Genomic DNA, 57,671 nt, shown 5'->3' with positions numbered 1-57,671 from the left:
ACACCCTGTCCAAGGCGGCGCTGCTTGCGGCCACCGAAATGCTGGCGATGCGCTTTGCGGGCGCGCCGCGGGTGAATGGCATCGCCCCCTCGATCACCCTCATCTCCGGCAAACAAACCCCGGAGAACTTTGAAAAATCAAGCCGCATCAACCCGTTGGCGCGGCAAGTCACGCCCGAAGATCTCGTGCGCACGGCGCTCTATCTGTGGTCGGCCAAAGGGGTGACGGGCGAGGTGATCGCCGTCGATGGTGGCCAGTCGCTGTGGCAATTGCCGCGCGATGTGGCGTTTCTCGTGAAGCAGGGCTATGTGCATGGCTGATCTGATAATTCGGCTCGAAGAGCTTGAAATCACGATGTTTCTGGGCATTCACGACTTTGAGCGGGCCCGCCCTCAGCGGGTGCTTGTGTCGGCCGAGATCACCGTCACCGGCACCGACTGGGCGGCGGGAAAGTTCTTCGATTACGACCGGGTGGCCGCGTTCGTGCGCTCTTTCAACGGCACGCGGATCGACACGCAAGAAGAGCTGGTGAGCCGCATCCACACCTTCGTGCACACGCTCGAAGGGGTCGCGCATGCGGCGATCTCGTCGAAAAAGCCCGATGTCTACCCCGATGCGAAAGCTGTGGGCGTGCTCTTGCGCGGCTGACCCCGCCCCTCACGGGCGCCAAAATCCCCTCGGCAAAGCGTTTTTCGAAGTCAGACCTTAACCTTTACGGGCGAAAGTGCCGTGGGCGGGTGTGACCAGTGTGAGGTTTTAATGGTGGGGGGACACGCAGATTTTGAGGCTGTTCTGTCCGGGTTTCCGGGCGCAATGGCGCTCGTGGATGCTGCGGGACGGCTGCGCTGGGCCAATCCGGCCTTCAGCCGGCGCTTTGCCGGGGAAGGCGATCCCGTCGGACGCGCTCTGGCCGATCTGTTGCCGGAGGCGGTGCTGCGCCGCCTGATGCCTGCCCTCGCCCTCGCCTATGACGGCCCCACCCGCTTTCGCATGACCTGTGACGATGGCGATGACGGGCCCTGCCCGTTTGACGTCTCGATCTGGTCCGTCTCGACCGATGCGGGCCCCGCCTGCGCCGACAGCGCCGATCCTTCTGCCGATCCGGCCCCGGCGCTTTATGCACTGCAACTCGTCGAGGCGCTGCCCGGCGAAACCGGCCCCGGACGACTTGGGCTGGCGCTCGCGCGCGCCGAGGCAGAGCTTGAGGCCGCCCGCGCAGAGGCGGACATCCTGCGCATCTCTTCTGAGGCGAGTGGCATCGTCGCGTGGCATCGCTTCCCCGAACTCGGTTATGGCGAGGTCGGCGCGCATTTCGGCGCCTTGCTCGGCTATCCGCCTGAGACGCGCTTCGATTTTCAAAAGTTCATGGAGCTGACCCATCCCGACGATCGGGAAACCGTGCGCAACGATTTTCTGGCGATGTCCGATGGCGAGACGCAGTCTTATTGCCATGACTTCCGAATGCTGCGGGCCGATGGCACCTGGGCCTGGATCACCGCGCGCGGCCAACGCGTCGACCGGCGCGATCAGGGCCTGCCGGTGATGCTTTGCGGCGCCTTGACCGACATCAGCGACCGCAAGGACAGTGAGGCCTGGGTGTTTCAGGCCTTCGCCGAAGCGCAAAGCGCCCGTGACGCCGCCGCCACCTCGGCAGAGATGATGCGCACCGCCGCCGCGCTTGGCGGCTTTGGCGTCTGGGTGGATTGCCCCGAACTCGGCGAAAGCTGGATGAACGACGAGGGCTATCGCCAGCTCGGCTATGAGCCGGGCGAATTCAAGGCAGACTCGACAGGGTTCCGCAGCCTCTACCACCCCGATGACCTGCCCGATGCCATCACGCTGATCGAGGACATGATCGTTGACCGCGCTCCGGTGTTCGACAATACCGCGCGGCTGCGCCACAAGGATGGCTCCTACCACTGGTATCGCGGCATCGCCCGCAAGCTTGACCGCAGCGACAAGGGGCTGCCGTTTCAGATTTATGGCGGGCTGACCTGCGTCGACCATCTGAAGGCCAATGAAAGCCGGCTGTCGGAGGCGCTCGCCGATGCCCAGAAAAGCCGTGCGCTGGCCGAAGAACGGGCGGAACTGTTGCGCACCTCTGCGATTTGCGCCGAGATCGGCCATTTTTCGATCTGCCCGGAGACCGGCGAAGGCTGGACCCCGGATGAGACCTATCAGCTCTTCGGCTTCGCCCCCGACGCCTTCCCCTCGACCGAGGCGGGCTGGCGCGGGCTGATCCATCCCCATGACATGCCCGAGGCCATCGCGCAGGCCGAGGCGATGAAATCGGGAGAGTCCGACATCTATTCGCACGAGCACCGTCGGCGCCATGCCGATGGCAGTTGGCACTGGTACCGCGCGGTGGCGCGCAAAATTGACCGCTCCGATCAGGGCCTGCCCTATCTGCTCTCCGGCGCCATCATCAACATCGACTCGATCAAGGAGAACGAGCGCCGCCTCGCCGATTCCGCCGCGCAGGCCGAACGCGCCCGCGCCCGGCTCGACAATCTGGCCGACAACGCCCCCGGCGCGCTGTTCGAATACCGGCTCGACGCCTCGGGGCATGCGGAACTGCCGTATTTTTCCGCCAAGCTGCCGATCTTGCTGGGCGTGAGCGCGCATGCGCTGGCCGAAGATGCAAGCGTGATCTTCACGCATATGAGCGCAGAGCATCAGGCCCAGATCGAGGATCTGATCAAAACCTCCAAAGCGACCAATGGCAGCGCGATGGCCCGTTTTGCGGTGGACGATCCGCAACATGGGCGGCGCTGGCTCGCGGTGGTGGCCCAGCCCTATTGCCAATCCGATGCGGCGACGATCTGGTTTGGCAACGTGCTCGATGTCACCGAACAGGTGGCCAGCGAGGAGCGCGCGCAAATCGCGGCGGAAGAGCTGCGCCGGGTGCACGACCGAATGATGACGATGGCCGAGCATACGCCCGGCGCGATCTTCGAGTTTCACCTTCCGCCCGGCGGGGAGATGAGCTTCGCCTTCTTCTCTCCGGTGTTGCCCGAACTTCTGGGGGTGGACCCGGCGGCCCTGCACGCCGACATGCGCACGCTGTTCACGCATTTTCCGCCCGAGGATGAGGAACGCGCGCATGACGCGCTGGAGGTTTCGGCCCGCACCCTCAGCCGCTTTGAACTTGAACACCGGATTGATCACCCCGAGCACGGGATGCGTTGGCTCCATGTGTCGGCCCAGCCCTTTGCCCGGCCCGATGGCCGGATCGTCTGGTATGGCAACACGATGGATGTCACCGAGCGGGTCGCGAGCGAAAAGCGCGCGAGCGAGGCCGCCGATGCCGTGCGCCAAGCGCTTGAGCGGCTCGCCTGGATCGCCTCGATCGCGCCTGCGGGCCTTTACGAATTCAAGCGCGCCGCCGACGGGACAACCTCGATCCCCTATGCCAGCCCTTATTTTGAAGAGCTGATGGGGCTTGGCTATGGCTTCTTCCAGCAAGACCGCAGCGCCAAAGAGGTGTTTGACAATGTGCATTCGGGGGATCTGGACGCGTTCATCGGCCCGCAGGGGCTGACCGCGACAAAGATGGAATTCTGGAACCAGCGGTTCCGGGTCGAACATCCGAGCCGGGGCGAGATCTGGCTGGCCAACTCTGCCACGCCACGCATGCTCGAAGACGGCTCCGTGGTCTGGACCGGGGCGCTGCATGATGTCACGCAAGACGTGCGCCGGGAGGCGGAGCTGCGCTCGGCGCATCTGCTTGCCGAGGAGATGCGCACCGAAAACGAGCGCCAAGCGCTCCACGACGGGCTCACCGGCCTGCCGAACCGGCGCTTTTATGACAAGGTGCTCGCACAACGGATCGCCGAGACCCAGGATGGACAGAAGCGCGATTGCACGCTGATCCGCATCGACCTCGACCACTTCAAATATGTCAACGACACGTTGGGGCATGAAGCGGGCGACCTGGTGCTGGTGCGGGTGGCCGAGGTGCTGCAGGAAACGCTTCGCGCGAGCGATTTTGCCGCCCGCATCGGCGGGGACGAGTTTTCCATCCTGCTGCGCGCCGGCAGCAACCGCGAAGAGGCGAGCGCGATTGTCGAGCGGCTGCAGGCCCGGCTGAGCGAGCCATTGCTGTTCGAAGGGCGGCAGTGCCGCTTTGGCGCCTCGTTCGGCATCGCCCAGACCGAGGATCTCGGGCAGATGGGCTCCGAGATCCAGCTCTTTGCCGATGCCGCGCTCTACCGTGCCAAAAACACCGGGCGCAACCGGATGGAGTTCTTCACGCCGGAGCTGCACACCAACCTCCTGCTTGACCGCCGACTGGCGGCGGAGTTGCAAGAAGGGCTCGACCGGGACGAATTCGTGCCCTTCTTCCAGGCGCAGGTCGCGGCGGAAACGGGCATGCTGACCGGGGTGGAAACGCTGTTGCGCTGGCAGCATCCCGAGCGCGGCATCCTCGCGCCCGATGCCTTCATGCATGTGGCCGAGCAGCTCCGCCTCGTTCCCGAGATCGACCGGGTGATGATGGAAAAATCCCGTGGTGCGCTCGCGCGCTGGCGCGCCCGCGGGCTGAAGGTGCCGAAAATTTCCTTCAACGTTTCGGCCGGGCGCATGAACGACCCCGATGTGGTGCAATCCGCGCGCAGCATGGTGGATGGCGAGACCCGCGTGACCTTCGAGCTTCTGGAATCGATTTTCGTCGAGGAGGAGAGCGACGCCTTCCGCTTCCATCTCGATGCGATCCGCGAGGCGGGAATCGAGATCGAGATCGACGATTTCGGCTCGGGGCATGCCTCGATCATCGGGCTGATGCAGATCGCGCCCTCCGCGCTCAAGATCGACCGGCGCATCATCGACCCGGTGGCGCGCGACCCGCGCGCGGCAAGCCTCGTGCGGGCGATCATCGAAATCGCGGAAACGCTCGGCATCGGCACCGTGGCCGAGGGGGTGGAAACCGAGGCACAGGCCGATATCTTGCGCGGGCTCGGCTGTGACATCTTGCAGGGCTACCTGTTCTCTATGCCGCTCTCGGCAGAGGATTTCGCGCGCCGCCAAGGTTTTTCTGGCCTTTCGGGCATCGACGGGCGCACCCCGATGCGGCGCAGCTCCTGAGCCGGTGCCCGCCGGTGCCGCGTGACGCGCCCCGCGCAGGCTTCGCCCGCGCGGAGAGGGGCTTGACATGGCCCCGCTCTGGCTGCGTCAACGACGCCAGACCGGCCCCGGCGCAGTTCATAGTGCATCGGGGCCCCGACCCCGGGAGGCTCCGTGCTGTATCTGTTGCGCCATGGCGAGACCGCTTTCAATCTGGAGGGCCGGTATCAGGGCCGGCTCGATTCGCCGTTGACCGCGCGCGGCACGGCGCAAGCCCGGCGCATTGGCGCGCATCTGGCCACACTTGCGCCGCGCCCGACGCTCTGGGTCAGCCCGCTGCCGCGCGCGCAAACCACCGCCGCGCTGATCGCAACCGAGATCGCGCGGGCCACCGGCACCCCGCCTCCGCTGGTGCTGCAGCCCGACCTTCAGGAGATTGCGCTGGGCGCCTGGGACGGGCTCACCCGCGCCGAGATGGAGGCGCAGGCCCCCGGCTTTCGCAAGCGCCATCCCCGGCGCCAATGGATGTTCCATGCCCCCGGAGCCGAGCCGCTCGCCGCGGTTCTGGCCCGTCTCGCCGATGTGCACAAAGCCGCCTGCGCGCAGCCGGGAGACCTCGTGCTGATCTCTCATGCCTTTACCGGCCGGCTTCTGCGCGGGCTGCATGCCGGGCTGCCGCTTGCGGAAGCCGTCGCGCTTTCGGCCCCGCAAGATGCCTTCCATGCGCTCGAAGACGGGGGCGTGGTCACGCGCATCGAGCTTCCCGCCCCGGTCTGAGCCGCGCTGGCCCGGTTGGCGTAAATATTGCTTTGTGCACGTTTCACCCTCGACATTGTCCGCTTGGCGGCACACTCTGGTGCGACACTCCGTCCCGCGCCCCAACAGACTCCGCAAGATCCGCCTGAAGACTTTCCGTGCTCCCCTCGACACGCCCCCTCCCCGACACCGCTCGAGATCTGCTGCGCATCGACGCGCTTCGGGTCAGCTTTCCGCTTCTGCAAGGCGAGGTGGAGGCCGTGCGCGGGGCTTCCTTGCGGGTGCGGCCCGGCAAGATCACCGCACTTGTGGGCGAGTCGGGCTCGGGCAAGAGCGTCACCGGCCAGGCGATCCTCGGGCTGCAACCGGCCAATGCCCGTGTCTCCGGCAAGGTCTGGCTCGACACCGGCGCGGGCGCACCGGTCGATCTGCTCACCTTGCCCCATGACGGGCGCGCCATCCGCGCGATCCGCGGCGCGCAGATCGGCATGATCTTTCAGGAGCCGATGACCTCGTTCTCGCCGGTGCACACGATCGGCAACCAGATCTCCGAGGCGCTGCGGCTGCACCAGCCGATGCCGCCCCGCGCGCTGCGGGCGCGCTGCGAGGAGATGCTGGGCCGGGTCGGCCTGCCCGACCCGAGGCGGATCTATGACATGTATCCGTTCGAGCTTTCAGGCGGGATGCGGCAGCGCGCAATGATCGCGATGGCGGTGATCTGCGGCCCGGCGCTGCTCATTGCCGACGAGCCCACCACCGCGCTCGACGTGACGATCCAGGCGCAGATCCTTGGGCTGATCCGCGATCTGCAACGGGAATTTGACCTCGCCGTGCTGCTGATCACCCACGATCTCGGCGTGGTCGCCAACCTCGCCGACGAGGTGGTGGTGATGCATCACGGACGGGTGCTGGAATCGGGCCCGACCGAGGCGATCTTTGCCGATCCGCGCCATGAGTATCTGCGCGGGCTGATGAACGCCGTGCCGGTCTTTGGCCCGCGCGCGCGGGACCGGCTCAAGCCCCTGCGCGAGGTGCCCGCCGAAGGCATCCGCGCGCTTGCCGCGATGTCCGTTCCGGCCGCGCCCGCGCCCGCCGCCTCTGCCACGCCAGCGCACCCGCTGATCACCGTTTCGGGGCTGAGCAAAAGCTTTTTGCCGCGCAACCGCTCCTGGGGGCTGTTTGCACGCTCGGAGCCTGCGCTGCGCGCAGTCGACGATGTCAGCTTCGAGATCCGGCGCGGCGAATGCCTCGGGCTCGTGGGCGAGAGCGGATCGGGCAAAACCACCGTCGGCAAGATGCTGGTGCGCGCCTTTGCCCCCGATGCGGGACAGATCCTGCTCCATGACAGCGCAGGCGGCGTGCTCGACGTGCCCGGGGCCGCGGGCGCCGAGCTTACCGCGCTGCGCCAGCGCGTGCAGATGATCTTTCAAGACCCGATGTCCTCGCTCTCGCCGCGCATGACGGTGGGCCAGATCCTCTCCGAGCCGCTCGACATCCATGCCCGAGGCACCCGCGCCGAGCGCGACCGGATGGTGGCGGCGCTCCTTGCCGCCATCGGGCTAGGGCCTGCGGTCGCCTCGCGCTATCCGCACAGCTTTTCGGGCGGGCAGCGCCAGCGCATCGGCATCGCCCGCGCCCTCGCCCTTGGCCCCGAATTCATCGTTTGCGACGAGGCCGTTTCCGCTCTCGACATGTCGGTTCAGGCGCAAATTCTGAACCTTCTGAAAGACTTGCAAAAAGAACTTCAACTCACCTACCTGTTCATCTCGCACAATCTCGCGGTGGTGAACTATCTGGCCGACCGGATTGCGGTGATGTGGCGGGGCCGGCTCGTGGAACTCGCCCCGCGCGAGGCTCTGATGAACGCGCCCGCCCATCCCTATACCCGCGCGCTTCTGGCCGCCGTGCCGCATCCAGACCCGCATCACCCGCTCGACATCGCCGCCGCCTGCATGCCCGCGGCGCAGGCCGAGAGCGCCTGGCCCGCCGCCTTCCGCGAAAGCGCCGAGGCGCCGGGTGAGCTGGTCGATCTGGGCGACGGGCATCTGGTGCGGATGCAGCCGATGGCCGACCGGCGCGACCTCGACGGCACGGGGGGGGCAAGATGAAGAACCGCGGCTTTTCCGGGCGCCCGATCGGGCGGCGCGAGGCGTTGGGGCTGATTGCCGCGGGCGCGACACTCTCGCCGAGCCTTGCCGAGGCTTTTGTCAGCGCCCCCTATTTTGCCGCGCAAGAAACCATGGGTGCCCTGCCCCCGGTGGCCGCGCGCCTGCCCGACGTGCCGCGCGTGATCGACCTTGCCGCGATGGGGCGCACCCCCGGCCAATGTGGCGGCACGCTCCGCATGGTGATCGGCGGGCAGCGTGATGTGCGCTACATGCCGATCCTCGGCTATGCGCGGCTGCTTGCCTACACGCCCGAGCTTGAGCTCGTTCCCGACCTGCTGCGCGACTGGGAGGTGGAGGGCGACCGCATCTTCACGCTGCATCTGCGCCCCGGGCACCGCTGGTCGGACGGTCATCCCTTCACCGCCGAGGATTTCCGCTACTGCTGGGAAGATGTGATTGGCCATCCCGAGCTGGGGGGCATGCCGCCCGAGATGCTGCTCGACGGGCGCGGCCCGAAATTCGAGATCCTTGACAAGGTGACGGTGCGCTACAGCTGGCACGCGCCGCTGCCCGAATTCCCGGCGCGGCTGGCCGAACCGGTGCCGCTGCGGCTCTTCCTGCCGGCGCATTATCTCAAGGCGTTCCATGCCCGCTACACACCGATGCCGCGGCTTGAGCAGCTCGCCAAGCACTGGCGCGTCGATGACTGGAGCTCGCTGCACCAGAAGGTGAGCCGCTCAAGCCGCCCCGAAAACCCCGATCTGCCGACGCTTGAGCCGTGGCGGCCACGCACCTCGCCGCCCTCCGAGCAATTCGTGTTCGAGCGCAACGCCTATTTCCATCGGGTCGACAGCGCGGGCGTGCAGCTTCCCTATATCGACCGGTTCGAGATGGATGTCTCCAGCTACGACATCCTGCCCGCGAAGGTCGCCACCGGCGAAAGCGACCTGCAAGCCACCGGGCTCGAATTCAGCGATTACACGCTGGTCAAGGAGGCGGAGACTCGGTTTCCGATCAAGGTCGCGCTCTGGACCCGCAGTCAGGGCTCGCGCGTGGCGCTGATGCCGAACCTGAACTGCCTCGACCCGGTCTGGAATACGCTTTGGCGCGATGTGACGGTGCGCCGCGCGCTGTCGCTTGCGATTGATCGCGACGAGATCAACCAGGTGCTGTTCTTTGGCCTCGCCACGCCGAGCCAGAACACGATCCTGCCCGAGAGCGTGCTCTACCAGCCGCACTACGCCTCGGCCTGGGCGAGCCACGACCCCGAGCAAGCCAATGCGCTCCTTGACCGGACCCTGCTCGGCCTGCGGCACCGCGACGGCTTCCGACGCATGCCCGATGGCAAGATGGCGGGGCTGATGATCGAGACCGCGGGCGAGAGCAGCCTGCAGACCGATGTGCTCGAAATGATCCGCGACCATTTCCGCGCCGTCGGCCTTGCGGTCTGGACCCGCAATTCGCAGCGCGAACTGTTCCGCTCCCGCGCGCTTGCGGGCATGACGGTGATGTCGGTCTGGAACGGGCTCGACAATGCGCTCCCCACCCCCGAGATGCCGCCCTACGAGCTCGCCCCCACCGCCGAGGACCAACTCAACTGGCCGCGCTGGGGCGCGCATTACGTCTCGCAGGGGCGGCAGGGGATTGCCCCCGACATGCCCGAGGCGCTGATGCTCTTGCGCCTGCTCGACCGCTGGCGCGGCTCGACAAGCCAGGACGAAAGGACCGAGATCTGGCACCAGATGCTCGCGCTGCACGCCGATCAGGTGTTCTCGATCGGCACCGTCAACGCGGTGCCGGAGCCGGTGGTGCGCAGCGCCCGGTTGCGCAACCTGCCCGAAACCGGGCTGATCGGCTATGTGCCGACCTCGATCCTCGGCGTCTACATGCCCGACACGTTCTGGCTCGACGACACGGACGGGAAGGAGGGCTAGCCGATGCTGCGTTACATCCTTGCCCGGATCGCGATGATGGTGCCGACGCTCTTCGTGATCTCGGTGCTGGTCTTCACCATCATCCAGCTTCCGCCCGGCGATTACTTCGAGAGCTATGTGCAGGAGTTGCAGATGCTCGGCGAACCCGCCGACCTGCAGGAGATCGCGCTGCTGAAGGAGCATTATCATTTCGACGACCCGATGCCGCTGCAATATCTGCATTGGGTCACCGGCATGGTGCACGGTGATTTCGGCTACAGTTTCGAATACCGCATGCCGGTGAGCGAAGTGGTGGGCGACCGGCTCTGGCTGACGATCATGGTCTCCACGGTGACGATCGTGTTCACCTGGCTTCTCGCCTTCCCGATCGGGGTCTATTCGGCAACGCATCAATACAGCTGGGGGGATTACGGGCTGACGCTGCTCGGCCTGATCGGCCTCGCCATTCCCAACTTCATGCTGGCGATCATTCTGATGTATTTCGCCAATGTCTGGTTTGGCCTCTCCATCGGCCATCTGATGGACATCGAATACCTGAACCAGCCGATGAGCTGGGACAAGCTGCATTCGATCCTCGCGCATCTGTGGATCCCGGTGGTGATCATCGGCACCGCGGGCACCGCGGGCATGGCGCGGCGGCTGCGCGCGAACCTGCTCGATGAGCTGGGCAAGCAATATGTCACCACCGCCCGCGCCAAGGGGCTCTCGCCCGGACGTGTGGTGGCGAAATATCCGCTCCGCCTCGCGCTCAACTTCTTCGTGGCCGATATCGGCTCGGTGCTGCCGCAGATCATCTCCGGCGCCGAGATCACCGCGATCATCCTGTCGCTCGAGACCACGGGGCCGATGCTGATCCGCGCGCTGCAATGCCAGGACATGTATCTGGCGGGATCTTTCCTGATGTTTCTGGCCTTCCTCACCGTGATCGGCGTGCTTGTCTCCGACATTGCGCTGAGCCTGATCGACCCGCGTGTGCGGCTGCAAGGGAGGCGCGGATGACCCCCCCGACCGAACCGGATATGCAACCCGGGCCGTTGCCTGCACCGGGCGCGGCGCCGGGCCATTTCGTCTCCGCCGAACCCTTCGATCCCGCGGCGGAATCTCCGGGCCTTGCGGGCGGGCTTGGTGGTGCGGCGGGCGGTCAGGCGAGCCAGCTCCGCATCATGTGGATCAAGTTCCGCCGCCACCGGCTTGCGCTGATTTCGGCGGTGTTCCTGATCGTGATGTACACGACGCTGCTGATCACCGAATTTCTCGCCCCCTACCGGCTTGAGGATCACGACTACACCGCCATCTACGCGCCCCCGCAACAGGTGCATCTGTTCCACGACGGCAGCTTTGTCGGCCCCTTCGTCTACGGGCAAAGCGTCACCCTCGACATGGTGCGGCTCAAGCGGGTCTATGCGGACGACCGCTCCGATGTGCAGAAGATCCGATTCTTCTGCCACGGCACCCCCTACCGGATGCTGGGCCTGATTCCGGGCGATCTGCACCTCGTCTGCCCGGCCGAAGGCGGCCGGTTCAACCTTCTGGGCACCGACCGGCTCGGGCGTGACATTCTGTCGCGCATCCTCTATGCGGCGCGGGTTTCGCTCACGATCGGGCTTCTGGGCACCTTCGTCGCCTTCTCGCTTGGCATCCTCATCGGCGGCATTGCGGGCTATCGTGGCGGCTGGTTCGATGTCGCGATGCAGCGCACCATCGAGGTGATCCAGTCGATCCCCTCGATCCCGCTCTGGATGGCGCTCGCCGCAATCATCCCGCTCACCTGGAGCCCGATCTTTGTCTATCTCGGCATCACCGTGATCCTTGGCATGCTGGACTGGACCGGGCAGGCCCGCGCCGTGCGTTCCAAGCTGTTTTCCTTGCGCGAAGAGGATTATGTGCTGGCGGCAGAGCTGATGGGCGCCCGGCCCCAGCGCATCATCTGGCGCCATTTGCTGCCCGGATTCATGTCGCATCTGATCGCCTCGGCGAGCCTTTCGGTGCCCGGCATGATCCTTGGCGAAACCGCCCTCACCTTCCTCGGGCTTGGCCTGCGCCCGCCGATCACAAGCTGGGGGATCTTGCTCACCGAAGCGCGCGGCATCAACATTATCGCGCTTTATCCATGGCTTCTGTGGCCGATGGTGCCAGTGGTGCTGGTGATCCTCGCTTTCAACTTTTTTGGCGACGGGCTACGTGACGCCGCCGACCCGCTCAGATAAACGTGTCCGGCGCTAACGGAGTGGCGCTTGCTTGTCCCGAAGGTTTTGACCAGTAGTGTGCCCATGAATAGCCAGCGCCTCGAAAACGCCCGTATCCTCATGTATAGCCACGACACTTTCGGTCTTGGTCACTTGAGCCGATGTCGCGCGATTGCCAATGCCCTTGTCGAGACCTATCGCGGCCTCTCGGTGATGATCATCTCGGGCGCGACAATAGCGGGGGCCTTCGATTACCGGGTGCGGGTCGATTTTGTCAAAGTGCCGAGCGTGATCAAGCTGCACAATGGCGAGTATCAATCCATGGCGGCGCATACCTCGCTCACCGATACGCTGGCGATGCGACGCGCGATCATCCGCCATACCGCCGAAAGCTTCCGCCCCGATATCTTCATCACCGACAAGGAGCCGATGGGGCTGCATGGCGAGGTGGAGGAAACGCTGGCCTATCTCAAGGCGCGCGGCACGCGGCTGGTGCTCGGGCTGCGCGAGATCATGGATTCCCCCGAACTTCTTGCCAGCGAATGGGCCGGCAAGGAGATGATGGAGAAGATCGAGGCCTATTACGACGCGATCTGGGTCTACGGGCCGGAAGGGTTCAACGACCCGCTCTCCGGGCTCGATGTGCCCGAAACGGTGCGCGCGCGCATGCATTACACGGGCTTCTTGCGCCGCAGCCGCCCGCGCTCCGAGGCGATCCAGCCGCGCCCGGCAGAGGGCTATCTGCTCGTCACCACCGGGGGCGGCGGCGATGGCGCGGCCCTGGTGGAGGCGGTGCTCGCCGCCCATGAACACGCCCGAACCACGCCCGAAGAGGCCGCGGTGCCGCGCACGCTGGTGGTGTTCGGCCCCTATCTGCCGCCGCGCGAACGCACCGATTTCATCGCCCGCGCCCGCGCGCTGCCCAATGTCGAGATCATCGAATTCGACAACCGGATGGAAGATCTTGTTGCGGGTGCACGCTGCGTGGTGGCGATGGGCGGCTACAACACCTTCTGCGAGATCCTGAGCTTTGACAAACCCGCGCTGATCGTGCCGCGCACCACGCCGCGGCTCGAGCAGGCCCTGCGCGCCGAGCGCGGGCAGGAATTTGGCCTTGTGCGGATGATGCCCGCCGAAGACATCACCGACACGCCCCGCTTTGCCGGGGCGCTGCGCGCGCTGTGCGATGCGCCGCCCCCCTCGCAAACAGTCGATGCGCGGATGCGCTCGGTGCTGGAGATGAACGGGCTCGAAACGGTCTCGGCCGATGTCGGCGAATGGATCTTTTCGGCCGCGCGCCCCGCCCCGCCGCCGCGCCCGGCCCATCGCGAACCCGCCCCGGAAATCCGGCTCGGCTCATGAGTGATCCGCTCCTCGTTGTTGTGCTCAAGGGCTATCCGCGGCTCTCGGAGACCTTCATCGCGCAGGAGCTTTTGGGGCTTGAGCGCGCGGGGCTGAGGCTTTCTCTTGTGTCGCTGCGCCGCCCGACCGACACGCGCATCCATCCGGTGCATCGCGAGATCAAGGCGCCGGTGCATTATCTGCCCGAATATCTGCACGAAGAGCCGCTGCGCGTGGCGCGCGCGGCGCTTTCGGGGCTGCGCCTGCCGGGCTTTCGCGCCGCGTTTGGCGCGTTCTGGCGCGATCTGAAACGCGACATCACGCGCAACCGGCTGCGCCGCTTTGGCCAGGCGCTGGTGATGGCGGCGGAGCTTCCGCCCGGAAAGCTCTGGATTCACGCCCATTTCGCCCATACCCCCGCCTCTGTCGCGCGCTATTGCGCGCTGCTGCGGGGCCAGAGCTTCACGATTTCGGCCCATGCCAAGGATATCTGGACATCGCCGGACTGGGAGCTTGCCGAGAAGATGGCACAGGCGCGCTGGACCGTGACCTGCACCGCGTCGGGGCGCGATCATCTGGCCGGCCTCGCGCCCGGTGCGGCGGTGCATCTGGCGTATCACGGGCTTGATCTTGACCGGTTTCCGCCCTTCGCAGGCCCCCGCCCGCCGCGCGATGGCCGCGCGAGCACCGATCCGGTGCAGATCCTCTCGGTGGGCCGGGCGGTGCCGAAAAAGGGCTATGACGTGCTGTTGCGCGCGCTTGCCAAACTCCCTCAGGGGCTGCACTGGCGCCTCACCCATATCGGCGGCGGCGGCGAGCTTGCGCGGCTGCAAACGCTCGCGCGCGAGCTTGGCCTTTCCGGGCGCATCAGCTGGCAAGGCGCGCTCGCGCAAGAAGACGTGCTTGCCGCCTATCGCAGCGCCGATCTTTTCGTGCTCGCGAGCCGACGCACGCCCGAGGGGGACCGCGACGGGCTGCCCAATGTGATCGTCGAGGCGGCGAGTCAGGGGCTAATGCCGATCGGCACCGAGCTATCGGGCATCCCGGAATTTGTCACCGAGGGCGAGACGGGCCTGCTCTGCCCGCCCGAAGACCCGCAAGCGCTGGCCGCCGTGCTCACACGCGCCATCACCACGCCCGATCTGCGCGCCCGCCTTGGCGCCGCGGCAGAGGCGCGGGTGCGCACCGAGTTTGACGCGCGCCCCGGCATCGCCCGGCTCACCGCGCTTTTCCGCAGCGCCTGGGGGGGCTGATGGCAAACCGTATTCTCTTTTATATCCAGCACCTTCTGGGCATCGGCCATCTGGCGCGTGCAAGCCGCATCGCCAGCGCGCTGATCGAGCGCGGCGCCGAGGTCACGCTCGTCACCGGCGGCATGCCGGTCTCGGGCTTTCCGCCGCCGGGGGTGCCGCATGTGGCGCTGCCGCCGCTGCACGCGGCCAGCGAGGGCTTCAAGGGCCTTGCCGATGGCTCCGGTGCCGTGGCCTCCCCCGCCTATCTCGACGCGCGGCGCGATCTTCTGCTCCAGACCTTCCGCGATCTGCACCCCGATGTCGTCGTGACCGAAGCCTTCCCTTTCGGGCGGCGCCAGATGCGGTTTGAACTTCTGCCGCTGATCGCAGCGCTTGAGGCCACCACGCCCCGGCCACGCCTTGTTGCCTCGGTGCGCGACATCGTGCAGGAAAAGACAAAGGCAGGCCGTGACCGCGAAACGGTGGAGATGATCCGCGCGCATTACGACCTCGTGCTCGTGCATGGCGACCCCGCTTTTGCCGCGCTGAAAGACAGCTTTCCCCTCGCCGACGACATCGCCGACAAGATCCGCCACACCGGGCTTGTGGTGCCGCCCGCGCCGGAGCCCGCCACAGACGGCGTCGATATCGTGATCTCGGCTGGCGGCGGCGCGGTGGGCGCGGCTCTGTCGCGCGCGGCGCTCGGCGCGCTCGCGCACCTGCCCGGGCGGCTCTCGGTCTGCCTGATCACCGGGCCGAACCTGCCCGAGCCGGTGCGGGCCGACCTTGCCGCCACCGCCGCCCGCCTGCCGCAGCATGATCTGCGGCTCGAAACCTTTTACCCCGGCCTTGCCCGGCTTCTTGCCGCCTCCAAGCTCTCGGTTTCGCAGGCGGGCTACAACACCGTGGGCGACATCCTTCAGGCGGGCTGCCGCAGCATTCTGGTGCCCTATGCGGCGGGCGACGAGACCGAGCAGACCCGGCGCGCCGAGCGCCTTGAGCGGATCGGCCGCGCGCGCGTGATCGCAGAGACCGGGCTCGATGCCGAAAGCCTTGCCGGGGCGATCACCGAATCCCTTGCCGCAGCAAGGCCCGCACCGGGCGGCGGCGGGCTCGCCCTTGATGGTGCCGCGCGCTCTGCAGAACTTCTGTGCGCCCTTGCCGAGGAAGGCTGAGCTTCACGGCACTGGCGCTTTGACCCGCTCTGCGCCATAACCCGGCTAACCAAGCGACGGACGGTGCCCACCGCCCTCGCCTTCCCGCGTGATCCGGATCGAGCTGATGGACCCCAAACTGTTTCGGTATATCTGGACCTATACGCGCCGCGAGCAGATCGCCATCATGCTGATCGTTCTCGTGTCGATGATCCCCTATTACATGGCCTTCGATCTGCCCAAGGCGATCGTCAACCAGCCAATCCAGGGCCACGGGTTCGAAACGCCGGGCGCCACGCTGCCCTTTCTGGACCTGAGCGTCTCGCTCCCCGGGCTCGGCCCCGTCACGCTCTTTGACGGCTTCCAGCTCGACCGGCTCGAAACGCTCGCCGCGCTCTCGGTCACTTTCCTCGCCATGGTGATCGTGAACGGGCTCTTCAAGCTCACCATCAACACCCGCAAGGGGCGGCTCGGCGAGCGGCTCTTGCGGCGCATCCGCTATGACCTTGTCGACCGGATCCTGCGCTTCCCCAATGCGCGGTTCAAGCAGATCAAGGCGGGCGAAGTCTCCAGCATGGTGAAGGACGAGCTTGAGCCACTCGGCGGCTTTGCGGGCGATGCTTTCGTGCAACCCGCGCTTTTGGGCGGGCAGGCGCTCACGGCGATGCTCTTCATCTTCGTGCAGCATTTCTGGCTGGGCATGATGGCGGCGGGGATGGCGGCGATTCAGGTGCTGATCATCCCGCGCATGCGCCGCGCGCTGATCGTGCTGGGGCGCGAGCGGCAGGTGACGGCGCGCGAGCTTGCAGGGCGCGTGGCCGAAATCGTCGACAATATCGAGACCGTGCACGCCAATGACGGCGGCAACTGGGAACGCGCCGATATCGTCAGCCGGCTCGCGCGGATCTTTTCGATCCGCTACGAGCTTTATCAGCGCAAGTTCATGGTGAAGTTCCTCAACAACCTGATCTCGCAGATCACACCGTTTTTGTTTTACGCGATCGGCGGCTATCTCACGATCACCGACCGGCTCAACGTCGGCCAGCTTGTTGCGGTGATCAACGCCTACAAGGAGCTGCCGGGGCCGCTGAAGGAGCTGATCGACTGGGATCTGGCGCGCCAGGACACGCAGATGCGCTACGAGCAGGTGGTGGAGCGGTTCGAAGACGAACACATGGCAGAGCCGGAGCCGGAGCCCGGCGAGGAGCTTTGCACACTGCCCCCCGCGCCGGCCCTTGAGGTGATGCATGTCACGGTGAAAAGCGACATGGGCGCGGTTTTGCTTAATGATTTCAGCCTTGAAATCCCACCCGGGCGCACGGTTGCGCTCACCGGCGGCTCGCTTGGCGGCTCCAGCGTGCTGGCCGAACTCCTCGGGCGCATCCTCACGCCCTCAAAGGGCCGCGTCACCGTCGACGGGCACGATCTGTTCCGCCTGCCCGAAAGCCTTGCCACGCAGGCGATCGGCTATGTCGGCTCAACCCCCGCGATGTTCTCGGGCACGATCCTCGACAATATCTGCTACGGGCTGCGCCACCGGATCCCGCTGATCACCCATGAAGATGGCTCGCCCCGCATCGACGCCAACCACAACCAGTGGCATTGGCGCGAAACGGCGCGTGCCGGCAACCCGCTCTTCGATGTCGATGGCGACTGGATCGATTACGACGCGCTGCAACCGGTGAGCGGCCCCGAAGGGCTGCTGCCGTCGATTGCCACCGTGCTTGAAGTGGTGGAGCTGAGCCAGGAAGTGCTGATGCTCGCGCTCAAGGAACGGATCGGCCCGGAGGCGGGCACGATCCTGCCCGAGGGGGTGCTCGCGCTGCGCACCATCTTGCGCGAGCATCTGACCGCGCATCGGCTCGAGGGGCTGGTTCTGCCGTTCGAACCGGACCAGTTCAACATTCAGACCACGATTGGCGAAAACCTTCTCTTTGGTGTGACGGGCGATCCGCAAAACCGGCTGCCGAGGATCGTGCGCCACCCGTTCTTTGCGCGCACGCTGATCTCACAGGGGCTCGACGCAGAGCTTTTTGCGCTTGGCTGGAACTTCGCGCGGATCACCCTCGATCTCTTCAACGGCGTTGCCGATACGCCGGAGGTGCTGCAATGGCTCACCTACATGACACCCGAAGAGATGCCCGCCTTCGAGAAAACGCTCGCCCGCACCACGCCTGACGGCGCCGACAGTGCCACGCTCGAAGACCGGGTGCGGCTGATCCGGCTCGCCTTTGACTATGTCGAGCCGACCTACCGCTTTGGCCTGCTCGACGACGGGCTGCGCGCGCGCGTGGTCGCCTGCCGCCACAAGCTGCACGCCAACATGCCCGAGGAGCTGCGCGCGCTGGTCGATCGCTACGAGCCGGCGCGTTATCTGTTCAACGCCTCGCTGATGGAAAACATCCTGTTCGGCAAGATCAACCGCCGCTACGGCCACGCCGAAGAGCGGGTGCAGCAGGCGGTGCTGGCGGTGCTCAACCGCGCCTTCGAGACCGACCCGGAGATGCGCGATCAGATGATGGGGCTCGGCCTCGCGCAGGAGGTCGGCCCGGGCGGGCGGCGCATCACGCGGCTGCAGCGCTCCAAGATCGGCCTCGCACGCCTGCTGATTCGCAACGCGCGGTTCTATGTGCTCAACGAGGCGCTCGCGGGGCTCGATCCTGCGTTGCAACAGCGTCTGGTGAACAACATCTTGGAGTATTTGCACCAGTTGCCGCAAAAGCCCGGCGTGATCTGGGCCCTCACCAACACCACTTTTGCCCGCCAATTCAGCGAAGTGGTCGAAATTCGCGATGGTCGTGCCCATTGATGCCTCAGGCAGCTCTCTGATGCGTGAAGAACTATTTACGTAGCTTTCATGCGCCCCCATATTATAGGAGGAGATGGTCTGGCGACGGACCCTCCCGACTGGGAAAGGAGACTTTCATGCTGTTTCGCGATGAAGTCGAACTGATCGGCAAGCTGCCGCTGCTCTCAGGGGTGGACCCCTCCCGGCTGCGGATGCTGTGTTTTGCATCAGACCGGGAAGCATTTTCCCCCGGAGATGTGATTTTTCGTGAAGGCGAGACCAACGAGGGCGCCTATGTGATCCTCTCGGGCGAGGTCGATGTGCACAAGGCCAGCGACGGTAGCCATATCATCAAGCGCGGATCAGAGGCCGGCGTGGCGATTGTCGGGCAGAGTTCGATGATCCAGGACGCGCCCTATGCCGCCACCGTCACCGCCCGCACCGAGATCGAGGCGCTGCGACTGAACTCGCGCTGCTTCATGAAACTGATGGCCTCCTGCCCGAAAAGCAGCGAAAAGATCATGAAGGCGCTTGGGGCGCAACTCAACGCCAATGGCGTGATCGCGCCCGGCGCCGCCTCGGATTACTTCGACCAGATCCGCAAGGCGCACTGACCCCCGCCGGCTGACGCCGCCTCTCCCGAGGGGGCGGCTTTTATCCTTCAAGCTCCGCAAGCAACCGCTCCGCGCCAACCCATTGCGCGCCGGCTTGCGTTGTGAGTGCCGCGAACTCTTCCAAGAACGCCCAGCAGGCCGCATCATGCACAAGATGATGCGTCAAAAGCCCGGCATAGGGCAGATCCGTCTGCGCCAGGGCCGCAAGGTCTCGCCAGAGCGTGTCGGGGGCGCGCAGGGAGCGCGTGCCGTGCCAGTCCATGATGTCGAGATGGGTGTTGATCTGCGCCACCGGCCCCTGCCCTTTGGGCACGCCAAAGGTGGAAAGCGCCTTGAACCCCGCCGCCCCGAGCCCGGCACGGACCGCGGGCGCGATCCGGTTCCACGGCGGCACAAGGAGCGCGAGGCAGCGCTCAGGGTGCAGCGCGCGAAGCTGCGCATGACCGCGGGCAAGCTCCTCAAGCACGCTCTCGGCCGGGCGCGCCGGACCAAGCTCGCATTTCTTTTCCTGCGGCCCGGCGTGATTGGCGTGGCTGTAGCCATGCGGCGCGACGCGCACGCCCGCTTCCCCCGCCAGCCGCTCGGCAAGCGCGGGCCCGCTCGGCGCCGCCCCCTCGGGCGCGGGGATCACCGCAAGCGTGAGCGGCAGCCCGTGGCCTGCCACAAGATCGAGAAGCCGGTCGAGCGGGGCGCTCGGCGCCACCGCATCGTCGTCGCGCCACCACAGCCGCAGCGGTCGCCCGGCGGCGGCACGCGCAGAAAGCGCCTCGATCGCCCGCCGTTTTCCCTCATCCATCGGCGTTCTCCTTGCCTTTCATCGCGCAGGCAAGCCCGCGCGCCAGATCTGCCACCGCGCGGGGCCGGGCATGGCGCGCGAGCACCCGCGCCCGGGCCGCCGCCCCCATCTGCCGCTTCAGCGCGGGATCGTCGAGAAGCCGCGCCAGATCACGCGCGAGCGCCGCCACATCGCCGGGCGGGCTCAAGAGCCCCGTCTCCCCCGCCGCCACCACTTCGGGCACCCCCGCGGTTGCCCAGCCAACGACCGGCAGCCCCGCGGCCTGCGCCTCCAGATAGGCAAGCCCATAGGCCTCACCGCAGCCGGGCCAGAGATAGACATCCGCCGCCGCCAGTTCTGCGCGCACCCCCTCGGGGGGCAGCGCACCGGAAAAGCGCACCCGGCCCGGCGGCAAAAGCGCCTCCACCTCGGCGCGCATCGGCCCGTCCCCCACCACGGTGAGCGCCCAGTCCGCGCCTGCAGGCAGATGCGCGAGCGCCTGCGCCAGGGCGCGGTAGCTCTCCATCTTGTCGCCCGCGCGCATCATCGCCACGGTGACGATGCGGCGCCCGGCAAGCGGCGCGGGCGGCGGCAGCGCCGCCAGTTCCAGAAACGGATGGAGCCGCATCAGCGCAAGCCCCGGCGCCCCCGCATGGAGCCCGGCTGCATCGCGCGCGGTGAGGGCAAAATTCATCCCCGCGCCAAGCAGCGCGCTGCGCATGCGCCCCTGCGTCTCGGCCCAGAGCCCGATATTGCGACGCGCCGACAGCGAGGCCTCGGCGCTGACCCAGGGCAGGCCGAACCGGGCCGCGAGCGGCGGGCCGATCAGATCTGGCGCCTTGTAATAGGGGTGGTAGCAAAACCACAGATCGGGCGGGCCCGCGCGCTCCCAAAGCGCCGCGATGCGGGCGCGCTCGGCCGCGGCCTCCGTCTCAAGGCGCTCGAGCGCCGCGCGGTCCTCTGAGCGCGGCAGAAAGGCGCGCAAGGAGGAGGCGAGCCCCACCTCCGCCCCCGTCGCCGCAAGCGCCGCCATCAACTGCCGCGCCATCAGCCGGTCGCCCGAGGCCACCGGATGGTCGGGCGCTTTCAGCGGCGCGTAAAACGCGATGGTCCGGCACGGCGGGGGGGCAGGCATGCTCACCTTATTCGCCCAGCCCCGCGCAGACCGAAGCCGGGGCCACAGCGCGGCAGGCAGGCCCGCGCGCGAAACTGTCAAAATAGAGCGTCCAGGGGCTTTGATGCGCGTCGCGGTAAGGGCCGAACTTGAAATACTGGTGCTTGCCCAGCCCCTTGCCCGCAGCGCCGATCACCCCCTCCGCGCGCACCACCCGCCGCCCGTCAACGACAAGCTCGATGCGCCCGCCTCCCTCCGGCCCGGGCCGGGTGTAAAAGAGGTAATCGTGCCAGATCGGGCGCGCGGCGGGCAGGAACCCGGGGCCGCTGAGCCGCAACGCATCGCTGCAGCGGTCGAATTCACGCGCGAGTTCTGGCCGCCAGCCCGCGCCCACCGCCACCAAAAAGCGCATCTGCCCGGTGTCCGGCCGCAGCCAGACCGGCACCAGCCCGCGCGGGCATTGCCCCTTTTCTGGCCGGGGCAGCCCCGGCCGGGGCGGGTGATAATTGCTCTCGATCGTGGCGAAGAGCACGCCCGCGCGCATCCTGAGCGCCAGAAACGGACTGAAATCGCCCTCTGCCCCCGGGCGAATTTCGCGCTTCCATTGCATCATGACATAGCGGTGATCATCTTGCGGCACCGGCGCGCCAAGCCGCATCGAGAGCGCGGTCCAGACGCCTTCCTCGTAGGGCACGCGGTTGCGGGTATCTTGCCAGACCTCGGCACGCTCGCTGCAGCGCAGGGCGTCGGGCGCGCAATGCGGCACAACCCTGAGCTCAAGCGCCCCCTGCCCGTCCCGCGCCCCCTCCTGCACGAAGCGGTAGCTTCCCGCGCGCTGCTCGGCATTGTCGCGGTAATAAAGGCCGCTCTGCGGAGAAAACGCCCCGCCCTCGAAGCCGTCACGCAAAAGCCGTGCCGCCGGGTCTGGCCCGGCGGACACCGTCTGCGTGAGGGGCCCCCCCGCAAGCAACGCCAGAGCCAACACCCGAGCGATCCGGCGCAGCGCGGCTGCCCGAACGGATAAATCTGGTGACTTCATGCAACCTCGGCCGTTGTTTCAGGTTCCTGCCCTCGGGTCAGCTTGACACGCCCGCGCCGAACTTCCAAGTCGGACCCACCAGCTCAGGACATCCCATGCAAGACCTTTCCGAACCGCTCTCGCCCCTCGCCGCAACCTTGATGGACCGGATCACGACCCGAAAGGCGCGCGCCGGCGTGATCGGGCTCGGCTATGTCGGGCTGCCGCTCGCGGTGACGCTTGCCCGCGCCGGTTACAGCGTTACAGGCTTTGATATAGACCCCCCCAAGGTGGCACAGATCGCACGTGGTGCGAGCTATATCGAGGCGGTCCCCTCGGAGGTTCTGGGCCCGCTCGTGAGCGCGGGCCAGCTTGAGGCGACCGCAGATCTCGCGCGGCTTTCCGAGTGCGATGTGATCGCGATCTGCGTGCCGACGCCGCTCTCAAAACATCGTGACCCGGACCTGAGCTTTGTCGAAGAGACCACCCGCGCCGTGGCGCGCACGCTGCGCCCGGGCCAGTTGATCATCCTCGAATCGACCACATGGCCCGGCACCACCGACGAGGTGCTGCGCCCGATCCTGCAGGCGGGCGGCCTTGTCTCCGGGCAGGAATTCTTCCTTGGCTTCTCGCCCGAACGCGAAGACCCCGGCAACCGCGATTTCACCACCGCAACGATCCCGAAAGTGGTCTCGGGCGACGGGGCGGCGGCGCGCGCGCTGGTCGCGGCCTTTTACGGCGCGGCGCTGGAGCGGATCGTGCCGGTCTCGACCAATGCCACCGCCGAAGCGGTGAAAATCACCGAAAACGTGTTTCGGGCCGTCAACATCGCGCTCGTGAACGAGTTGAAGGTGGTCTACGACGCGATGGGGATCGACATCTGGGAGGTGATCGAGGCGGCGAAAACCAAGCCCTTCGGCTTCATGCCCTTTTATCCGGGGCCGGGCCTTGGCGGGCACTGCATCCCGATCGACCCGTTCTATCTCACATGGAAATCGCGCGAGTTCGAGCTGCCGACCCGGTTCATCGAGCTTGCGGGCGAGATCAACGCCGCGATGCCGCATTATGTGGTCGACCGGCTTGCCGAGGCGCTCGACCGGCATGCGGGCAAGGCGCTGAGCCGGTCGCGGGTGCTGGTGCTGGGCGTTGCCTACAAGAAGAACGTGCCCGACATGCGCGAGAGCCCGGCGCTGAAGCTCATTCATCTGCTCGAAGACCGCGGCACCGAGGTGCTCTATCACGACCCGCATGTGGCCGCGATTCCGCGCACCCGCGCTTACGGCCATTTCGAGGGCCGCTGCTCGACCCCGCTCACCCCCGAAACCGTGGCCGGGCTCGATGCGGTGCTGATCGCCACCGATCACGACGCGGTCGATTACGCGCTTGTGGCCGAGGCGGCGCTTGTGCTCGACACCCGCAATGCCATGCGCAAGCACGGGCTGGAGGGCGCGCATATCTTCAAGGCCTGATCTGCCCCGATGAAAAGGCCCCCGTCCTTGCGGACAGGGGCCAGGTTCGTCGATCAGGCTCTTCATTGGTGCCCGAGGTTTTGGTTTCGCCTGGGCCTTCTCGACGTCTGGGGCAAGCGCACCTGCCCCGGATCTCGGTCTCAGTGCAGCGCGCGCGCACCGGCATGCATCAGCGTCACCGTGGTGGTGGCGCCCGCCATGCGGATATCGGTCACATCGAGCCCCGCAAGCGGCAGGCCCGCGCCCGTCACCTCGATCGTGGCGCCGCCAAAGCTCGCATCAATCAGCCGCCGCAGCGCCTCGCCCTTCGCCTCGGCTTCATAGCCGCCGGGGATGGGGCGCAGCGCCACTTCGGGCAGGGTCTTGGTGCCAACGATCAGATGCACGGCAGGGTCTCTCTAAGCTTTCAGGAACGTCAGGGGATCGGCAGGCCGCACCTGGCGCGCGGCCCCGTTCTGTCTCAGCTGCAGCCGCTCGTGGCGCCGCAGGTGTTGCACTTCATGCAGGTGCCGTTGCGCACGAGCGTGTAGTTGCCGCATTCGCCGCAGGCCTCACCCTCGTAGCCCTGCATCTTCGCCTTGGCGCGCGCATCCATCGACACCACGCCGGAGGCCACCGCAGTCGAGCTTGTCACCGCCACATTCGCCCCCACGGCCATGGCCGTCTCGGGCACCAGCGTGTTGAGCGCGGCAACCGGGTCCAGCCCGCCCATGCCGCCCTTGAGCACCACAAGCTCCTGCGGCAGCCGCTTGCGCAGATAGCCGCTCGAGGAGATCTGGCGCAGCACTTCGAGCGATTTCGAGGCCGCGCTCTCGCTCACCGGCTCGACATTGGAGCGCTTGCCCTCGTCCTTGCCGCCGCCCAGATCGTCAAACATCGTGCCCTGCGGCTTGATGTGGGCCAGATCGGTGCGGTCGAGATAGCTCACCGCCAGTTCGCGGAACACATAGTCCAGTATCGAGGTCGCGTTCTTGATGCTGTCATTGCCCTGCACCATGCCCGCGGGCTCGAATTTGGTGAAGGTGAAGGCGTCGACAAACTCTTCCAGCGGCACGCCATATTGCAGGCCCACCGAAACCGCGATGGCGAAGTTGTTCATCATCGCGCGGAAGCCCGCGCCTTCCTTGTGCATGTCGATGAAGATCTCGCCCAAGGAACCATCGCCATATTCGCCGGTGCGCAGATAGACCTTGTGGCCGCCGACAACGGCTTTTTGCGTGTAGCCCTTGCGGCGATCGGGCAGCTTTTCGCGGTGCGAGCGCACGATCTCTTTCACGATGATCTTCTCGACCACCTTTTCGGCCAGCACGGCGGCCTTTTCGGCCTGGCTGCCGGTGGCAAGGATCTCTTCGGCTTCCTCATCGTCTTCCACCAGCGCCGCAGCGAGCGGTTGGGAAAGCTTCGAGCCGTCGCGGTAAAGCGCATTGGCCTTGATGCCGAGGCTCCACGAAAGCTCATAGGCCGCCTTCACATCCTCGATGCTCGCGCTGTTGGCCATGTTGATGGTTTTCGAGATCGCGCCGGAGATGAAGCTTTGCGCCGCCGCCATCATGCGGATGTGGCTCTCCACGTTCAGATAGCGCTTGCCCTTCTTGCCGCAGGCATTGGCGCAGTCGAACACGCCCAGATGCGCGGATTTGAGGAAGGGCGCGCCCTCAAGGGTCATCGTGCCGCAAACATGGTCATTCGCCGCCTCGATCTGCGCGCGGGTGAAGCCCAGATGGCGCAGCATGTCGAAGGTCGGGTCGCTCAGCTTCTCGGCCGGGATGCCAAGGGTTTTGGTGCAGAATTCCTCACCCAGCGTCCATTGGTTGAAGACGAAGCGGATGTCGAAGGCCGAGGGCAGCGCCGCCTCGATCTTCTCGATCTCGCGCGGGCCGAAGCCATGGCCGATCAGCGCGGTGTGGTTGATGCCGGGGCAATTGCCCAAGCTGCCATGGCCCACCGCATAGGCGATGATCTCGGCGATTTGCGCAGAGGAATAGCCAAGCGTTTCGAGCGCGCCCGGCACCGAGCGGTTGATGATCTTGAAATAGCCGCCGCCCGCGAGCTTCTTGAATTTCACCAGCGCGAAATCGGGCTCGATGCCGGTGGTGTCGCAATCCATCACAAGGCCGATCGTGCCGGTCGGGGCAATCACCGAGACCTGCGCATTGCGGTAGCCATGCGCCTCGCCAAGCGCGAGCGCCTCATCCCAGGCCATCTTGGCAAGCGCGATCAGGCCCTGATCGGGGCAGTTCGGCGCATCGAGCGCGACGGGCGGCACCTGCAGGCCCTCATAGATGCCATTGCCATGCGCCGCGGCGCGGTGGTTGCGGATCACGCGCAGCATGTGCCTGGCGTTTTTCGCATAGCTCGGAAAGGCGCCGAGTTCGGCCGCCATCTCGGCCGAGGTTGCATAGGCGATACCGGTCATGATCGCGGTCAGCGCCCCGCACAGCGCGCGGCCCTCATCGCTGTCATAGCCAAGGCCCATGTTCATCAAAAGCCCGCCGATATTGGCATAGCCAAGGCCCAGCGTGCGGAAATCATAGGAGCGCTGCGCGATTTCCTTGGACGGGAATTGCGCCATCGTCACCGAGATCTCAAGCGTGACCGTCCAGAGCCGGGTGGCGTGGATATAGGCTTCCGCATCGAACTCGCCGCCCTTGAAGAAGGTCAGCAGGTTCATCGAGGCGAGGTTGCAGGCGGTATCGTCGAGGAACATGTATTCCGAGCACGGGTTCGAGCCGCGGATCGGCCCGTCTTCGGGGCAGGTGTGCCACTCGTTGACCGTGTCATGGAACTGGATGCCGGGGTCGGCGCAGGCCCAGGCGGCATGGCCCACCTGATCCCACAGATCGCGCGCCTTGATGACCTTGGCCACCTTGCCATCGGTGCGGCGCAGAAGCTCCCAATCCGCGTCGTCCTTCACCGCCTTCAGGAAGGCGTTGGTGACGCGCACCGAGTTGTTCGAGTTTTGCCCCGACACCGAGATATAGGCATCGCTGTCCCAATCGGTGTCATAGGTCGGAAATTCGATCGAGGTGAAGCCCTGCCGCGCATATTGCAGCACGCGGTTGATATAGGTCTCCGGGATCATCGCCTTCTTGGCGGAGCGGATCGCCGCCTTGAGCCCCTCGTTCACCGCCGGATCGACGCGCCCGCCCTCAGAGCCGTCGAAGCTGCGGATCGCCTCGAAGATCCGGTTCAGCTCGCGTTCGTGCATTTTCGAGCCGGCAACGAGCGAGGCAACCTTTTGCTCTTCGATCACCTTCCAGTTCACGAATTCTTCGATATCGGGGTGATCCATGTCGCAGATCACCATTTTCGCGGCGCGCCGCGTGGTGCCGCCCGATTTGATCGCGCCGGCCGCGCGGTCGCCGATTTTGAGGAACCCCATCAGGCCGGAGGATTTGCCCCCGCCCGAGAGCTTCTCGCCCTCGGCGCGCAAGCTCGAGAAGTTGGTGCCGGTGCCGGAGCCGTATTTGAACAGCCGCGCCTCGCGCACCCACAGATCCATGATGCCGCCCTCGCCCACGAGGTCGTCCTTCACCGATTGGATGAAGCAGGCATGGGGTTGCGGATGCTCATAGGCCGAGGCCGATTTCACGAGCTTGCCCGACATGAAATCAACGTAGTAATGGCCTTGGCTCGGCCCGTCGATGCCGTAAGCCCAGTGCAGCCCGGTGTTGAACCATTGCGGCGAGTTCGGCGCCGCCATCTGCGCCGCGAGCATGTAGCGCATCTCGTCGTAATAGGCGCGGGCGTCTTCCTCGGTGGTGAAATAGCCGCCCTTCCAGCCCCAATAGGCCCAGGCGCCCGCCATCCGGTCATAGACCTGCTTGGCGGAGCTCTCGCCGATGAAGCGGTCTTCCTCGGCCATCTTTTCAAGCGCCGCAGTGTCGGGGACGGAGCGCCACAGGAATTCGGGCATGCCCTCTTCCTTGACCCGCTTGAGCGCGGCCGGAACGCCCGCCTTGCGGAAGTATTTCTGCGCCATCACATCGGCGGCAACCTGGCTGAACTGCTCGGGAACCTCGACGCAATCGTTGTGGAACACGATCTTGCCATCCGGGTTGCGGATCTCCGAGGTGGTGGTGGTGAAGGCAATCGCGCCATAGGCGCCGCTTTCCGCCGAGGTGAACTTGCGTTCGATCTTCATCTGCCCGTCCCTTGGTGCGTTCGTGGTCTCGTTTCGGTCTTGAGACGCCTAGAAGACCCGCTTGCAAATCCCCTGCCCGGGATCTCGCAATTGCGGGTCGTGCCTGGCGGCCGACCGTTTTGATTGGCTGTCTCGCTTGAGCTGCCACACTAGATCTGGTGGCTCAACTTACGACGTCCCACAACCTGCCGCGTGCAGCGGGCAGCGTCAACGCAATTTTCACCAATTCCAGATGCGTTTTTCGGTTGACGGGGGATGGCGGATTTTCCGCCCAGATTCTTCCACATCCGGCAAGGTCGCGGCGCAGCTCGGGAAGGCGCGAATTTCCCTTTCTGCGCACCCTTTTACACGTCAAAGTTGCCGAAAATCCTGAAATCATCCACAGCCCCCCAATATCTTGTGGAGAATTTGAGCACGGACCGCGCCCGGGCCTGGCGGCGGCTGCAGTGGGGCCGATCTGCCACAGTTCCGCGCCAAAGCGCGGAAAAAGAGAGCAAAAGACGCTTCAAACTGCGGTGGGGGATTCGCGCCTCCGGCCCGCTCACACCACAATATACAGCCCCCGCCCGCGGGCTCGGCCCATACTATATGTGGTAGACCTATCCTTTTGATGGATGGGCCGCAAATAAGGATGGGGCGCCGAGTCGCGGCATTTTTCGGGGTTTACTGGCGCACGAAGGGCCGATCAGCGGGATGGTCGGGGCGGCGAGATTCGAACTCACGACCTTCTGTACCCAAAACAGACGCGCTACCAGGCTGCGCTACGCCCCGACGCGCTCTCTCTAGCGGCAGGGCGCGGTGCTGAAAAGCAGAAATCTCGGGGGAGGATCTCAGGGCAGGAGCGGGGCGACCGCAAACCCCGGCGCCAGCCCCAGCGCCGCGGCCTGCCCGCCGCCCAGTTCGAGCACATATTGCACCGGTCCGCCGGAGGGGATCGGGGTCTCGTCGAGCGGGCGGGCGTGCGCATTGATCCGCGCGATCCGCCCCGACGCATCAATGAAGATCATGTCGAGCGGGATGAGCGTGTCGTGCATCCAGAACGCGACCACCTGCGCCTGGTCGTAAACGAAAAGCATTCCGGTGCCCGGCGGCAGCGCGGTGCGCCCCATCAGCCCCTGGGCACGTTCCTGCGCATCATCGGCAATTTCGACGCGGACCCCTGCAAGGGCCGCGCCCTGCCCGTCAAGGATGCACAGCGCGCCAAGTCCGCCCGTCGCGCGCGCCGCAGCCAGAGCGGCGGGCGTGCGAGATTCAGGCACACAAGGCCCGGCCCAGGCCGCCCCGGCACTCAAGAGAGAGACTGTCAGACAGATCAGGCGCGCAGCGCCGCTTCCCAGCTTGCGACCTGCGCCGCCATGCGGCCCCGCCGCCCCTCGATCACCCGCAAACATACCGCTTCCCCCGGCGCCAAATCGGCAAACCCCGAGCGGCGCAGCACCTCGACATGGATGAACACATCTTCAGGCCGACCGAACACATTTGCAAAACCAAATCCCTTGGCCTTGTCGAACCACTTCACCCGCGCGGGCTCATAAGGGAGCGCCGCCACCATCTCGGGATCAGCGTCGCCAAGATCTTCGATCGGCGCGAGTCTTGTTTCCGTTTCCGGCGGCAGGATCTCGAGCACTTCGACCGCCTGCGCGCCACGCGGCGTCGCCTGCACGCGCACCCGGATACCGGCGTTGTCTGCCACGGAGCCCTGACCGAAGTTGCGAAGCACATTCGCGTGCAGCAAAATATCCGGCCCACCCTCTTCATCGAGGATGAAGCCGAAGCCCTTGCCTGCATCAAACCATTTAACGCGCCCGGTAATTTCCCGGACACTGTTGTGTGTTTCCAGCATTCGCCGTTGTCCTTGCCCTTGCGCGGGCCACCTTCGGATCTCTCGCGCGTCAGGTCTCAGTTGTCACAGGTTTGCGACCGGATTCAAGCCGAAAAGACCGATCAGTTCGGATGTTTGCAACTCACGAAGCGCGAATGGCGGCACCGATGCATCACTCGGAAAAACGTCATAAGAACAGGCTTTCACGGGTTACGCCGCGTCACCTCCCAGGGGGTTCCGGGGGCGTCGCGCACCCAGCGAAACCTGTCGTGCAAGCGAAAAGCCCCGTCTGCCCAGAACTCTATCTCCAGCGGCACGATCCGAAAGCCGCCCCAGAATGGCGGCCGCGCAGGCATCGGCCCATGGGTGGCCGTCACCTTTGCAACCTCTGCCATCAGCGCCGCGCGGGACGAAAGCGCTTCACTTTGCCGCGATGCCCAGGCGCCCAACCGCGACTTGAGCGAACGCGACGCATAATAGGCGTCCGCCTGCGGCCCGTCCTCGCGACTCACCAGACCGCGCACCCGGATTTGCCGCCGCAGGCTCTTCCAGTGCATCACAAAAGCGGCCTTGCCCTGCCCCGGCCCCTCCGCCCCGATCTCCTGCGCCTTCACCGAGGTGTAATTCGTGTAGAAGAGAAACGCGCCCCCCGAAGGCGCCTCCCCCCCCTCGATCTCCTTGAGCAGCACCATCCGCACATTGGGCAAGCCCTCCGGGTCGACCGTGGCAAGCGCGATCGCATTCGGATCGTTGATCTCGGTCTTTTCGGCTTCGGCGAGCCAGACCTGTGCCAGCGCGAAAGGATCGTCCCCCGCGAAAATACCCGTCCTGTCGCTCATCCGATTGTCCTTCCTGTCGGGCTGCGGGCACGCCCTCGCTGCGACGACAGGACTGCTGCCCCGGCGTCAACCCGCCTTGATGCTCGTTCATTCTTCGCCTAATGCTTTCGCACTTACCAGAGGGAAGCGGGAGAATCCGACATGACGACGGGCCTTATGGCGGGAAAGCGTGGTCTCATCATGGGGCTGGCCAATGACAAGTCGATCGCCTGGGGGATCGCCAAGGCGCTCTCCGATGCGGGCGCCGAACTGGCCTTTTCCTATCAGGGCGAAGCGCTGAAAAAGCGCGTCGAGCCGCTCGCCGCCTCGCTCGGCACGCCGCTTCTCTTTGAATGCGATGTCGCAAGTGAAGAGAGCCTCGACGGGCTCTTTGCCGGGATCAAGGACGCCTGGGGCACGGTGGATTTCGTTGTCCATGCGATCGGCTTTTCCGACAAGAACGAGCTGCGCGGCCGCTATGTGGATACCTCGCGCGGCAACTTCACGATGACGATGGACATCTCGGTCTATTCCTTCACCGCCGTTTGCGCCCGCGCGGCGGAGCTGATGCCGAACGGCGGCGCGCTGCTCACGCTGACCTATTACGGCGCAGAGCAGGTGATGCCGCATTACAACGTGATGGGCGTGGCGAAGGCGGCGCTTGAGGCCTCGGTCAAATATATCGCGGAAGATCTTGGCAAGATCGGCATCCGCTGCAACGCGATCTCGGCCGGGCCGATCAAGACGCTTGCGGCCTCCGGCATCGGGGACTTCCGCTACATCATGAAGTGGAACGAGCTGAACTCGCCGCTGCGCCGCAACGTGACACAGGAAGAGGTCGGCAAGGCCGCGCTTTATCTGTGCTCCGATCTCGGCTCGGGCACCACGGGCGAGAACCTGCATGTGGATGCGGGCTATCACGTCGTCGGCATGAAGGCGGTGGATGCGCCCGATATCGACGTGGTGACGGGCCGCAAGGACTGAGCCCAACCCCGAGGGAAGAATGACGCTCGCCGCCTTTCTTGCGATCTATTTCGTGAACCTGGCGGCGGCAATCTCGCCGGGGCCGGCGGTTCTGCTTTCGGTGCGCACGAGCCTGCGCGAGGGCTTTGCCCGCGGGGTCTGGCTGGCCATCGGCATCGGGCTCGGGGCCTGCATCTGGGCCTTGGCCGCCCTCTTCGGCCTTGCGCTTCTCTTCAAGATCGCCCCCGCCCTCTTGAGCGTGCTCAAACTCGCGGGGGCGGGCTATTTCTTCTATCTGGCGGTAAAGATGTGGCGCCACGCGCCCGAACCGCTCGATACGCGGATGGACGAAATGACCTCGGCGCGCTCGAACCTTGGCCTGGTCTGGCAAGGGATCGCGGCGCAGCTCGCCAACCCGAAACCGGCGGTCTTCTTCGGCACGATCTTCCTCACCTTCATTCCGCCGGATGCCGCCCTCTGGGCTTACGGCGTGATCCTCTTCATCGTCTTCTTCAATGATGCGGCCTGGAATGTGATCGTGGCGCGGATCTTTTCGCTCGACCATGCACGCCGGGTCTATCTCGGGTTGAAGACCGTCATCGACCGTTTCTTTGGCGGGCTTCTGGGGCTTTTGGGCCTCAAGCTCGCCCTGAGCTGAGGAGCACACGCATGGCCGAGCGCCTGCCGCATGAAAAAGGCTTTCACGTAAGCTGGGACCAACTCCACCGCGACGCGCGCGCGCTCGCCTGGCGGCTGGATGGCAAGGGGCCCGGCGACGGCGCCTGGCGCGCCATTGTCGGCATCACCCGCGGCGGCATGGTGCCGGCGGCGATTGTGGCGCGCGAGCTCAACATCCGGGTGATCGATACGATCTCGGTGAAGGGCTACAACCACCAGACCCAGTCCGACCCGGTGGTGATCAAGGCACCGCAGGATGAGCTGATGGGCGAGGGCGGCGAGGGCATTCTCGTCGTCGACGATCTCGTCGACTCGGGGCGGACGCTGGAGCTGGTGCGCAAGCTCTACCCGAAAGCGCATTTCGCCACCGTCTATGCCAAGCCGAAGGGGCGGTTACAGGTGGATACGTTCATCACCGAGGTGAGCCAGGACACCTGGATCTTCTTCCCCTGGGATATGGCGCTGCAATATGTGCAACCCTATCGCGGCACCGATTGAGGGGGGCGGCCCTGCGGGCCGCTGGCCTCCGGCGGGGATATTTTTTGCAAGATGAAAACGACACGGCGTCTTTCGGGGCGCCGTTTTCTTTGCTGCGGGCCGGCCCTCCCGGCCCTTGCCAAGCGCGCGCCCCGGTGGTGAGGTGGCGCGACATTTGCCGGAGGCCCCGATGACCCTTTCCCCGCTCAACCCCGCGCTTGGTGCCACCTTCGCTCCCCCGGTGATGGAGGCGCGGCGCTGGCTTGAGGGGGTGCATTTTGCGCCCGAGCGGCCGCTGATCAACGTGTCTCAGGCCGCGCCGGTCGAGCCCCCGCCGCTGGCGCTGCGCCAAGCCATTGCGACCGCCGCGCTCGACACCCCCGCCGCGCATCTTTACGGGCCCGTGCTCGGCCTGCCGGAGTTGCGCGCAGAACTCGCCGCGCAATGGTCGACGGCTTATGGCGGTGAGATCCGCGCCGATCAGGTGGCGATCACGCAGGGCTGCAACCAGGCCTTTTGCGCGGCCCTTGCCACGCTTGCGGGCGCGGGCGATGCGGTGCTTCTGCCGACGCCTTGGTATTTCAACCACAAGATGTGGCTCGACATGGCCGGGGTGGAGGCGGTGCCGCTCCCCACCGGCGAGAGCCTGCTGCCGGACCCGGACCGCGCCGCAAGCCTGATCACGCCCGCCACCCGCGCCATCGTGCTCGTGACCCCCAACAACCCCGGGGGCGTGGAGTATCCGGCAGAGCTTGTGCGCGCCTTTTACGAGCTTGCCCGATCGCGCGGCCTTGCGCTGATCCTCGATGAGACCTACCGCGATTTTGACGCCCGTTCGGGCGCGCCGCATGATCTTTTTGCCGATCCCGACTGGGCCGAGACGCTCATTCACCTTTATTCCTTCTCCAAGGCCTACCGGCTCACCGGCCACCGCGTCGGCGCGATTGTCGCCTCTGTCGCGCGGCTCGCGGAGGTGGAGAAATTTCTCGACACCGTGGCGATCTGCCCGAGCCAGCTTGGCCAGATCGGCGCGCTCTGGGGCATGCGCAACCTTGCCCAATGGGTCGCGGGCGAGCGCGCCGAGATCCTCGCGCGCCGCGCGGCGATGACCCGGGGCTTCGCCACGCTCGAGGGCTGGAAGCTGCTCGGCTGCGGGGCCTATTTCGCCTATGTCACCCATCCCTCCCCCCTGCCCGCCCCCGATTTTGCCCGCGCGCTGGTGCGGGAGGCCGCGGTCCTGCTGCTGCCCGGCACGATGTTCATGCCCGCCCATGACCCCTTGGGCGCGCGCCAGTTGCGCATCGCTTTTGCCAATATCGACACGCCCACCATCGGCGAATTGATGAGGCGCCTCGCCGCCCTCGCGCCCTGAGCCTTGCGGCTCCGCGCCCGAAGCCCTAAACACCCCTGAAAGGCCGAAAACCGGGAGGACGGGATGTCGACGAAGCTGCGCACGCACGGCAAGGGCGTTGTGGTCTGGATCCTGCTTGCGATGCTCGTCTTCGGGCTTGGCGGCTACGGCGTCACCAGTTTCTCGGGCGGGATGAAATCCATCGGCTCCGTCGGCAAGACCGAGATCACGGTGCAGGAATATGCCAATGCGCTGCGTCAGGAGATGAACGCCGCCGCCGCGCAATTTGGCCGGGCGCTGAGCCTTGAGGAGGCCCGCGCCGTCGGCATTGACCGGGCGGTGCAGGCGCGCCTCTTTGGCGCCGCGGCGCTGAGCGAGCAGGCGGCAAAGCTCCACCTCTCTGTCGGCGATGCCGAGGTGAGCCGCCAGATCGTGCAGGCCGCCCCGTTCCAGGGCCCGGATGGCACGTTCGACCGCACCGCCTATCGCGAAGTGCTGCGCCGTCAGGGCTACACCGAAAAAGCCTTCGAGACCCGGCTGCGCGCCGATGTGGCCCGCTCGATCCTGCAAGGGGCGGTGGCGGGGGGCGCGGCAGCGCCCCAAGCGCTGGTTGAGGCCTATGTGAGCTATCTGGGCGAGACCCGCGACATCAGTTTTGCCGAAATCACCGAGGCGGATCTGCCCGCCCCTGTCGGCACGCCCGATGAGGCCGCGCTGAAAGCCTATTACGACGCGCATCAGGGCGATTTCACCAAGCCCGAGGCGCGCGAGATCACCTATGCATGGCTCACGCCCGAGATGCTCGCCGGCAACGTGACCATCGACGAGGCGACACTCAAGGCGGCCTATGACCAGCGCAAGGACGAATATCTCCAGCCTGCGCGCCGCACCGTTGCCAAGCTAGTCTTTCCGACCGAGGCGGAAGCGTCCGACGGCATGGCGCGCATTGCAGCCGGAACGGCGACGCTTGCCGATCTGGCCAAGGAACGCGGGCTTGAGGCGGGCGATATCGCGCTTGGCGATGTAAGCGAAGCCGAGATCGGCGGCGATGCCGGCAAGGCGGTTTTCGCCGCGGCGGGCCCCGGCGTGATCGGCCCCTTCGCCACCGACCTCGGCCCGGCGCTGTTCGAGATCACCGCGATCCTGCCCGGCGAGGAAACCACGTTTGAAGAAGCCAAACCCGACCTCACCGCCGAGCTTGCCACCGAGCGCGCGCGGCGGATGATCTCGGACCAGACGGGCGATCTGGAAGACCGGCTCGCCTCGGGCGCCACGCTGGAGGAAATGGCGCAGGAGACCGACATGGAGCTGGGCCATATCGCGGTTTCGGCGGGCACCACCGACGGCATTGCCGCCTATGAGAGCTTCCGCGAGGCCGCAAACAAGGTCACGGCGGAAGATTTCCCCGAACTTGGCACGCTCGATGACGGTGGCGTTTTCGCGCTGCAACTTGACGGCATCACCCCCGCCGCGCCGATCCCGTTTGAGGAGGTGCGCGAGAAGGTGGCCGAGGGCTGGCGGGCCGCGGAGCTCACACGCCTGAAGCAAGAGCGCGCGACAGCAGTGATCGCCGATCTCGCCGCGGGCAAGAGCCTTGCCGATCAGGGCTTTGCCGCGCGCAATGAGGCCGGGCTCTCGCGCGGGGCCTTTGTCGAGGGGGCGCCGCAGGCGCTCGCCCGCAGCGCTTTTGAAACCGCCCCCGGCACGGCCGCGACAGTTGCCGATGCGGGCAAAGTCTTCGTGGTTGCGGTCGAGGCGATCCATGCCGCCGATCTTGAGAGCGCCGAGATGAAACAACTCGCCAGCACGTTCTCGGAGCGGCTGGGCCAGATGATCGGCGATGATCTCGTCGATTTTTATGCCCGCGCCGCGCAGTCCGAGGCCGGCATCACGATCGACAGCACCGCGCTCAACGCGGTGCAGGCACAGATCCAGTAACGGAGGCCCCCATGGTTGCCCTTTCTCCCAGTTACGAGGCATTCGAGGCGGCTTGGAACGCGGGGCAGAACCAGCTCGTCTATGCGCGCCTCGCCGCCGATCTGGACACGCCGGTCTCGCTGATGCTCAAGCTTGCGGATGCGCGCGAGAACTCCTTCATGCTCGAATCCGTCACCGGCGGCGAGGTGCGGGGGCGCTACTCGATCATCGGCATGAAACCCGACGTGATCTGGAAATGCCACGGAGAGACGGCCTGCATCAACCGGCAGGCCCGGTTCGAGGATCGCTTCGAAGACCTGCCGGGCCATCCGTTCGAAAGCCTGCGCGCGCTCATTGCCGAAAGCCGGATCGAAATGCCCGAAGATCTGCCCGCGGCGGCGGCGGGGCTTTTTGGCTATCTCGGCTATGACACGATCCGGCTGGTCGAGCATCTGCCAAACGTCAACCCTGACCCGCTCGGCGTGCCCGATGCGGTGCTCATGCGCCCCTCGGTGGTGGCCGTGCTCGATGGTGTGAAGGGCGATGTGATCCTTTGCGCCCCCGCGTTTCAGGGCTCGGGGCTTTCGGCGCGCGCCGCCTATGCACAGGCCGCCGAACGGGTGATGGATGCCTTGCGCGATCTCGACCGCAGCCCGACGCAGGGCCGCGAGATGGGCGAGGTGGCGCAGGTGGGGCCGTTGCGGTCCAACTTCACGCCCGAGAGCTACAAGGCCGCGGTTGAAAAGGCGAAAGATTACATCCGCGCGGGCGATATCTTTCAGGTCGTGCCGGCGCAACGCTGGGCCGCCGATTTCCCGCTGCCGCCATTCGCGCTTTACCGCTCGCTCCGGCGCACCAACCCCTCGCCCTTCATGTTCTTTTTGAACTTCGGCAGCTTCCAGATCGTTGGCGCCAGCCCCGAGATCCTCGTGCGGCTGCGCGAGGGCGAGGTGACGATCCGCCCGATCGCAGGCACCCGCCCGCGCGGGCAGACGCCCGAGGAAGACCGCGCGCTTGAGGCCGATCTGCTCGCCGACAAGAAGGAGCTGGCCGAGCATCTGATGCTCCTGGATCTGGGCCGCAACGATGTGGGCCGGGTCGCGAAGATCGGCACCGTGCATCCGACCGAGAAATTCGTGATCGAGCGCTATTCTCACGTCATGCACATCGTCTCGAACGTGGTGGGCGAACTCGCCGAGGGCGAGGATGCGCTGTCCGCGCTGCTTGCGGGGCTGCCTGCGGGCACGGTGTCGGGCGCGCCCAAGGTGCGGGCGATGGAGATCATCGACGAGCTGGAGCCCGAAAAGCGCGGCATCTATGGCGGCGGCGTCGGCTATTTTGCCGCCAATGGCGAGATGGATATGTGCATCGCGCTGCGCACCGCCGTGGTGAAGGACCAGACGCTCTATATCCAAGCGGGCGGCGGCGTTGTCTATGACAGCGACCCCGAGTCCGAGTTTCAGGAAACGGTCAACAAATCCAAGGCACTGCGCCGCGCCGCGGAGGATGCGGGCCTGTTCGTCCGGCACGGCAACAGCTAAGCTGCGGCGCCCTCAGGGCGCCGCCATCGCCGCCACTGTGGCCGAGAGCGGCGCGAGGTTCAGGCCGCTGGCTGCGCCTGCGCGCCAGTCCTCAAGCCCCGCAACGGATTCGGGCCAGGCCGAGAGCATCACCACCACCGCGCCATCGCGCCCCGCCTCAAAGGCCGCGCGCGCCAGCGTGCGGGAGATGAACGGCGCCTTTTCGCGGCGTTGATCCAGCTCGCGCCAGATCCGGCTTTGCAGGCCCGCCCCTGCCGCGCCCATGCCCGCCGGACGCGTCACATAAACCATCCCCTCATCGGCGAGCGCCCGCTCGACCTGCTGGCGCAACAGGCTCACGCCCTGAAACACCGGCGGATCGGGCTCGACGAGGGCAAGCGCCTCCGGCATTGCCGCGCGCCATGCGGCCAGCGCCACCTCCACATCCTTGGGCTCGGCCCCCGCCGGGAGCGGATCGGCCAGAAACGCCACCTCGAACCCCGCCGCGCGATAATCGGCGGCAGCGGCGGTTGCGCCGGGGCGGGCGGGGTCGAGCACCACCGTCACCCAGGGGCCAAGCGCCTTGATCGTTTCGCGGTCGAGCCCGCCCGCGGCGGGGCCAACATCGCGCAACAGCACCGTGAGCCACGGCTTGCCGGGTTTTTCCGCATAGGCGGCGGCGAAGCGCTCGATCGCCGGGCCTTCGGCGGCGGGCATCGGCGCGGCTTCGGGCGCGGGCGCCGTCTCTTCCGCCGCGGCCTCTGTCGCCGGGCCCGATTGCGCGGCGGCGCCAATCTGCGGCAGGCGGTTCACCTTCGTGCCCGCGGCATCGCCAAAGCCACTGCCCGCGCCCGGCTCAAGCACGCCCGGCAGCGCAGGGCTTGCCGGCACAAGCCCGCCATCAGGCATCAGCGTGATCTCCTGCCCGGGTTCGGGCGGCGCGGCGACCGGCGGCAGATCGGGGGCAACCGCCTCCCCGGGCGGCGGCACCGGCATCTCGGGCGCGGCCTCGGGCGGCGTTTCCAGCGCGGCTTGCGGCGTCTCTGGCGCCGCCGGGGCGGCGGGCGCATTGGCAGAGGTTTCCGGGCGCGGCGGCGGATCGGTCACCGGATCTGCCGCTGCGGTGGCCCGCTCCGCAGGCGGGGCGACGGGAGGTGCGGCGGCCCCGCCCGGCACGGCAGTCTCCGACCCAAGCACCGGGGGCGCCTCGGCGCTGTCGCGGGCAAATTCCGAGCCTGCGGGCAAGGGCACGGCCTGCGCCGGTCCGTTGTCTGCAACAGGCGCGGGGTCCGCGGCGGGCGGCCTCTCGGGCGCCGGTGTGGCGGCATGATCGGGGGCATCCGGCGCCGGATCGGCGCGCGTCACCGGAGCCTCGGCCCGATGCGGCGGCTGCTGCGACGGCTGCGGCGGCGGCAGCATCAGCGAGGCAGCCGCCAGCCCTAGCCCCGAAACGACGACGCCCGTCGTCAGTCCCGCAATCACGCCACGCGCCATTTTACGCTCTCCCGTTCCAGACCTGTTCCGGCCTTTGCTGCTTTCTGCGCCCGAGGGCCGCGCCCCGGATCCACCTTGCGGGCTTGACCCCGGCCGCCTGCTCTGAGCATCTATACCCCGACGTCCGGCCCGGTTCACCCCCAGAATGCGGGCGGCGAGGAAGGAATGCCCATGCTGCTGCTCATCGACAACTACGACAGCTTCACCTACAACCTCGTCCATTATTTCGGCGAGCTCGGCGCCGATGTGAAGGTGGTGCGCAACGACGCGATGGATGTGCAAGAGGCGATGGGCCTTGGCGCCGAGGCGATCGTGCTCTCCCCCGGCCCCTGCGACCCGGCGCAGGCGGGCATCTGCATTCCGCTGACGCTGGCCGCCGCCGAGGCGGGCGTGCCGCTGATGGGGGTCTGCCTTGGACATCAGACCATTGGCGAGGCTTTTGGCGGCAAGGTGATCCGCGCGGGCGAGATCGTGCATGGCAAGATGGGGGCGATCCACCACGAAGGCAAAGGCGTTTTTGCCGGGCTGCCCTCGCCGTTTCAGGCCACGCGCTATCATTCGCTGATCGTCGAGCGCGAGAGCCTGCCCGACTGCCTCGAGGTCACCGCATGGCTTGAGGGGGGCATGATCATGGGCTTGCGCCACAAGGAAAAACTGATCGAGGGGGTGCAGTTCCACCCCGAGTCGATCGCCTCCGAGCACGGCCATCAGATGCTGCGCAATTTCCTCGAATCTGCGAAAGTGAAGGTGAGCGCATGAGCGAGCTCAAACCCCTGATCGGCCTTGCCGCCGAACGTGCCCTGACCCGCGCCGAGGCGGAGATCGCATTCGAGGCGCTGTTCGAAGGGGCCGCGACCCCCGCGCAGATGGGTGGGCTTCTGATGGCTTTGCGCACCCGCGGCGAGACGGTGGACGAGATCGCCGCCGCCACCTCGGTGATGCGCGCAAAAATGACCCGGATCACCGCGCCTGCAGGCGCAATCGACATCGTCGGCACCGGCGGCGACGGCAAGGGCACGCTCAATATCTCGACCGCGACCGCGCTTGTGGTGGCGGGCGCGGGCGTGCCGGTCGCCAAACATGGCAACCGCAACCTCTCCTCCAAATCGGGCGCCGCCGATGCGCTTACCGCGCTCGGGCTCGATGTGATGAAGGGCCCGGCGGCGGCGCAACAGGCGCTCAACGAGGTGGGCCTCGCCTTTCTGATGGCGCCGATGCACCACCCGGCGATGAAGCATATCGGCCCGAGCCGGGTCGAGCTTGGCACCCGCACCATCTTCAACCTGCTCGGGCCTCTGACCAACCCGGCAGGCGTTACCCGTCAGCTGACCGGCGCCTTCTCCCGCGCCTGGATCCGGCCAATGGCCGAGGTGCTCAAGGCGCTCGGCTCGGAGGCCGCGTGGCTCGTGCATGGCTCGGACGGCACCGATGAGCTTTCGATCTGCGGCGTGAGCTGGGTCGCGGCGCTGCAAAACGGCGAGATCAGCGAATTCGAGGTCCACCCCGAAGAGGCGGGGCTGCCCGCCCATCCGTTTGAGGCGATCATGGGCGGCGAGCCGGCCGAGAATGCCGCGGCGCTGCGCGCGCTGCTGGCGGGCGAGCGGACGGCCTACCGCGATGCGGTCTTGCTCAATGCCGCCGCCGCGCTCATTGTGGCGGGCAAGGCGGGCACGCTTCGCGAGGGCGCGGGCCTTGCGGCCGAGAGCATCGACAGCGGCGCGGCCGCGGCCAAACTTGCGGCGCTGAAGGCGGTGCTGGACGCATGACCAACATCCTCGACCGGATCAAGGCCTACAAGCTTGAGGAAGTGGCGGCAGCAAAGGCCGCGCGGCCTCTGGCCGAGGTGGAGGCCGCGGCCAAGGCCGAAGCCCCGGCCCGTGGCTTTGCCGAAGCCCTTCGCAACAAATCCGCGCAAGGCTATGGCCTGATTGCCGAAATCAAGAAAGCCTCGCCCTCCAAAGGGCTGATCCGACCGGACTTTGACCCGCCCGCGCTTGCCCGGGCCTATGAGGCGGGCGGCGCCGCCTGCCTCTCGGTGCTGACCGATGGCCCGAGCTTTCAGGGCGCGCCCGACTTTCTCGTTGCCGCCCGCGCGGCCTGTGCGCTTCCCGCGCTGCGCAAGGATTTTCTCTACGATCCCTATCAGGTCGCCGAGGCGCGTGCCTGGGGGGCAGACTGCATCCTGATCATCATGGCCTCGGTGGAGGACAGCCTCGCCGCAGAGCTGGAAGACGCGGCCTTTGGCTGGGGCATGGATGTGCTGGTCGAGGTGCATGACGGCGCAGAACTCGACCGCGCCCTGAAACACTTGAACTCCCCGCTTCTGGGCGTGAACAACCGCAATCTGAAGACCTTCGAGGTGACGCTCGATGTCACCCGCGCGCTTGCGCCGACGATCCTTGCCGAAGGGCGCGAGCTTGTCTGCGAAAGCGGGATCTTCACGCGCGACGACATGGCGGCGATGGCCGAGGTTGGCGCGCGGCGGTTTTTGATCGGCGAAAGCCTGATGCGGCAGGCCGATGTGGCCGGGGCAACCCGCGCGCTGCTCGCATGCTGAGCCATTTCGACACCGCCGGAAAGGCGCATATGGTCGATGTCTCCGAAAAGCCGGTAACGGCGCGCGAGGCGGTGGCGGAGGGCTGCATTGTGATGGCGCCCGAAACGCTGGCGCTGGTCCTAGAGGGCACGGCGGAAAAGGGCGATGTTCTGGGCATCGCCCGCGTCGCCGGGATCATGGGGGCCAAGCAAACCTCCGCGCTCATTCCGCTTTGCCACCCGCTGCCGATCACCAAAGTGGCGCTGGATCTGACCCCCGACGAGCGCCTGCCGGGTGTTCGTATTCGCGCCACGGTGAAAACCGCGGGGCAAACCGGGGTGGAGATGGAGGCGCTGACCGCCGTTTCCGTGGCCGCGCTGACCCTTTATGACATGCTGAAAGCGGCTGAAAAATCCATGCATATCGAGGGGATACGCCTCGTCATGAAAGATGGCGGCAAATCGGGCCGCTATGAGGCGCGCGCGTGATCTCTGTTGCCGCGGCGCTTGATCAGGTGCTTGCTCTGGCAAGCCCGCTCGCGCCCGAAACGGTGCCACTCGCCGAAGGCCTTGGCCGCGTGCTCGCCGCGCCCGTCCACGCCCGCCTCACCCAACCGCCCTTTGATGCTGCGGCCATGGATGGCTACTGGATTGCCGCCGAAGATGCTTTGCCCGGCGCCGTGCTTGCCGTGACGGGCGAGGCTGCGGCGGGGCATGCGCATCAAGGCGCCCTGCCGCCGGGCCATGCGCTGCGCATTTTTACCGGCGCCCCCTGCCCCGCGCGGCCCGGTCGGGTGATCCCGCAAGAGGATGTGATCCGTGAGGGCGACCGCATCACGCTCGCCTCCCTTCCCGGCGCGCCCCATATCCGCCCGCGTGGCGGAGATTTTTCCGAAGGCGCGCCGTTCTTTCCGCGCCGCCCGCTCAGCCATCGCGACCTCGGGCTGCTGGCGGCAATGAACATCGCCGCGCTGGACGTGCATCGGCGCCCGGTGGTGGCGATCGTCACCACCGGCGACGAGTTGGTGATGCCGGGGGAAACGCCCGGCCCGGACCAGATCATCTGCTCGAACAGTTTTCTGCTTGCAGGCGCCGTGACGCGCGCGGGCGGTATCGCGCGCATGCTGCCGATTGCCCGCGATACCGAGGCGAGCCTGCGCGCGGTTCTGTCCAAGGCCCGGGGCGCCGATCTGGTGCTGACCTCCGGGGGCGCCTCGGTTGGCGATCATGATCTTGTCGGCAAAGTCGCCGCCGAGATCGGGCTTGAGCGCGCCTTCTGGAAGGTGGCGATGAAACCCGGCAAACCCCTGATGGCGGGGCGCCTTGGCAAGGCGCTCATGCTGGGCCTGCCCGGCAATCCGGTCGCGGCAGCGGTTTGCGCCGATCTGTTTTTGGCGCCGCTTCTTGCGCGGTTTCAGGGGCTTGAGGGCCGACCCTCCACCGCCTGGGCGCGCCTTGGCTGCGATCTTCCTGCGGAGGGCGCGCGCGCCCATTACCAGCGCGCCCGGCTCACGCCGGGCGAAGACCTGCCCATTTTGACCCCTTTCGCACAGCAAGATTCCGCAGCGCTGCGCGTGCTTGCCGAGGCGGATGCGCTCCTGATCCGCCCCGCCCATGACCCTGCCCGGCGCGCGGGCGAGCGTGTCGAATATCTGCCGCTCTGAGCCAGCCGCGTTGACACGAAACGCGAACGGGGCTAGAACAAGAGGTGAACGCTTGGGGGCGTCTGGAGCGAAGGGAACGGAATGCTGACACGCAAGCAACTGGAACTTCTGGATTTCATCCAGAAGCGAATGGCGCGCGACGGGGTGCCGCCATCTTTCGACGAGATGAAGGACGCGCTCGATCTGCGCTCCAAATCCGGCATCCACCGGCTGATCACAGCCCTTGAGGAACGCGGCTTTATCCGCCGCCTCGCGCATCGGGCCCGCGCGCTCGAAATCGTGAAACTGCCCGAGTCGCTCGAGGCTGCGGCGGCTTTGGCGGCAGAGAAACCGGCCTTCCGCCCGGAGGTGATTGCCGGCGACAAGGTCGATCCTCCGCGCGGGGCGATGGCGGTGGCGGCGGCTGCGCTCGAGATCCCGGTGATGGGGCGGATCGCAGCCGGGGTGCCGATCGAGGCGATTGCCGAGATCTCGCATCACGTGGCGGTGCCGGGCTCGATGATCTCCGGGCGCGGCGCGCATTATGCGCTGGAAGTCAAAGGCGATTCGATGATCGAGGCCGGGATCAACGATGGCGACATCGTGGTGATCCGGGCGCAGGGCGCGGCGGAGAATGGCGATATTGTGGTGGCGCTGGTCGAGGATCATGAGGCAACGCTGAAGCGGTATTTCCGCCGCGGCGGCATGATTGCGCTTGAGGCGGCGAACAAGGCCTATGAAACGCGGATGCTGCGCGAAGATCAGGTGAAGGTGCAGGGCCGCCTTGTCGGCTTGATCCGCAGCTACTGAGGCCGGGTCCAGAGCCGCGCGCCCGCCTCGGCGCGGGCGCTGCGGATCTGGCCGCGCGCATCGAGGCTGAGCGCGCCCGTGCGCGCGAGTGCGGGCTTGTCGTAAAGCGTGCACTCGCCCGAAACCCCCTTTGGCGCGGCGACATCGAGCACCACGAGCGCCGAGGCCCGGCAGGCCTCGGGCAGGGCCGCGAGCGCGCCCTTCCCCGTCAGATGCACGAGTGCGCGGCCCTGCCACTCTGCCTGCCGGCGGCCCCTTGGGCCGACAAACCCCGGACGTTGAGCCGCCTGATCTGGCGTTGCGGTGTCGCCATCGGCGGCGAGCCAGCCCTCGGCGGTGTAACCGGGAGAGGCTTTGGAGAGCGCGCGGCCAGAGGGGGTCATCACCCCCACGAGGGCGCCCTCAGAGGCGATCAGGAGCGCGGGGCGCGGGGTGAACACCCAGCCTGCCGCAGCGGCACAAAGGGCGGCCAGGGCGAGCGCGCGCGGCGCGCCACGCGCAAGCACCGCCGCCCCGGCCGCAAGCGCCAAGGTGGGGAGCACCCAGCCCGGCGGCGCGGGGAGCGCGGTTTGTGCCCCGCCGAGCCCCGCCACCCAAGCGGCGACGGCGAGCACCCATTCTGTCCCCTTTCCCATGACCCAGAGCGCGGGGGCGGCCAGCCCGAGCGGCGCGAGGCAGGCCGCAATCACGCCCGCGGGCATCACCACAAGGCCCATCACCGGCACGGCAAGCATGTTGGCCAGAATGCCGTAATGCGACATGCGCCCGAAATGCGCCGCGGCGATGGGGGCCGTGACAAGCCCCGCCGCGAGCGAGGTCAAAAGCAGCGCGAGCGCGGGGCGCAGCAGCTTGGGCACGTGGTTTTGCAGCGCCGGTGCGGGCCTTGCGATCAGAACGAGCGCCACGGTCGCGGCAAAGCTCATCTGGAAACCGGGGCCGAGCAGCGCCTCGGGGGTGAGCAAGAGGAGCACGATCGCGGCCAGCGCCACGGTATGAAGCGAGAGGGCGCGGCGCTCGACGAGCACGGCGGTGAGCATCACCGTTGTCATGATCCAGGCGCGCTGGGTGGCGATGTCGGCGCCCGAAATCCACAGATAGAGCGTGGAGGCGAGAAGCGCGGCGAGGGCGGCGATCTTTTTCGTGTTCCAGCGCAGCGCAAGCCAGCCAAACAGCGCGAGGCCATGGCGGATCGCGGCAAAGACGAAGCCCGCGAGCATCCCCATGTGCAGCCCCGAGATCGAGACGATGTGATAGAGGTTCGAGGCGCGCATCCTCTCGTTTGTGGCCTCGGTGATGGCGGAGCGGTCGCCCGTCATCAAGGCGGCCGAGACCGCCCCTGCCTGCCCGGGAATATGCGCCTGCATCGCTGCCGAGAGATGCATGCGCAGCCGATGCGCGGCAAGCGCCCAGTCATTGGGGTCGGGGGGGGCGATCACCACGATCGGGCTGCGGGTGTAGCCAACCGCACCAAGGCCCGCAAACCAGGCATTGCGGCGAAAATCCCACCCGCCCGGTGCCACAGGCCCGTTCGGCGGGCTCAGATGCGCGGTGGTCATGACCACAAGGCCGGGCTCGGGATCCAGGGTGTCGACAGCCCCGTGCAAGGCGATGCGGATCGTTCTCGGGGGCGGCTCGCGGGGCGCGCCGGGCAGGCGCACGTGGTCGAGCGTGAGGCGCAAGACATCGCGCGCGGAGCGGTCGATGCGCAGGATGCGCCCCTCGACCGGGCCGTAATAGCGATGCCCCAGCACCGGCGCGGCAACCGCATGGGCGCGCAGATCAGCGGCGAGAAGCCCGACCGCGGCAAGCAAGACCAGAACGGCGGGAAAGCGCAAGGGACCGGGGCCGCGCCCCCAGAGCGGTGCGGCAATCAGCGCCGCCGCGATGCAAAGGGCGAGCCCCCCCGGCCCCGGCTCGGCGGGAAGCGCGAAATAGGCGCCGATCCCGAGGCCAAGCGCAAAAGGCGCCCAGAGCATCCAGTCGAGCTGGGCCCGCGCAAGCGCGCCCAAAGGATCGCTGAGCCCGGCAAGCGAGATAAGCCGGGCGCCCAGCCCCGGCCAAACCCCGGCCCGCAGCGCTCCGGCGATCCGCTGCACTTGTCCCGCCCCCCCCTGGTGATTTAGAGAAATCCCCAAGAGAGAGCCTACGGGCATCATGGTTTCCAAAAGGTTAATGCGGTCGCTCCGAACCTGAGGGCGGGCCGCAAGAAAGGCCCCAATGTCGCAAGAATCCACATCGCAAAAGATCGTCACCCGCTTCGCCCCCTCGCCCACCGGTTATCTGCATATCGGCGGTGCGCGCACGGCGCTGTTCAACTGGCTCTATGCGCGCGGCCATGGTGGCACCTTCCTGTTGCGCATCGAAGATACCGACCGCGCCCGCTCGACGCCCGAGGCGACGGCAGCGATCCTGAAAGGGCTCGACTGGCTCGGGCTCGATTACGATGGCGAGGTAGTGAGCCAGTTCGAGCGCGCGCCGCGCCATGCCGAGGTGGCCCGCGAGATGCTGGCCCGCGGCATGGCCTACAAATGCTTCTCCACGCAGGAAGAGATCGAGGCGTTCCGGGAGGCCGCCCGGGCCGAAGGCAAATCGACACTGTTTCAGAGCCCGTGGCGGGATGCAGACCCTGGCACGCATCCCGATGCGCCCTATGTGATCCGCCTGAAAGCCCCGCGCGAGGGGGTGACGGTGATCGAGGACAAGGTGCAGGGCAATGTGACCTTCCGCAACGACCAGCTCGATGACATGGTCTGTTTACGTTCGGATGGCACTCCGACCTATATGCTGGCGGTTGTGGTTGACGATCATGATATGGGTGTGACGCATGTCATCCGCGGCGATGACCACCTGACCAATGCCGCGCGGCAGGTGCAGGTATATACGGCGATGGGCTGGGATGTGCCCGCCTTCGCGCATATTCCGCTTATTCACGGCCCCGATGGCAAGAAGCTCTCGAAGCGCCATGGCGCGGTTGGCCTCGAGCAATATCAGGCGATGGGCTACCCGGCGGCGGGGATGCGCAATTACCTGACCCGCCTTGGCTGGAGCCATGGTGATGACGAATTCTTCACCGATGCTCAGGCGAAGGAATGGTTCGAGCTGGAAGGAATCGGCCGCGCGCCCTCGCGGCTCGACTTCAAGAAGCTTGAGAATATCTGTGGCCAGCACATCGCGCAGATCCCCGATGCCGATCTGATGCCGCAGATCCTTGCTTATCTGGCAGCGGCGGGGGAGCCCTCACTTTCTCTCAACCAAGCCAATGCTTTGCTTGCGGCGCTGCCGCTCGCCAAAACCGGCGCGAAGACCTTTGGGCAACTGCTTGAAAAGGCACGCTTTGCGCTGATCTCGCGGCCTGTTGAAATGGACGAAAAAGCGGAGAAAACGCTCGACACTGTATCCCGTGGTATACTGAGAGAATTGACGCAGAGCCTGCGAAATGCTAGCTGGACGCGGGAAGACCTCGAAGCCGTTGCCGCGGAGCTCGCGCAGGCGCAGGGAATCGGTCTTGGCAAGATTGCCGCGCCGATCCGTGCCGCGCTCGCAGGCCGCACGGCAACACCGTCGGTATTCGACATGATGGAATTGCTCGGCCGTGACGAAGTCCTGGCCCGGCTGGAAGATCAGGCGGCCTGACCGGGCCGCCTTTCCCGGGAAACCGGAAAAGACCGCTAGCCGGCCCCGCCGGCGCACGGCCCAGACGCGCCGACGCGAACCGTCGGCTGACAGGAGAGGTTCTTATGGCTGAAACCCAACGCGTTGCCACACTTACGCTCGACGGCAAAACTTACGAATTGCCGGTGATTTCGCCCACCGTCGGGCCGGACGTGCTCGATATCCGCAAGCTCTACGGGCAGGCGGATGTGTTCACTTATGACCCCGGCTTCACCTCCACCGCAGCCTGCGAATCGGAGATCACCTATATCGACGGGGACAAGGGTGAGCTTCTGTACCGCGGCTATCCGATCGAGCAATTGGCCGAAAAGTCGCACTACCTTGAAGTCTGCTATCTGTTGCTGAACGGCGAACTGCCGACCGAGAAGCAGATGACCGACTTCGAATATCGCATCACGCGGCACACCATGCTGCATGAGCAGATCCACATGTTCTTCCGCGGGTTCCGTCGTGACAGCCACCCGATGGCGACGATGGTGGGCGTGGTCGGCGCGATGTCGGCCTTCTATCACGACTCTCTCGACATCAACGACCCCTGGCAGCGTGAGGTCGCAGCGATGCGGATGATCGCGAAACTGCCGACGATTGCGGCGATGGCCTATAAATATTCCATCGGTCAGCCGATGGTCTATCCGCGCAACGATCTCGATTACGCCGCCAACTTCCTGCACATGTGCTTCTCGGTGCCGGCCGAAACCTACACCGTGAAGCCGGAACTGGCCAAGGCCATGGACCGGATCATGATGCTGCACGCCGATCACGAGCAAAACGCCTCGACCTCGACCGTGCGCCTTGCGGGCTCTTCGGGCGCGAACCCGTTTGCCTGTATCGCCGCCGGCATCGCCTGCCTTTGGGGCCCGGCCCATGGCGGCGCCAACCAGGCCTGCCTTGAGATGCTGCGCGAGATCGGCTCGGTCGAGCGGATCCCGGAATATATCGCCAAGGCGAAAGACAAGAACGACCCGTTCCGCCTGATGGGCTTTGGCCACCGCGTCTACAAAAACTTCGACCCGCGCGCCAAGGTGATGAAGGAATCGGCCGACGAGGTGCTCGACCTGCTCGGCATCCACAACAACCCGACGCTGCAAGTCGCCAAAGAACTCGAACGGATCGCGCTTGAGGACGAATATTTCGTCTCGAAAAAGCTCTATCCGAACGTCGACTTCTACTCCGGCATCATCCTCGAGGCGATGGGCTTCCCGACTGCGATGTTTACCCCCATTTTCGCGCTTTCGCGCACGGTGGGCTGGATTTCGCAATGGAAAGAGATGCTTGGCGATCCGACGGGCAAGATTGGCCGTCCGCGTCAGCTCTATACCGGCAAAACGATGCGCAACTATCTCGACGTGGCCGCGCGCTGATCCGCGCCCCCCGCAGCTTGGAAAAAGGCCGGGACACTCCCGGCCTTTTGACTTTGCAGCGCTTGACGGATGCGCCGCCACGCGCTTCTCTGAAGGGGTATCGAACACCCCGGAGGGTCTGATGGGCAAGCCGCAGTCGATCACCATTTCCGCCACGCCACAGCAGGTTTTTGCCCGGTACGAGGCGGTGGAAAGCTGGCCGCAATGGGACCCGGAGGTGCATGCCGTCTCGCTGCCCGAGGGGCTTTTGGTGGGCGCACGCGGCTGGCTGAAACCGCGCAAGGGCCCGCGCTCCGGGATTGTCGTCACCGAGGTGACGCATGGGCAGTCCTTCACCGTCGAGAGCCCGTTGCCGCTTGCAAAACTGCGCTTTCATCACCGCATCGTGGCAACGGCAGAGGGCTGCACCACGACACATTGGCTCAGCTATGGCGGCCCGCTCGGCTTTCTGGTCGCGCTGACCGCCGGGCGCGCGATCGCGGCCACGCTGCCGCAAACGCTTGCCGGGCTGAAGGCCGAATGCGAGGGCACCGCCCCCGCCTCCGCGCCCTGAGCCGCGCCCGCTCGCCCCGCACATTGCGCCCGGCCCTTGCGGGTGCTATTTCTGACCAGTCCGCGCAAGCGGCGCATCGGGAAGGAGAGGCGCATGGTCTGGCTGCTCACGCTCTACACGCTGTTTTCGCTCGCGCTGCTGTTTGGCGCCGCCGAGCTGGAACGCCGCGCGATCACCGCCCGCCGCCGTGGCCCGAACGGGCGCGCGATGCTGATCTCGCTGTTGATCTCGGTCGTCGCCTCGATCTTCGTGATCATCGGCGGCGCGATCTCCTCGGGATGGATCTACATCCTGCATATGCTCGGCGCCTCGATCCTCTATCATGGTTTCATGGGGATCTCGCTCGTGCATGGCCTGCAGGAAACCTCGGCCCGCACCGCCCGGCAGCGCCTGCCCGCCCGCGTCTGAGCGTTCCGCCAGCGGGCGATTGCGCTCGCGTGCGCGCAAATGTCGCTTTCGCGCAGTTTTGCAGACCGGATCCGGCGCTAGGGTGGCGCAAAGGGAGACGGCGATGTTTCTGAGCGTTTTCGATATTTTCAAGGTGGGCGTCGGCCCTTCCTCCTCACATACGATGGGGCCGATGGTGGCAGGCGGGCGGTTTCTCGACACGCTGCGCGCCTCGCCCTTTCATGCCCATGGGCTGCGGGTGCATCTGCACGGCTCGCTGGCCTTCACCGGCAAGGGGCATGCCACGGATCGTGCCTCGATCCTCGGCCTCGCCGGGTTTCTGCCCGAAAGCTATGAGCACGCCGCCGCCGAGGCCGCGCTCGCCGCCAACCGCGAAACCCGCCGCCTCACCCCCGAAGGGCTTGGCCCGCTCGCATTCGACCCGGATCATGATCTCATCTTCGACTATGGCGCGGCGCTGCCCGGTCATGCCAACGGCATGGTGATCGAGGCGCTCGACGCCGAGGGCGACGTGATCTTGCGCGAAACCTATTATTCGATCGGGGGCGGCTTCGTGCTGACCGCAGCAGAGCATGCCGCCGTGGATGACCGCGCGCTCTCCACCCCTTCGGCGGTGCCCTTCCCCTTCCGCTCGGCCGCAGAGATGCTGACGATGGCGCATGGCTCGGGGCTGACGATCGCGCAGATGAAATGGCGCAACGAGCGCCGCTACCGCTCCGAAGAGGAGATCACCGCCGGGCTCGCGCGGGTCTGGCAGGTGATGAACGATTGCCTCACCCGCGGGCTTGAGGGCGCGGGCGAACTGCCCGGAGGCTTGCGCGTCAAGCGGCGCGCCAAGGCAATTCACGAGGCGCTGCTGGCCGAGCGCGGCATGAACCTTGCCGCGCCGCATACGATCAACGACTGGATCTCCTGCTATGCGATGGCGGTGAACGAGGAGAATGCCGCGGGCGGGCAAGTGGTGACGGCCCCCACCAATGGCGCGGCGGGCGTGGTGCCCGCGGTGATCCGCTACTGGCTCGACCATGTGCCGGGCGCGACCTCCTCTCGGGTCGGGGAATTCCTTCTCACCGCCGCCGCCGTGGGCGGGATCATCAAGACCAATGCCTCGATCTCGGGCGCGGAATGCGGCTGTCAGGCAGAGGTCGGCTCGGCCGCAGCGATGGCGGCGGCGGGGCTGGCGGCGGTGCTTGGCGGCACCCCCGAGCAGATCGAGAACGCCGCCGAGATCGCGCTCGAGCATCATCTCGGCATGACCTGCGACCCGGTGAAAGGGCTCGTGCAGGTGCCCTGTATCGAGCGAAACGGCCTTGGCGCGATCAAGGCGATCTCGGCAGCCTCGCTCGCGCTGCGAGGTGATGGCACCCATCTCGTGCCGCTCGACGCCGCCATCGAGACGATGCGCCAGACCGGGCGCGACATGCATGAGCATTACAAGGAAACGAGCCTCGGCGGGCTCGCGGTGAACGTGCCGAACTGCTGAGGCCGGAGGATTGCGCCCTCCTTGAGCGGGCAAGCCCGCCACGCGTCGGGCGCTGCGGGGGCGCTGCCCCCTCTTGGCGCTGACGCGCCAATTCACCCCCGGGATATTTTCACAAAGTCGAAGAGGGAAAGCTCTTTGCCTTCGACTTTGTGCAAATATCCCGGGGGGAGTCCGCTTGCGGACGGGGGGCAGCGCCCCCCTGCCCGCTCAGATATGCAGCGCGCGGCCGTAGGCGTCGAGCACCGATTCGTGCATCATTTCGCTCAGCGTCGGATGCGGGAAGACGGTCTGTATCAGATCTTCTTCCGTCGTTTCCAGCGTGCGCCCGATCACATAGCCCTGGATCATCTCGGTCACTTCGGCGCCGACCATATGCGCGCCCAGAAGCTCGCCCGTCTTCGCGTCAAACACGGTTTTCACCATCCCCTCGGCCTCGCCAAGTGCAATCGCCTTGCCGTTGCCGATGAAGGGGAAGCGGCCCACCTTGACCGCATAGCCCGCCTCTTTCGCCTTGGCCTCCGTCAGCCCCACGCTCGCCACCTGCGGGTGGCAATAGGTGCAGCCCGCAATCGTGCCGGGCTTGATCGGATGGGCGTGTTGGCCCGCGATGAGTTCGGCCACCATCACGCCCTCATGGCTCGCCTTATGCGCAAGCCAGGGCGCGCCGGCGATGTCGCCAATCGCATAGAGCCCCGCCACACCGGTGCGGCAGAATTCATCCACCACCACATGGGTGCGGTCGATCTTCACCCCAAGCGCCTCAAGCCCCAGCCCCTCGACATTGCCGACGATGCCGACCGCAGAGATCACCGTGTCGAATTCCGCGGTGGTCACACCCTTGGCATCTTCAAGATGGGCCACGACCTTGCCGGGGGACCGGTCGAGTTGCTTCACCGTGGTCTTTTCGAGGATCTTCATCCCCTGTTTGACGAACTGCTTTTTCGCGAAGGCGGAGATCTCGGCATCTTCCACCGGCAGCACCCGGTCGAGCACTTCCACCACCGTTGTATCGGCGCCGAGCGTGTTGAAGAAGCTCGCAAATTCGATCCCGATCGCGCCCGAGCCGATGACGAGCAGCTTTTTCGGCATGCGTTTGGCCACCAGCGCGTGCTTGTAGCTCCACACCAGGTCGCCATCCGCCTCAAGGCCGGGCAATTGCCGGGCCCGCGCGCCGGTGGCGAGCACGATGTTTTTCGCCGTGATCTCTTCGACCGTGTCGCCGGATTTCACCGCCACCACGCCTTGGCGCGGCAACGTGGCCTCGCCCATGAAGACCGCGATCTTGTTTTTCTTCATCAGATGGCCGATGCCACCCGAGAGTTGCTTGGCGACGGCGCGCGAGCGCGCCACCACGGCGGCGAGGTCAAAGCCCACCTTCTCGGCGGAGAGGCCAAATTCCTTGGCGCGGTGCATCAGGTGGAACACTTCCGCCGAGCGCAGCAGCGCCTTGGTCGGGATGCAGCCCCAGTTCAGGCAGATGCCGCCCAGATGCTCACGCTCGACCACCGCGACCTTCAGGCCCAGTTGCGCGCCGCGGATCGCGGCCACATAGCCGCCCGGCCCCGCACCGATAACGATCATGTCGAAGCTTTTCGCGGCCATATGCCCCTCCATCAAAAGATGGTTTGGTGTTAAACTATTTCCGCGCCCGCTTCAAGAAGCCGCACCCCAAAATACCAACGCGCCCCGCAAGGGGCGCGATGTGAGTCGGGACGCTCGGCGCTCAGCGGTCGAGCGAGGCCAGCATCCGGTCATAGCCGCCAGCCCAGAGGAAGGCTGCCTCCTCGTCGGAGGAGTAGCGCCCGACAAGTTCGTTGCGCCACGGAAAACGGCCAAAGCGGGCAATCACCGCGTGATGCGCCTTGGCGTGCAGCAGATGCTCATCGGGCATCCGCTCCTCGGCCAGCCGCACGCCCTTTTCCTGATCGGCAATGTTTTCCGAATGCATGAAGGGCACATAGAAAAACTGCCGCAGCGGGTCCTCGATCTGCATGTCGAAGCCCTTCTCGATCGCCGCTTCCGCCACCTTGCGGGCGAGCGCATCCGACGCGAAGGCCTGACGCGAGCCCCGAAACATGTTGCGCGGCAGTTGGTCGAGCAAAATCACCAGCGCCAGCGCCCCCACCGGCGTCTCGGCCCAGGCGTCACAGCCGCCCGCCTGAGCGCGCTGCCACAGCGCGGAATAGCGCTTGAGAATGTCTTCGTCGAGTTCCGGTGTCGCGTTATACCAGCGTTCCGGGCCGACTTCATCGTGCCAAAACGCGATCAGCTCCTTGATCGGCTCCATCCAGGACCCCCATATCGGTTGAGCAGTGAACCAAGCCTGACGATAAGGGAAAGAAGCGCAAGCCTGACCGCGCGTCTGCCCTGTTCTGCGTCGCAGAAATTTTCCAGTTCGCCCAATATGTGAGCAAGCAGCTCAACCCAAGGGTTATTTATGCGTATTTTCTGAGCCGTCCGAGGGGGCGCTTGCCTGCGTCGCGGCGGCAGAGGGGTCTGTCCCCGGACCGGCCTCGGCCCCGGACTCTGAGCCGGACTCTGAGCCGGAATCGAGCACCGCCTCGACGGCGAGCGCCGTTGCGCCGGGCGAGACCACAGCGAAAGCCGCCGGATGCGCCCCCTGCCGGTCCGGGGCGCGCAAGATCCGCCACAGCGCGTAAAGCGCGATCCCGGTCATCAGAAGCCCAACGTAGAGGAAGAAGCCGCCCGGCCCGAGTGTTTCCATCAGCCAGCCCGTGACCGGCGGGCCGGTGATGGCGCCCACGCCATTGACGAAGAGAAGCCCGCCCGAGGCGGCTGCCATGTCGGTGCTGTCGAGATAATCGTTCGTATAGGCGAGCAGGAGCGCATAGAGCGGGTTCGCGACCCCGCCGATCACCGCGCTCAGGAAGAGCAGCACCCAGAGCCCCGGCGCAAAGAGATAGGCTGCCAGCATCGCCGCCGCCCCCACCACCGCGACCCAAAGGATCAGCCGGCGCCGGTCCATCCGGTCCGAAAGCCAGCCGATCGGGAATTGCGCGACAAGCCCGCCAAAATAGATCGCCGCAACAAACAGCGAGATCTGGCTGACCGAGAGCCCGACCTGCGTGCCCCAGACCGAGACCATCGAGAAAAGCGCGGCAAAGGTGCCGCCCATCAGGAAGATGCCCACCACGCCAAGCGGCGAGATTGCAAAGAGCTTGCGCAGGCTCAGGCGGCGCACCTCGGCAAAGGCGGGTGCGGGCCCGGCAGAAAGCAGGATCGGCGTGAAGGCGAGCGACACCAGCACCGAGGGAATGACGAAGAGCAGATAGCCCGCCGGATCGGCGACGTTCATCAACGCCTGCCCCGAGATGATGCCGATCATCTGCACGATCATATAGGCCGACAGCGCCTGCCCGCGCAGCTCGTTGCGGGTGGACGAATTGAGCCAGCTTTCTGCGGTGATATAGACACCCGAGAAGCAAAAGCCGATCAGCACCCGCATCAGCGCCCAGGCGAGCCAGTTTGGCCAGGCGGCATAGAGGATCAGCACCGCCGAAATGAGCGAGCCGAGCGCCGCGAACACCCGCACATGGCCAACCCTGCGGATCATGATCGGCGTCATCTGCGAGCCAAACAGAAAGCCCGCGAAATAGGCCGCCATGACAATAGACATCTGATAGGTGCCGATCCCTTCGATCGCACCGCGGATGCCCAAAAGCGTGCCCTGCATGCCGTTGCCAACCATCAGCAGCATGATCCCCAGAAGCAGAGGCCAGGTGGTGCGCAAAACGGTCAGCATCGGTGAATCACTCGCTTCTTCAAGATCATGCAGGCGGAGCGGTCAGGATAGGCTGCCCCGCAAGCGGCGTCACCCCCCGAAGCGACAGCCGCACCTCACGGCTCCGGGATCAGCAGCGACGCATCCCCATAAGAGAAGAACCGATACCCTTTCGAGACCGCATGCGCATAGATTTCGCGGATGCGCTCCTGCCCCATCAGCGCCGAGACAAGCATCAGAAGCGTTGATTTCGGCAGGTGAAAATTGGTCATCAGCGCATCGGTGACGCGGAACCTGTAGCCCGGATAGATGAAAATATCGGTGGTGCCGCGGAAGGGGGCAACCACGCCCTCCGCTCCGGCCGCGCTTTCAATCAGCCGCAGCGCCGTGGTGCCCACCGGAATCACGCGCCCGCCCGCGGCCTTGGTGGCATTGATCTCACGGGCGGCCTGCTCTGACACTTCGCCCCATTCCGCATGCATCCGGTGCGTGGTCACATCCTCGACCTTCACCGGCAAAAACGTGCCCGCCCCGACATGGAGCGTCACCTCGGTGAACTGGACGCCGTTTTTACGCAGGGTCTCAAGCAGGTCCGGGGTGAAATGCAAGCTCGCCGTGGGCGCGGCCACCGCCCCCGCATGCCGCGCGAAAACGGTCTGGTAATCGCTCTTGTCGGCCTCGTCGGGGGCGCGCAGCGCCGCGATATAGGGCGGCAGCGGCATAGCGCCCGCCTGCGCGAGCGCGGCATCAAACTCTGCCCCCGTCAGGTTGAAGGCAATCCGCATCTGCCCTTCGGCAATCGCCTCGACCTCGGCGCTCAGCGCATCCGAAAAGCGGATCTCTTCGCCCTCCCGAAGTTTGCGCAGCGGCTTGGCAAGCGCCATCCACGCCCCCCCCGCCGCGGGCTCAAGGAGCGTCACCTCGACCTTGGCAACCACCTCCCCCTGCGCCGAGGCGCGGGTGCGCTGCCCCGAGAGCCGCGCCGGAATCACCTTGGTATTGTTCAAAACCAGCCGGTCACCGGGGCGGAACAGCGCGGGCAGATCTGCCACGGTCAAATCCCGCAGCCCGCCCGCCGCGGCCACAAGCAGTTTGGCCGCCGTGCGCGGGCGCGCGGGCCGGGTCGCGATCAGCCCCTCGGGCAGATCAAAGTCGAAGTCATCGAGTGTCATCATCATTCGGTCACAAGCTGCGGCGGCGCGCGGCGGAAGATCTCTCGAAACGCGCCGGGCGTGAAGATCGAGAGCGGGTTGATCGAGATCTGCGGTTTATCCGCTGTGCCGTCGAGCCGATAGGTAAAACCGAACAGCCCCTCGCCCTTGCGCGAGAAAATCTGCCCGATCGCATTGACGAGATAGAAGGGCGTGACCACGCCCTCCATCTGCAGCCGCTTGCTCTGCGGGAAATAGGCGCCCGTCATCGTCACCCCCATCGAAGCGCCGACCGCCTCGCCCGTGTCCACCGAAATCCCCTGCGGCGTGATGCGGAAGGTGCTCGAAACATCGGAAAAGAGGATGCCATCGCCATTGAGCTGTTCCAAAAGCCCGATCACCGAAGCGGCCGAGAGCATCGAGGCAAGCACCGGTGCATCGCGCACCTTGAGGTTGGTGATCTTGGCCGAGCCGGAATAGCTTTTTGCCTCCAGCGGCAGAAGCGCGAGATCAAGCTTGCCGCCGCGCGCCTTGGCAAAAATGCCCGCAGCCGCAAGCACCGCGCCGCCGTCCTGCGCAAGGATCCGCACCGCGACCCGGCCCTTTTGCGGCACCACCTGCCCCGTGAGCGCGGGCCCGCCGTTCAGCGTGGCACCAAAATCGCCGGTGAGCCCGCCACGGTTGGAGAATTTCCCCGCAAGACCGGTCAGCGCAATCCCGTCCGTCACCGTGACCTGATCGAGCCGCGCCGAGATCGCCCCGCCGTCGGAGCCATTGCGGCCCCGGCCAAACTCCGGCAGCGACCGCAGATCAAGCTTGCCCGACCGCACGGCAATATCGGGCGCGCGGTTCGGCCCGCGCCCGGTCAGATCGACCGCACCAGAAAACCAGCGCCCGATGGCAAGACGGTCGAACCGCGCCGCCTTGAACCCGGCCTCCGTCAACTCGATCCGCCCGGCGGCGGTGAGCCCCGGCGCCTCGGCGGTCAGTTTTTCCACCGTGGGCACCGGCCCGAGGTTGCCCGCAAGCGTCAACAGCCCCTTCGTGCTCGCCGCCTTCGACCAGCCGATCTCCGGGATCGCGATCCTGAGCCCCTTGAGATCGGTTCGGAAAGCATAATGCGTGGGCGTATCCTTGCGCAGATCAAGCGCCAGATGCCCCCAGCCCGCGCCCGCAACCGCCCCATTCGGCAGCGCAATCTTCAGATGATCGAGCCCCTCGGGTGTCACCTCGACAAAACCGTCCACGGTGGAATGGCCGCGCTCTGCGGGGCCAAAGCGCTGCGTCCAGCGGCCCTGAAACGGCACGATGTCAAACTGCCCGGCGCCCGCCACTGTCATCCCGGCGCCATCGGCCACCAGCCGCAGCACCGGCGCGGCAATCACATGGCCGGGCACGAGCTTGTCGGAATGCACATCGGTGAGCCGCGCCTCCACCTCGAAGGCCACATCCTCGGCCAGGATATGCTTTTCCAAAAGAAACTTCAGCGTCGTATGCGCCTCCGCCCAACCCTGCGCGATATCGGGGTGTTGCCCGGCCTTGGACAGGAAGCGAAAGGGCTCCTGATCGAGGAGGGAGA

46 protein-coding genes and 1 tRNA gene (2 of these 47 running past the window's edge) are annotated in these 57,671 nt (G+C 66.3%); 31 read left to right on the top strand and 16 right to left on the bottom strand.

Annotated features, from left to right (window positions below; all coding sequences use genetic code 11):
* From ACFSM0_RS08480 to ACFSM0_RS08420, 13 genes are all read left to right on the top strand, one after another.
* Nucleotides 1-320: the 3' portion of an SDR family oxidoreductase gene (locus ACFSM0_RS08480; RefSeq protein WP_377389261.1), read on the top strand. Its footprint begins 451 nt before the window's first position; only the last 320 of its 771 coding nucleotides appear in the window; its start codon lies beyond the left edge, outside the window; the stop codon is at nt 318-320.
* Nucleotides 313-648, top strand: coding sequence for a dihydroneopterin aldolase (locus ACFSM0_RS08475; RefSeq protein WP_377389259.1), 336 nt, complete (start codon nt 313-315; stop codon nt 646-648). Before ACFSM0_RS08480 ends, ACFSM0_RS08475 begins: the two co-directional genes overlap by 8 nt.
* A 111-nt stretch (nt 649-759) precedes the next feature.
* Nucleotides 760-5,082 (top strand): PAS domain-containing protein, encoded by a 4,323-nt coding sequence (locus ACFSM0_RS08470; RefSeq protein ID WP_377389256.1) that lies wholly within the window; start codon nt 760-762, stop codon nt 5,080-5,082.
* Nucleotides 5,083-5,235: 153 nt separating this feature from the next.
* Nucleotides 5,236-5,838, top strand: coding sequence for a histidine phosphatase family protein (locus tag ACFSM0_RS08465; RefSeq protein ID WP_377389253.1), 603 nt, complete (start codon nt 5,236-5,238; stop codon nt 5,836-5,838).
* A 137-nt stretch (nt 5,839-5,975) separates the two neighbouring features.
* The gene (locus ACFSM0_RS08460; protein ID WP_377389251.1) at nt 5,976-7,925 is read left to right on the top strand and encodes an ABC transporter ATP-binding protein; all 1,950 of its coding nucleotides are present in this window, start codon (nt 5,976-5,978) and stop codon (nt 7,923-7,925) included.
* A complete protein-coding gene (locus ACFSM0_RS08455) occupies nt 7,922-9,859 on the top strand; it encodes an ABC transporter substrate-binding protein (protein WP_377389248.1) in 1,938 nt (645 codons plus the stop codon). The genes ACFSM0_RS08460 and ACFSM0_RS08455 overlap by 4 nt, the downstream gene beginning before the upstream one ends.
* Nucleotides 9,860-9,862: 3 nt before the next feature.
* Nucleotides 9,863-10,858, top strand: coding sequence for an ABC transporter permease (locus ACFSM0_RS08450; protein WP_377389246.1), 996 nt, complete (start codon nt 9,863-9,865; stop codon nt 10,856-10,858).
* Nucleotides 10,855-12,066 carry an ABC transporter permease gene (locus ACFSM0_RS08445; protein WP_417716680.1) on the top strand — a complete coding sequence of 404 codons (1,212 nt, stop codon included), beginning with the start codon at nt 10,855-10,857 and terminating at the stop codon, nt 12,064-12,066. Before ACFSM0_RS08450 ends, ACFSM0_RS08445 begins: the two co-directional genes overlap by 4 nt.
* A 63-nt stretch (nt 12,067-12,129) precedes the next feature.
* Nucleotides 12,130-13,407 (top strand): glycosyltransferase family protein, encoded by a 1,278-nt coding sequence (locus tag ACFSM0_RS08440; protein ID WP_377389243.1) that lies wholly within the window; start codon nt 12,130-12,132, stop codon nt 13,405-13,407.
* The gene (locus tag ACFSM0_RS08435) at nt 13,404-14,639 is read left to right on the top strand and encodes a glycosyltransferase family 4 protein (RefSeq protein WP_377389241.1); all 1,236 of its coding nucleotides are present in this window, start codon (nt 13,404-13,406) and stop codon (nt 14,637-14,639) included. The genes ACFSM0_RS08440 and ACFSM0_RS08435 overlap by 4 nt, the downstream gene beginning before the upstream one ends.
* Nucleotides 14,639-15,793 carry a glycosyltransferase family protein gene (locus ACFSM0_RS08430; protein WP_377389238.1) on the top strand — a complete coding sequence of 385 codons (1,155 nt, stop codon included), beginning with the start codon at nt 14,639-14,641 and terminating at the stop codon, nt 15,791-15,793. Before ACFSM0_RS08435 ends, ACFSM0_RS08430 begins: the two co-directional genes overlap by 1 nt.
* A gap of 106 nt (nt 15,794-15,899) precedes the next feature.
* Nucleotides 15,900-18,581 carry an ABC transporter transmembrane domain-containing protein gene (locus ACFSM0_RS08425; RefSeq protein ID WP_377389235.1) on the top strand — a complete coding sequence of 894 codons (2,682 nt, stop codon included), beginning with the start codon at nt 15,900-15,902 and terminating at the stop codon, nt 18,579-18,581.
* A 116-nt stretch (nt 18,582-18,697) separates the two neighbouring features.
* Nucleotides 18,698-19,174 carry a cyclic nucleotide-binding domain-containing protein gene (locus tag ACFSM0_RS08420; protein ID WP_377389233.1) on the top strand — a complete coding sequence of 159 codons (477 nt, stop codon included), beginning with the start codon at nt 18,698-18,700 and terminating at the stop codon, nt 19,172-19,174.
* A gap of 40 nt (nt 19,175-19,214) precedes the next feature.
* On the opposite strand, the gene ACFSM0_RS08415 is transcribed toward ACFSM0_RS08420, so the two are convergent.
* The 3 genes from ACFSM0_RS08415 to ACFSM0_RS08405 are packed head-to-tail and all read right to left on the bottom strand — an operon-like array spanning nt 19,215 to nt 22,045.
* Complete coding sequence (locus tag ACFSM0_RS08415; RefSeq protein ID WP_377389231.1) at nt 19,215-19,970, bottom strand: polysaccharide deacetylase family protein; 756 nt, start codon at nt 19,968-19,970, stop codon at nt 19,215-19,217.
* Nucleotides 19,963-21,084, bottom strand: coding sequence for a glycosyltransferase family 4 protein (locus ACFSM0_RS08410; protein WP_377389229.1), 1,122 nt, complete (start codon nt 21,082-21,084; stop codon nt 19,963-19,965). Before ACFSM0_RS08410 ends, ACFSM0_RS08415 begins: the two co-directional genes overlap by 8 nt.
* Before the next feature lie 7 nt (nt 21,085-21,091).
* Complete coding sequence (locus ACFSM0_RS08405) at nt 21,092-22,045, bottom strand: polysaccharide lyase family 20 protein (protein WP_377389227.1); 954 nt, start codon at nt 22,043-22,045, stop codon at nt 21,092-21,094.
* 152 nt (nt 22,046-22,197) lie between these two features.
* Here ACFSM0_RS08405 and ACFSM0_RS08400 point away from each other — a divergent pair, with 152 nt between their 5' ends.
* Nucleotides 22,198-23,550 (top strand): nucleotide sugar dehydrogenase, encoded by a 1,353-nt coding sequence (locus ACFSM0_RS08400; protein WP_377389224.1) that lies wholly within the window; start codon nt 22,198-22,200, stop codon nt 23,548-23,550.
* 140 nt (nt 23,551-23,690) lie between these two features.
* Here ACFSM0_RS08400 and ACFSM0_RS08395 read toward each other — a convergent pair whose 3' ends face one another.
* The 6 genes from ACFSM0_RS08395 to pdxH all read right to left on the bottom strand — a co-directional run bounded on the left by ACFSM0_RS08395 (nt 23,691) and on the right by pdxH (nt 30,355).
* Entirely contained in the window at nt 23,691-23,936 is a 246-nt protein-coding gene (locus ACFSM0_RS08395; protein WP_377389222.1) for a hypothetical protein, read from the bottom strand.
* Nucleotides 23,937-24,010: 74 nt separating this feature from the next.
* Nucleotides 24,011-27,694, bottom strand: coding sequence for a vitamin B12-dependent ribonucleotide reductase (locus ACFSM0_RS08390; RefSeq protein WP_377389220.1), 3,684 nt, complete (start codon nt 27,692-27,694; stop codon nt 24,011-24,013).
* A 694-nt stretch (nt 27,695-28,388) separates the two neighbouring features.
* Nucleotides 28,389-28,465: transfer RNA gene (locus ACFSM0_RS08385), tRNA-Pro, on the bottom strand.
* A gap of 59 nt (nt 28,466-28,524) precedes the next feature.
* On the bottom strand, nt 28,525-28,953 hold the full coding sequence (locus ACFSM0_RS08380) for a DUF192 domain-containing protein (RefSeq protein WP_377389218.1): 429 nt from the start codon (nt 28,951-28,953) through the stop codon (nt 28,525-28,527).
* Nucleotides 28,954-29,006: 53 nt separating this feature from the next.
* Nucleotides 29,007-29,537 (bottom strand): cold-shock protein, encoded by a 531-nt coding sequence (locus ACFSM0_RS08375; RefSeq protein WP_377389216.1) that lies wholly within the window; start codon nt 29,535-29,537, stop codon nt 29,007-29,009.
* A gap of 182 nt (nt 29,538-29,719) precedes the next feature.
* On the bottom strand, nt 29,720-30,355 hold the full coding sequence (gene pdxH, locus ACFSM0_RS08370; protein ID WP_377389214.1) for a pyridoxamine 5'-phosphate oxidase: 636 nt from the start codon (nt 30,353-30,355) through the stop codon (nt 29,720-29,722).
* Nucleotides 30,356-30,496: 141 nt separating this feature from the next.
* Here pdxH and fabI point away from each other — a divergent pair, with 141 nt between their 5' ends.
* From fabI to trpE, 6 genes are all read left to right on the top strand, one after another.
* A complete protein-coding gene (gene fabI / locus ACFSM0_RS08365) occupies nt 30,497-31,318 on the top strand; it encodes an enoyl-ACP reductase FabI (RefSeq protein WP_377389211.1) in 822 nt (273 codons plus the stop codon).
* A gap of 19 nt (nt 31,319-31,337) precedes the next feature.
* Entirely contained in the window at nt 31,338-31,955 is a 618-nt protein-coding gene (locus tag ACFSM0_RS08360) for a LysE family translocator (protein WP_377389208.1), read from the top strand.
* Nucleotides 31,956-31,966: 11 nt separating this feature from the next.
* Nucleotides 31,967-32,473, top strand: a complete 507-nt coding sequence (gene gpt, locus ACFSM0_RS08355) for a xanthine phosphoribosyltransferase (RefSeq protein ID WP_377389206.1) — start codon at nt 31,967-31,969, stop codon at nt 32,471-32,473.
* 169 nt (nt 32,474-32,642) lie between these two features.
* Entirely contained in the window at nt 32,643-33,824 is a 1,182-nt protein-coding gene (locus tag ACFSM0_RS08350) for an aminotransferase (RefSeq protein ID WP_377389205.1), read from the top strand.
* 63 nt (nt 33,825-33,887) lie between these two features.
* The gene (locus tag ACFSM0_RS08345) at nt 33,888-35,741 is read left to right on the top strand and encodes a SurA N-terminal domain-containing protein (RefSeq protein ID WP_377389202.1); all 1,854 of its coding nucleotides are present in this window, start codon (nt 33,888-33,890) and stop codon (nt 35,739-35,741) included.
* An 11-nt stretch (nt 35,742-35,752) separates the two neighbouring features.
* The gene (gene trpE / locus ACFSM0_RS08340) at nt 35,753-37,261 is read left to right on the top strand and encodes an anthranilate synthase component I (protein ID WP_377389199.1); all 1,509 of its coding nucleotides are present in this window, start codon (nt 35,753-35,755) and stop codon (nt 37,259-37,261) included.
* A gap of 12 nt (nt 37,262-37,273) precedes the next feature.
* Here the strand turns inward: trpE and ACFSM0_RS08335 are convergent, their stop codons facing one another.
* On the bottom strand, nt 37,274-38,734 hold the full coding sequence (locus ACFSM0_RS08335) for a divergent polysaccharide deacetylase family protein (protein ID WP_377389196.1): 1,461 nt from the start codon (nt 38,732-38,734) through the stop codon (nt 37,274-37,276).
* Nucleotides 38,735-38,905: 171 nt separating this feature from the next.
* Between ACFSM0_RS08335 and ACFSM0_RS08330 the strand changes: the two genes are divergently transcribed.
* The 6 genes from ACFSM0_RS08330 to lexA all read left to right on the top strand — a co-directional run bounded on the left by ACFSM0_RS08330 (nt 38,906) and on the right by lexA (nt 43,722).
* Nucleotides 38,906-39,493 carry an anthranilate synthase component II gene (locus tag ACFSM0_RS08330; RefSeq protein WP_377389709.1) on the top strand — a complete coding sequence of 196 codons (588 nt, stop codon included), beginning with the start codon at nt 38,906-38,908 and terminating at the stop codon, nt 39,491-39,493.
* Nucleotides 39,490-40,500 (top strand): anthranilate phosphoribosyltransferase, encoded by a 1,011-nt coding sequence (trpD, locus tag ACFSM0_RS08325; protein WP_377389194.1) that lies wholly within the window; start codon nt 39,490-39,492, stop codon nt 40,498-40,500. The genes ACFSM0_RS08330 and trpD overlap by 4 nt, the downstream gene beginning before the upstream one ends.
* Nucleotides 40,497-41,291, top strand: coding sequence for an indole-3-glycerol phosphate synthase TrpC (trpC, locus tag ACFSM0_RS08320; RefSeq protein ID WP_377389191.1), 795 nt, complete (start codon nt 40,497-40,499; stop codon nt 41,289-41,291). Before trpD ends, trpC begins: the two co-directional genes overlap by 4 nt.
* A complete protein-coding gene (gene moaC, locus ACFSM0_RS08315) occupies nt 41,285-41,758 on the top strand; it encodes a cyclic pyranopterin monophosphate synthase MoaC (protein WP_377389188.1) in 474 nt (157 codons plus the stop codon). The genes trpC and moaC overlap by 7 nt, the downstream gene beginning before the upstream one ends.
* Nucleotides 41,755-42,933: a molybdopterin molybdotransferase MoeA gene (locus ACFSM0_RS08310; protein WP_377389185.1), complete on the top strand. Its 1,179-nt coding sequence runs from the start codon at nt 41,755-41,757 to the stop codon at nt 42,931-42,933. The genes moaC and ACFSM0_RS08310 overlap by 4 nt, the downstream gene beginning before the upstream one ends.
* Nucleotides 42,934-43,014: 81 nt before the next feature.
* Nucleotides 43,015-43,722, top strand: coding sequence for a transcriptional repressor LexA (gene lexA / locus ACFSM0_RS08305; protein WP_377389183.1), 708 nt, complete (start codon nt 43,015-43,017; stop codon nt 43,720-43,722).
* On the opposite strand, the gene ACFSM0_RS08300 is transcribed toward lexA, so the two are convergent.
* The gene (locus tag ACFSM0_RS08300) at nt 43,716-45,818 is read right to left on the bottom strand and encodes a ComEC/Rec2 family competence protein (protein ID WP_377389180.1); all 2,103 of its coding nucleotides are present in this window, start codon (nt 45,816-45,818) and stop codon (nt 43,716-43,718) included. The two genes, lexA and ACFSM0_RS08300, sit on opposite strands and share 7 nt — an antisense overlap.
* Nucleotides 45,819-45,939: 121 nt before the next feature.
* Here ACFSM0_RS08300 and gltX point away from each other — a divergent pair, with 121 nt between their 5' ends.
* From gltX to ACFSM0_RS08275, 5 genes are all read left to right on the top strand, one after another.
* Nucleotides 45,940-47,355, top strand: a complete 1,416-nt coding sequence (gltX, locus tag ACFSM0_RS08295; RefSeq protein ID WP_377389177.1) for a glutamate--tRNA ligase — start codon at nt 45,940-45,942, stop codon at nt 47,353-47,355.
* Nucleotides 47,356-47,459: 104 nt separating this feature from the next.
* Complete coding sequence (gltA, locus tag ACFSM0_RS08290; protein ID WP_377389175.1) at nt 47,460-48,755, top strand: citrate synthase; 1,296 nt, start codon at nt 47,460-47,462, stop codon at nt 48,753-48,755.
* Between the two features lie 121 nt (nt 48,756-48,876).
* Nucleotides 48,877-49,308: an SRPBCC family protein gene (locus ACFSM0_RS08285; RefSeq protein WP_377389172.1), complete on the top strand. Its 432-nt coding sequence runs from the start codon at nt 48,877-48,879 to the stop codon at nt 49,306-49,308.
* 93 nt (nt 49,309-49,401) lie between these two features.
* On the top strand, nt 49,402-49,716 hold the full coding sequence (locus tag ACFSM0_RS08280; RefSeq protein ID WP_377389170.1) for a hypothetical protein: 315 nt from the start codon (nt 49,402-49,404) through the stop codon (nt 49,714-49,716).
* A gap of 103 nt (nt 49,717-49,819) precedes the next feature.
* A complete protein-coding gene (locus ACFSM0_RS08275; protein WP_377389168.1) occupies nt 49,820-51,199 on the top strand; it encodes an L-serine ammonia-lyase in 1,380 nt (459 codons plus the stop codon).
* A gap of 207 nt (nt 51,200-51,406) precedes the next feature.
* Here the strand turns inward: ACFSM0_RS08275 and lpdA are convergent, their stop codons facing one another.
* From lpdA to ACFSM0_RS08250, 5 genes are all read right to left on the bottom strand, one after another.
* Nucleotides 51,407-52,801 carry a dihydrolipoyl dehydrogenase gene (lpdA, locus tag ACFSM0_RS08270; RefSeq protein ID WP_377389166.1) on the bottom strand — a complete coding sequence of 465 codons (1,395 nt, stop codon included), beginning with the start codon at nt 52,799-52,801 and terminating at the stop codon, nt 51,407-51,409.
* A 121-nt stretch (nt 52,802-52,922) separates the two neighbouring features.
* The gene (locus tag ACFSM0_RS08265) at nt 52,923-53,486 is read right to left on the bottom strand and encodes a DUF924 family protein (RefSeq protein WP_377389163.1); all 564 of its coding nucleotides are present in this window, start codon (nt 53,484-53,486) and stop codon (nt 52,923-52,925) included.
* A 144-nt stretch (nt 53,487-53,630) separates the two neighbouring features.
* Nucleotides 53,631-54,962, bottom strand: a complete 1,332-nt coding sequence (locus ACFSM0_RS08260; RefSeq protein ID WP_377389160.1) for an MFS transporter — start codon at nt 54,960-54,962, stop codon at nt 53,631-53,633.
* Nucleotides 54,963-55,057: 95 nt separating this feature from the next.
* A complete protein-coding gene (queA, locus tag ACFSM0_RS08255; protein WP_377389707.1) occupies nt 55,058-56,113 on the bottom strand; it encodes a tRNA preQ1(34) S-adenosylmethionine ribosyltransferase-isomerase QueA in 1,056 nt (351 codons plus the stop codon).
* Nucleotides 56,114-56,115: 2 nt separating this feature from the next.
* Nucleotides 56,116-57,671 carry the final stretch of a hypothetical protein gene (locus ACFSM0_RS08250; protein WP_377389157.1) on the bottom strand. The gene runs 1,822 nt beyond the window's last position, so the window shows 1,556 of its 3,378 coding nt (coding positions 1,823-3,378); its start codon lies off the right edge, out of view — the gene reads right to left on this strand; the stop codon is at nt 56,116-56,118.

The organism is Rhodobacter lacus, from assembly GCF_042683065.1.
Taxonomy (GTDB): Bacteria; Pseudomonadota; Alphaproteobacteria; order Rhodobacterales; family Rhodobacteraceae; genus Rhodobacter; species Rhodobacter lacus.
The sequence above is the reverse complement of the archived record's forward strand: the minus strand, read 5'-3'. Positions and strand labels throughout refer to the sequence as shown.

Coding starts and splice junctions, on each gene's coding strand:
- ACFSM0_RS08475 (WP_377389259.1), top strand. CDS start 313: ATGGCTGATCTGATAATTCGGCTCGAAGAGCTTGAAATCACGATGTTT.
- ACFSM0_RS08470 (WP_377389256.1), top strand. CDS start 760: ATGGTGGGGGGACACGCAGATTTTGAGGCTGTTCTGTCCGGGTTTCCG.
- ACFSM0_RS08455 (WP_377389248.1), top strand. CDS start 7,922: ATGAAGAACCGCGGCTTTTCCGGGCGCCCGATCGGGCGGCGCGAGGCG.
- ACFSM0_RS08450 (WP_377389246.1), top strand. CDS start 9,863: ATGCTGCGTTACATCCTTGCCCGGATCGCGATGATGGTGCCGACGCTC.
- ACFSM0_RS08445 (WP_417716680.1), top strand. CDS start 10,855: ATGACCCCCCCGACCGAACCGGATATGCAACCCGGGCCGTTGCCTGCA.
- ACFSM0_RS08440 (WP_377389243.1), top strand. CDS start 12,130: ATGAATAGCCAGCGCCTCGAAAACGCCCGTATCCTCATGTATAGCCAC.
- ACFSM0_RS08435 (WP_377389241.1), top strand. CDS start 13,404: ATGAGTGATCCGCTCCTCGTTGTTGTGCTCAAGGGCTATCCGCGGCTC.
- ACFSM0_RS08430 (WP_377389238.1), top strand. CDS start 14,639: ATGGCAAACCGTATTCTCTTTTATATCCAGCACCTTCTGGGCATCGGC.
- ACFSM0_RS08425 (WP_377389235.1), top strand. CDS start 15,900: ATGGACCCCAAACTGTTTCGGTATATCTGGACCTATACGCGCCGCGAG.
- ACFSM0_RS08420 (WP_377389233.1), top strand. CDS start 18,698: ATGCTGTTTCGCGATGAAGTCGAACTGATCGGCAAGCTGCCGCTGCTC.
- ACFSM0_RS08415 (WP_377389231.1), bottom strand. CDS start 19,970: ATGGATGAGGGAAAACGGCGGGCGATCGAGGCGCTTTCTGCGCGTGCC.
- ACFSM0_RS08410 (WP_377389229.1), bottom strand. CDS start 21,084: ATGCCTGCCCCCCCGCCGTGCCGGACCATCGCGTTTTACGCGCCGCTG.
- ACFSM0_RS08400 (WP_377389224.1), top strand. CDS start 22,198: ATGCAAGACCTTTCCGAACCGCTCTCGCCCCTCGCCGCAACCTTGATG.
- ACFSM0_RS08390 (WP_377389220.1), bottom strand. CDS start 27,694: ATGAAGATCGAACGCAAGTTCACCTCGGCGGAAAGCGGCGCCTATGGC.
- ACFSM0_RS08375 (WP_377389216.1), bottom strand. CDS start 29,537: ATGCTGGAAACACACAACAGTGTCCGGGAAATTACCGGGCGCGTTAAA.
- pdxH (WP_377389214.1), bottom strand. CDS start 30,355: ATGAGCGACAGGACGGGTATTTTCGCGGGGGACGATCCTTTCGCGCTG.
- fabI (WP_377389211.1), top strand. CDS start 30,497: ATGACGACGGGCCTTATGGCGGGAAAGCGTGGTCTCATCATGGGGCTG.
- ACFSM0_RS08360 (WP_377389208.1), top strand. CDS start 31,338: ATGACGCTCGCCGCCTTTCTTGCGATCTATTTCGTGAACCTGGCGGCG.
- gpt (WP_377389206.1), top strand. CDS start 31,967: ATGGCCGAGCGCCTGCCGCATGAAAAAGGCTTTCACGTAAGCTGGGAC.
- ACFSM0_RS08350 (WP_377389205.1), top strand. CDS start 32,643: ATGACCCTTTCCCCGCTCAACCCCGCGCTTGGTGCCACCTTCGCTCCC.
- ACFSM0_RS08345 (WP_377389202.1), top strand. CDS start 33,888: ATGTCGACGAAGCTGCGCACGCACGGCAAGGGCGTTGTGGTCTGGATC.
- trpE (WP_377389199.1), top strand. CDS start 35,753: ATGGTTGCCCTTTCTCCCAGTTACGAGGCATTCGAGGCGGCTTGGAAC.
- ACFSM0_RS08335 (WP_377389196.1), bottom strand. CDS start 38,734: ATGGCGCGTGGCGTGATTGCGGGACTGACGACGGGCGTCGTCGTTTCG.
- ACFSM0_RS08330 (WP_377389709.1), top strand. CDS start 38,906: ATGCTGCTGCTCATCGACAACTACGACAGCTTCACCTACAACCTCGTC.
- trpD (WP_377389194.1), top strand. CDS start 39,490: ATGAGCGAGCTCAAACCCCTGATCGGCCTTGCCGCCGAACGTGCCCTG.
- trpC (WP_377389191.1), top strand. CDS start 40,497: ATGACCAACATCCTCGACCGGATCAAGGCCTACAAGCTTGAGGAAGTG.
- moaC (WP_377389188.1), top strand. CDS start 41,285: ATGCTGAGCCATTTCGACACCGCCGGAAAGGCGCATATGGTCGATGTC.
- lexA (WP_377389183.1), top strand. CDS start 43,015: ATGCTGACACGCAAGCAACTGGAACTTCTGGATTTCATCCAGAAGCGA.
- gltX (WP_377389177.1), top strand. CDS start 45,940: ATGTCGCAAGAATCCACATCGCAAAAGATCGTCACCCGCTTCGCCCCC.
- gltA (WP_377389175.1), top strand. CDS start 47,460: ATGGCTGAAACCCAACGCGTTGCCACACTTACGCTCGACGGCAAAACT.
- ACFSM0_RS08285 (WP_377389172.1), top strand. CDS start 48,877: ATGGGCAAGCCGCAGTCGATCACCATTTCCGCCACGCCACAGCAGGTT.
- ACFSM0_RS08280 (WP_377389170.1), top strand. CDS start 49,402: ATGGTCTGGCTGCTCACGCTCTACACGCTGTTTTCGCTCGCGCTGCTG.
- ACFSM0_RS08275 (WP_377389168.1), top strand. CDS start 49,820: ATGTTTCTGAGCGTTTTCGATATTTTCAAGGTGGGCGTCGGCCCTTCC.
- lpdA (WP_377389166.1), bottom strand. CDS start 52,801: ATGGCCGCGAAAAGCTTCGACATGATCGTTATCGGTGCGGGGCCGGGC.
- ACFSM0_RS08265 (WP_377389163.1), bottom strand. CDS start 53,486: ATGGAGCCGATCAAGGAGCTGATCGCGTTTTGGCACGATGAAGTCGGC.
- ACFSM0_RS08260 (WP_377389160.1), bottom strand. CDS start 54,962: ATGCTGACCGTTTTGCGCACCACCTGGCCTCTGCTTCTGGGGATCATG.
- queA (WP_377389707.1), bottom strand. CDS start 56,113: ATGACACTCGATGACTTCGACTTTGATCTGCCCGAGGGGCTGATCGCG.